This window comes from Tenacibaculum sp. AWR4_210, assembly GCF_056160945.1.
Genome location: NZ_JBSWYF010000001.1, coordinates 1 through 57,671 on the forward strand (window position 1 = coordinate 1; position 57,671 = coordinate 57,671).

Genomic DNA, 57,671 nt, shown 5'->3' on the forward strand with positions numbered 1-57,671 from the left:
TCCGAACAGAGAAGTTAAGCCCATTAGCGCCGATGGTACTGCCACTGGTGGGAGAGTAGGTCGTCGCCTTTCTTTTAAAACCTCATTACATCCGTAGTGAGGTTTTTTTTATGCTCTTTTATTTCACCTATTCCAATATTACTTTTTTATTTAACGCGTCACATCGGCATTCACCTCGTCGAATTTATAAGTATCGTAAGCCATATTATTAATTGAAATCATTTAAAAGCTGATTTACGTCCGTTTTTAGATTTTTTAATACAAGGTTAGGATTGATTCATAAAAATGCCCTTAAAGCTTAAAAAATGGCGATATACCTAAGTTAACAGAGTTCTCACACTACTAAAAAGTACTGATGAATGTATTCATAATTGACGAAATTTTCCACTTTAGCTATCTATTTGACTTTATTCTACTAGGAATATTATTTTTTTTGAATTATATTTATAAACATAATACATGATAATGATGAAAAAATTGCCCGATTTATCAAAGTTTGATGAGATATGTGATAATGATGAAGAATTTAAAATGCAGATGGTTGGAATCTTAAAAAAAGAATTTCCAATTGAAAAACAAGCATTTTTAGATTCGTATGAGCAAAAAAAGTTTAAAGAAAGTGCAGAAGTAGTCCACAAACTTAAGCATAAGATAAATCTATTAAATCTTGAGGATGGTTATCTATTGTCCAGAGAATTTGAGGGTCAGTTATTTAATGGTACGGATGAGGCAGCAGCAGAGTTTATTGTCATTCTAGATGTTATTGAGCAATACCTTAAAAAAATATAGATGATTAGATCCATTATAATTGATGATGATGCTCTTGCGAGAGTAGTGATAGAAAATTACTGTTCCAAGCTAGACTACGTTTCGCTAATGCAGGTATTTGACAATGCCTTAGACGCTATTGACTTTATAAATAAAAATGAAGTTGACTTGGTGTTTTTAGACATACATATGCCTGAACTCAGTGGTTTCGATTTTATCGATAGTTTAAACAGACCTCCCAAAATTGTACTGACGACTTCGGATGAGAATTTTGCACTTAATGCCTTCGAGTATAAGTGTATTATCGATTATTTGGTAAAGCCTATTAAACTGCCAAGATTTATAAAAGCCGTTACAAAATTAGAATATAAAAAAGAGGTAAATGGAACACAAAGTGCCGATTTGACCAAACAGGAAGAAGAAAATAATGAGTTGTATGTAAATATCGATCGTCGTTTGGTGAAAATTCTAATCTCAGACATTTATCTCATCGAGGCAAAAGGTGATTATATCAATATAAAAACGGAATCTAAAAATCACATTGTACATACTACAATGAAAAAGATAGAGGAAAAACTTCCGAATGACTTGTTCCTGAAAATTCATAGATCTTATATCATCAATTTAAAACAAATTATCGATATTGAAGACAATAGTGTTTTGATCAAAAAGGAAGTAATTCCGGTAAGTAGATCTAATAGACCCGAATTAATGAAACGACTCAATTTATTGAATTAGTACAGAATACAACTGACCTAAAATAATAATGAAAAGAATCTCAAATATATAAAATTGAGATTCTTTTTTTTTCATAAATGGTACGTGTAATATGATAAATGAAATAATGCGTTTCTTGTTAAAAGCGATAGTTTACACGGATGCCAAATTCATTAAATTCAAATCCTGAAGCATTTCCCACAGCCTGGTTACTGTACTGACCAAAAAGTTCCGCTTTTAGCTGCGCTGAAGGTTTATAACCGACAGTAGCCTCTGCTCTAAAACTCTGTTGACTCGCCGTATTAATGATCTGATAACCATAAGCAGCATTGGCCTTAGCAATCCATTTGTCCGTGTGTTTAAAAAGGCTGAGATCTAAAAACGCTTCAAAAACATAATATTCTTCTGGACTAAAGTAAACCGCAGAACGCTCCTTTTCGAAGCCCATGATTACCGAGTTAAGCCCAACCTTAATAGGAGGGCTCTTTTTAAGTAAATAATACAAAGAGGTAAATAATAAGTTTCGTGAATTGCCGTCCGATTGTCTCGTATGATAAAACTGAGTGAAGAGTCCGATATCCCAGCTGGTAAGAATATGGTAATTTCCGAATAAATGCTCTTGACTAATCTTATTGTTTATCAGCGCTACATTAAAATTGTGAAATTCTTTGTGATAGTAAATATTTAGATCTTGATTGTAAGCTAGCTTAAACTTAGCACCAAAACGGTAGGTGATGTCTTGATATGAATTCCCTCCTTTAATATCTAACTGTGCTAGTATCGCTTCTAGGGTAATCTTATTCGTAAGGTTATACGAAGCCGTTACCCCGAGTTCGTATTGTTTAGACTTTTCCTTATTGATTAGATTAGAAGACTCTCTGTATTTGTAAAAGGCTCCCAAGGTCAAGGTGGTAGATAACGGATAGATCAATTCTGTATTTGAAATAATGGATTGATTATCACCACTGTCAGAAGTAATACTGTTGCGTTGCTTTAGCAGTGGACGTAATTTATTCAGAATATCTTTTTGAAGCCCCTTTAATTGTGCTTGATTCGGATCTACCGTCAAAGCCTTGTCTATGGTTTCCAGGGCTTCTTTATTTTGGTTGTTAGCCAGATGGGTATAGGCGAGGCCTATGTAAATTCCAACTACTTTATCGTTTAAAGCCAGTCCTTGGTGGTAGTGGTGTATGGCTTTTTTATATTGTTTGAGATTACTGTAAGTATTGGCAAGTCCGAGTTCGATAATTGGATTGGGTTTGAATTTTTTTCTCAAGCTCAAGTAACGTTTGAGGGCAACCTCAAATTCTTTATTCCACAACAGGCATTCAGCACCGTTGATGTTGAATTCTATATTATCAGGATCCAAATCCAATAGCTCTTGAAAAATTACTTTGGCACGTTGTGGATCACCGCTCAGTCCAACAGCACGTCCGTAACAGAGTTTGGCCGTAGTGTTTTTTGGATTTGACTTTAAAAAATTTTCAAAAAATTGTTTCCCTTTTTCAAAATCTCCTTTTTCCAGATAACCAAATCCTTCTTGCATAGGTGATTGTGAGAGACAAGGTGTTGTGAAACAGATGATTATTAGGTAGATGAAGATTCTAGGGACTTTTATCATAATTTTTAACTTTAGTGTAATACCAAGTTAATAATAATATAATTTCATTAATCTACAGTAACCTGCATTTCGTCGAAACTTAGTTTAAGTTAAGGGTAAATTGTTGTAAATTATATATATAAATTTTAAAGCCCCCAATATTATGCTACAAATAAATTATCTTGAAGGGAAGTACGAGCTAGAAGGGAATTTAGCTCTGGAGAACACACAAAGTTTTATGTCGTATTTTGAAACGCTACTTCAATACGATTCCAAAATTGTTTTAAGCCTTAAAAAGTTGGCGAGTATCGACAGGTCAGGGGTAGACGCCTTGGTCAAGCTATACAATAAGGCCAGTCAGCGACGAAAGGTGTTTAAGGTTTTTGGAAAAGTCAATTCAAAAATTGCTTGGATTTTAACAGACAGTAAGTTTAGAGAATTGTTGAAATAAATTGTGAACGTATATAATGAGGAAAGCCTTTTCTATGCCATTACCTAGTAAATTGAGTCCTGCTCAGTGGTTTATGGTTACCGTAATGCTTGTAAATGCAGGGAATTATGCTTATAACCTATTATTAGGGCGGTGGCTAGGGCCTACAATTTTTGCCGATGTCGCATTGCTCATAACCCTTTTATTGGTATTGTCTTTTGTGGCAATGACCATTCAGTTGCTGGCGGCCAAGTTTGTCATTGAATTGCCAGACGACAAAATTGATAATTTTAAAAAAGTCGTTTATAAATACGCCTTGATTTCCGGTAGTCTCGTCGGGATTGTCTGTATGCTAAATGCCCAATCGTTGGCAAGTATGTTTCAGCTAAAACACGATTATGTGTTTTACCTGTTTGCTGCAGGAATTCCCATCTACTTTATTATGAGTGTTTCTCGAGGATTACATCAAGGCAAACAGCAGTTTATCGAATTATCGCGGTCGTATTTATTTGAAATGTTAGGTCGGCTCAGTGTGACCTTTGTGTTAATCGGTTTTCAGCTGGTTGAACCTACCTTAGCGGTAGCGCTCGGAATTTTGATCTCTTTTGTTTTTGGCTTGTATCCGAACCAGTTTACAAGGAACAGTGTTTGGAGTCGTTCAACGCTCAATAAATCTGAATCAAAGGCGATTGTTCACTTTTTGCTGATTACAGCGTTTTACGAGGGTACACAGATCGTTATTAATAATTCGGACATCCTTATAGTCAAACACTATTTTGATCATTTAGAAGCTGGCTTATACGCTTCGTTGGCCCTGATTGGTAGAGTGGTGTACTTTGTTATTTGGATGCTTATTATGATTTTATTACCCAAAGTTATCCAGGCGAAGAAAGATGGTGGTAATCCGCAGAAGATTTTGAAATCCTATATTAAGTTCATTATCGTATTGACAACCTCATTAATTAGCTTGTGCTATTTATTTCCTGAAACTATAATCACGCTTTTATTTGGCGACGCTTATATTAGTCTGGGATATTTATTATACCAATACGCTTTAGCGACCTCTCTTTTTGCACTGGCAAATTTATTTGTGTATTATTTTTTATCACTGTCGTCTTACAAACCAGTAATCATGGCAATGGTTTTTGGCTTGTCACAGGTGGTTTTTTTGATTCTCTTCCACAAAACCTTGGAGCAGGTTGTTCAGATTCAGATAGCGCTCATGGCTGGATTACTGACGGTTACCTTGAGCTACTATTTTTATCAAAACTGGAAACAGTCAAAACAAAAATTAGCATAGTACAATAGTTCACACACTTATATTTTACTATACACAAAAGCCACTAGAATTTTTCTAGTGGCTTTTTACTGTTGGTACCGTAGTTAATTTAACTAGGCAAGTACTTTGTTTATTTTTGTCTCTGTTACATAACCAAAGGTGGCTAAATACATCTGGCATACTCGGGTCATCGGATAGGCCGTAGCAGCTTGATAATTGGCTTTCTCAAGTTCTAAGCGATAAGCATCATCGGTTAAAATTGCCTGAATAGCATCTGCTAAACTCTCGGCACTGTGCGGGTCAAAGTATTCTCCGCGATAGCCTTCGTCATGGATAACTTCTTTTAAGTCTTGTATGTTGGGGATCACGACAGACTTACCATAACTTCCTGCTTGGTGCAATACACCTGAACTTCCTGTAGTGGAGGTGTACGGAAAAACGACCACAGCACTTTCCGTAAAAATACGTTCTACATCTTCTTCCGGTACATAACCTGTAAATGTTAGCTGTGATACCTCACTGTACTTACTTTTTACAGCGTCTAAGTAGCCCAAAGTATTCGGATTGTCAGTTCCGGCAATGACAATTTCTATATTTTCGTCGGTTCGGTTTCGAATGAGTTCTACAGCCTCGATGAGTATTTCTATTTTTTTATACGTTCCAAATTTTCCGAAGGTCATTACTTTTTTGGTAGCACCCAAAGTGGCTGGGTAATCCGGAACTTTGGGGATTTCAAAGGTTCCGTGTGGGATGACAACCACATTGTCTTTTTTATACTTGCTCTCTAGTATAGTCTTGTATTTTGGAATGGTAACTGCCACGGTTTGCGCGCTTAAAATGAATTTGGTGAGCGTATTTCCAATGCTGTTATAAATCCATTTTAGTAGGGGGTTTTTAGTGAACCCTGCTTTTTCTAAATCGACGCGTTCCAAAATGTTATGAATGAGCACAGTCGATTCGAAACCTCTGGCTTTAAGAGCCTTCGGAAGCATGAGCCCTAGTGCTGCAGCTACCTTTTTATCTCCAAATTTCATGAACTGTAAATTGAAGAGAACTTTATCTGGTTGGTGTTTCTTTACCGCTTTGGTTACTTTATTGAGATTGTAATAGCTATTAAATTGCCAGCATTCAACAACGGTTACTTTATCGGAGTGTGGAAAGTCTAAAACTTTTGCTTCGCTTGTTTCATCACAAAAAAGTAGTATTTCGTCTACAGACTCCAAACTAGCAAAATTCTTTACCAAGTGATATCCGTATTCTGTGAGGGTAATTTTACTAGGGGGGAAAGCACTTACTATTCCTAATTTCATAAGGTGTTGATTTTTAGTTCTCTTTAAGTTAAAAATACTAGGTAAAAAGAGCTAGTATATTTCGACTAATGAGCGAGTTCTGTCGATGAATGGTAAAAAAATAGCCCATTCCTAAAAATGGGCTACTAGAAAAACGTATTATTTAAAGCCCCCCCGGCTTTAAACAAGGCAAAAATCAGTAATTTTAAGTAAATAAACCATAGATAGTTGTCCTATAGTTAACTAAGGGTTTTCCCTGAGTATGAATACCTAAAACCCCTGATTCCTAGTCTTTGTCTGATGCGATATACTTTGCTGCAGGTTTGAGATTTCCTTCTATATCAATAAATCCAAAGTTTTTTTGTGGTCCAATTTTATGAGGCATTCTACCAAAAATGGCCGGATCAATTTCAGGAAAATCATACAAGGTCCAACTCACAAAATTCTGAATATTGTTTTCTTTAAAAAGCGTCTGCATTTTTTTATGATACTTGGCCTGTTTATTTTTATTGTGACTCCACAAATTCCAGATACTGCTTTTTGAGTGTCTACCGAACTCCTGAACAACTAGTGGTTTGTCAGTTTGTGTTCTTAGTTTTTTTATAACCTCGTTAAATTTTTTGATTTTTTTATAAAAGTGAAACGAAACTACATCTACTTCATCTGCTAGTAAATGCGCCTTTTCAGGAGTTGCCCAACCAATGGTTATTGGTGTATCGGGGTCGTAACTGCGAAGTCGTTGTATCATAAAGGAGAGCCAGTTGGTCACTTTGGCTTCTCCGTACAACAGTATGTCTAAATCGGGTTCGTTTTTAATATCGTACTGCAATAGCGCTGGATGCGATTTAATTCCGTTAACAATGTTCTCTAGATGTCTATCGCAGATGGTATAATCGAGTATTTGATAATTGCTGTAAAAGTCGAAAAAAGTGACAATTACTTTTAATCCAGTTTCTTGTGCGATATCCAAGGTTTTTTGCAGCAATTTCAATTTAGAATCATAAACGTATTCCTTGCCAAAAAGTTCATAGGGAATAAAAATGCGAACGGTATTTAGTTTTAAATTCTTGATGATTTCAAAGTCTTTTTTTACGACTGTACTGTCGTACTGTTTCCAAAATTCAAACCACGGAGTTTTTTGAGGATAGTAATTAATCCCTTTAATTGGTGTTTTCGTTACGAGAGCTTTTGATTTGGTAGTCATTCTGTGTTTACTTTGCTCGCTAACCAAATGACGAATTCTCCAAAAGCCGTCTTCTAGAAGGAGGATGGCACTGTAATCTTTTAAGGTTTGATTCTTGTGCAAAAATTTCCCTTTTTTGAAAAAGTAATGGTGTTCTTTCACATTGTTGTCATCGACATAAACTACCTGCCCATCTTCCGAGAAAAATTTAATGGTCAAGTCGTGTTCTGAAGAGGTAGACCCTACACTTACCGTATCGAGACTGTTTTGAGCGATGATGCGCTGAATTTTCACCTGTGCTGAATCGGTATAAAAATCTTCTATGGCCTTGGGATCGTTGTTGAGCAATGCGTACTTGCGAACGTACCACGATTTTAAATAATCCTGTTTAATGGTATTGACGTTTTGAAGGTTGGGTTGTCTCCCTTCAACATTATCAGCAGTAACCTTTATTTTAGGTTTGTAATAACTGTTGTATTCCAAGTTAATATGTAGTAGTTTACTACGGTCAGCACCAGAGTTAAACTCGTAATAAATTTTAGAGAGTAAACTTACTAGCGCCAAATTAATCACTAAAAACAATAGGACTACTCCAATTTGTTTTAGGGCTCTTCTCTTTCGTCCTCGCTTTTTTTCCATTTGTCTTCTGCTTGTTTATAACTTAGTTTAACGGTATTGCTCTCAGCAAAGTTTTCTACGTAGGCCTTAACACTATAGGTGACAGGCTCACTCGGATGAATTACATGAGTGTAGGCAACCCCATTACTGGTTTTCGCAAAGGCTTTGCGATGTGTACCATCAGAGCTGCTTAGGTAAAAACTTACTAGTGTGCCATTTTCGACGATATTGCCAAACTGATCACGAATCACGGAGGTCGTATACGTGGTCAATTCTTTAGCATCGGAGAACACAGATTGTCTTGTGTACGAAATTGTAAAGTTCGTCGGGTTGTTTGACAGTATTGACAGTTCTAGAAGTTTTGATTGAAGTGTGTCGATGTATGCACGTACAAATACTTTTCCTTTTATGGTTCTACTGTAAATATTATTATGCCCCAAGAGCTCCTCATGGGTAATGAGTCGTTCTCTCGGTCTGTTTTGATAGAGTTCGGCACTCATATAGGGCGCTTTGTTCGGATTGTCGTAAAAATCTTGAGGAATTACTACGAGCATTGAAAAGTCATCGCGAGAGGCTACGAGATAAGGAGGACCACAGTAAGTTTCGAGTAAGTGGGTTGTGGAATTAGCAGCTATGTTGGTTTTTCCTTGGTAGAGGGTATGACCATCTTGGATGAGCGCATAATTTAGAAAACCGCAATTGTTAGCAAATATAGCTGGGACTTCGAAACGGTAGTTCTTTCCTTGTTTTTTGGCAATTACCAATGCATTACCGTAGTCATTAGAAATCGCCAAAGCCATTCCTCCTGTAGTCGAGTTACTTTCTAGAGTATAGGTTAAAGGCAGGCCCGCCATGTGTGTTGTTGGGCGCTTTTTCCACGTTATTTGAGGTTGTTTCCAAGCAGTCTTAGCTGCTTCTTTTTTATCAGAGCAGCTCAGTAATACAACCGTAAGTAGTAGTAGCAGTATCCTCATATAATTTTTTAATTCCCAATAAAGTTAACCAATTGGAACTTAAGTTGGGTGCTGTCTTTTTGTATCATTACGGTTTGGTTCTTTTGTTTTCCAAAGCCATTCATTCTATCAAAGACCCCTTGATCATTTTGAACTCCATTCACAAAACAAAACTCCGTACTATCGTTAATAACTTTCATGCTGTCTATCTGTTGTATAGGATAGGTAAACGTTCCCCTGCGGTGGGGGCGAACACTTTCTTTTAAAAACATGTGATCAACCCAGGTTAAACCATCCTCGTTGTAATAGCCTACCAGAAGTTCAGGAATGGTGACCTCTCGATTCTCACCGTTAAATAACACTCCTTCTATTTGTTGCCCCTCAGTTTTGATATCATTGATATCGATAGATTGATACAAGTTTTTAATAACCACTGTAGTACTTACATGGATAACAAATTTTACAGGTTTTCGGTCAAACTTTTTCGCGTGGAATTCATCGGGATCAAAACTTTTATTCTTTTTATCCGAATTAATCCAAGCCACTTCCTCAAAATCAATTTTAAAAATAGATCTTTCAAAGGGGTTTAGGTAGTGTTTACTTTCAAACTTAGAGCTATACGAGGCCATTTCTACATCGTTTTCATCGTACAATATAGCGGTTAAACTGATCCCAGAAGGAAAGTAATCGATGTTCTGCAGCTCACCTATAACATGGTATTGGTCGCCATTTTCAATGAGTTTGGCCTCCAGTACATAAGCCACAGGTTGAGGCAAAATATCTTCGTGGTGGGTTTGCTGCGTCGTAATCTTTCGGCGCCCTTGATTGTAGAACTTTGTTTCTACCGTATTAAAAAATTGATTTGCAGGTTTGTAAGGGCTCGGTGGCTCGGGAACCACGTACCATTTATTATTCTTTTCTATGGTTTTGAGCACGCGCTGTTTATAAATAGATTCTAGCGGGGTAATCCATTTGGTTTTGGCCAAAATGGTTACCGTATCATTTTCCTCTTTGATGATTTTGGTGTCAAGAGTTTCCAGTTTTGCATAGGAACTCAACAAGCCATCCGTAACAGAAATTTCAAGCATAAACTGATCCAAGTCTTTTCCTCCATTTTTGTCCAAATAGGAATGTGCTCGGGTAAATTCTTTAAAATCGAGTGCATCGTAATAGGCCCTCACTACGTTGATAGCAGATAATTGGGTTGAGTTTTCTATATAGAACAAATAGAAACCATAAACAACACAACCAGAAACGATGATATTCCAGACGAACAGAGCTTTTGAAAAGCCGAGTGAGGTAGGTTCGAAGCCGATATCTTTAGGTTTCTTTTTCCTAAAAAATAGGGAGACGAGTATAAACCAAAAAATATTTAGGCTCAGCACTGTAACTGGGACAAAAGACCATATTAATTTTTGATAGAGCGGTACGTCAATTTTGGGGAGTATATTGGCCAAGGGTTTAACGTTTTTCTTTTCCCAGACCATGATTCCATTTTCCAAATAGGACAGTTTCTCCCATCCGGTAAAGAAGAGGATAGGGTCGTAAAACTTGTCATTGGAAAAAATGTACTTTAGGTTAAACCGTTCAGAGTTTGCTAAAAATTGCTGTAAAGATCCGATACCTTCAATACCCCGATATTTACAGTTTTCCAATCGTTCTACTGCTTTGGTTGTCAGTTCGGGTAGCCTCCGTGCGGAGTGGTAATTTCCATCGACTGAAAGGGCGGGGGTCATGGACGATAACCAAGCCATCTGATCGCCAAAACCAAGGGTTAAATACCGCCATTTATAATGCATATCAGCATTTAAGAAATTGACGATAGGAAGTATGTTAATAGTATCGGGCTGTGAGGGTCTAAACTTACCCAAATTTGTTGTAAAAATGGCAAAATAGGTCATTACACCACCCGTAAGTATAAACATGACTACGTAGTATACCTTGTTAAATTTCGTCATTAAATAGTCCTTAAAATCCGATTTTGAAAAGCGATAGAAGAACTCCCCTAAAATGGGGTAGCTCATGATAGAAGCCCAAAAGGTAAAGCGGTCTAAGGTCAATATATTAAAAGCATTGTCTCCTAATATCATTTTCGGGAGGGGCGTCGTACCTCCAGTACCCAATAAAAACAGCATGGCAAATGACAAGCCGAAAAACATGAGACGTTTGCTAAAAAAACGATAAAATAAATACGGAAACAGGGCCATGACTACTCCGTACGGAATGACAAAGAAAACCAGACCGGACGAGAGTACTTCCAAAAAATTATCGCGTGAACCATGAGGTATGGGCACTTGGGTAATCGGATTGTTCTTGGTGTTGATCCAGTATGGGAGGATACAGAATATCATGGTAAACAGAGAGCCTATACCAAAGGCCAGTATCGGTCTCAAAGAAGCGATGAGTTGTTTGACAAAAAAGATCAATCGAATTTCTTTGTAGTTCCCCTTGGCGTCGTAGGCATTGTCCATGACTGCCAACCCAATCAAAGGAAAGATAAAGAAAACCATTCCAAAAATAGGGGTTACGTGATGCGAACAGATCATCAAACTCATCAACAGTATCGAAGAAACTAAGTAGCGCCACTCCCGAGTGCGAATCCATTTGTAGATCTCAGGAAAGGAGTGCATAAGCAAGGAAATCCCTGTCAATGTGGGTAGCTGACCAAATAAATGAAGGGTTTCCACAAAGACGGAGGAGAAGACGGAGAATACAGCTGCGAATCCTGCGTAATCTTCATTCTGAGTAATCAATACACTAAAGCGATATACGCCCGTAATAAAAATGATAATGACGATAAAAGAATAGGAAAAGAGCGCAAATTTAAAGCCTCCTATGAACGACAGTATGGCCAACGATTGATGTACTAGTGGTGGGTAGCCCATTACACTAAAGCCCGTATACCATTTAAATGACCAAGGTTCTTGCCAATTACTTGCATAGTGCTCAGCAAAGAACAAATGGATCAAGGCGTCATAGGTTTTTTCAATCGTATAGAAAACAGCCGTACCGTGAAACAATACAGCCAAACCGAGAGCCAGAAGTAAATATCTATTAACGGATGATTTCATAGGAATCTTTGCTTACTTGCCCTAATTTAACAACTTTTATTTACTTTAACTATAGGAAATTACAATTCAACGCAATTAAATTTCAAATAATCGAGTTTTTTGCTGATTTAGGCAGATCTGGGGTAGATTTGAGTATCTAAAATTTGAAGCGTATGAAGATCGGTATTATCATTCCCTGTTACAACCAAGAGTCCAAGCTAAACATCGCAGCGTTCAGAAACTGCCTAAGAGATTCTGAGGATTTTCATTTGTGTTTTGTCAACAATGGGAGTAGAGACAATACTATGGAGGTATTGACGAAATTAAAAGATGAGTTTGATGATAGAGTATCTATCATTAATATGAGAAAAAAACAAAGTGCCTCGTTGGCCATTAGAGCTGGAGCTCGCTTTTTCTACAGTTTAGCGATGGTAGAATACGTGGGGTTCTTTGATTTGGATGATGCAGATAATTTTTATGATTTCAACGAACTGTTGCACGGTACAAAAGCGAATAAGAAATTAAAAATGGTCTTCGGTACCGATATAAACGACATAAAACCCCTGCGACGAATGGCCCAATGGTTATGGAGTGCAGGTAAACAATTGTACGAGTATCTCTTCGTGTTTGAAGGAGAATTACAGCCTATACCTATTCGGGTAACGAGAAAATAAATCAACGTTAATAAAGCTACTACACCTTTATTAGAAAGTGCTATAGAAAATATTCCAGGAAACAGAAGATTTACTTCAGTTTTCCTGGTTTTTGTTTGGATTTTGCTGGTATCGAAATAGCGGTTGGTCATGAGAAAGTAGTTCAGAAGCTAAAAAAATACCTACTTGACTTTTGAGTAATGACAAAGTGTAAAACGGCAACACAAGGAGATTCTAAATTAACTAGCTTAATAGACTGCGTACATAAGAAGTTATTTGAAATTCTATTTCCATTAATCGATAAAATAGTACCATTCATCGATGTAGTATCGTCGTTAATCGATACTTCCCCTTTCGTTTATCGTGTTTATCGTGTTGATTTATAGTTTTTTAACTAAATTTAAGTAAGATGAAATACTTATTGAAATCTATTTAGTAGTTTGTTTGTATTCCCCCCCGCAAAAAATCCTTCCAGGAATCCTCATTCTTAGTTCGCTAAGTAATGAGGTTTTTGTTTTTATGGGGTGCTAAGAGAATAGATAGGGAACAGGGGAAAAATGTATTTGCACAGGAGTGGCGCTTACATTTGGTTCCTATCTGGAGTGTAAGAAGGGTTTATCCAGCCACAGAATTTGCTTTTTCTGTGAGTTTTTCAAAATTTTTAGGAGGGTTCTTGTCGAGTTCTATAAAAAAGGTGGTACCTAAGCCCAGTTCACTTTCTATCCATATTTTACCTTGGTATAGATCCACAATTTTTTTAACAATAGAGAGTCCCACTCCTGTAGAGTGTTTGTTTTGAGAACCGAGTGTCTCAAATACTTCAAAAATTTTGGAGTAGTATTTTTTATCGATACCTACACCGTTGTCTTTTATTGAAAAAAGATATTTTTGATCAATTTCCTCCACGTTTATTTCAATAAGACCATCTTCCTTGTCGTTGTACTTAACAGCGTTGGAAATGAGGTTCTGGAACAGCTGTTGGTATCTAAACTTGTCGCCATATACGACAGGGAGTTTGTTAGGGCGAGAAATATTGATGTTTTTGGGTATAAAAACCGTATCCAATATTTCATTGACCAGATCTTCTAGGGGTACTTTATAATCTGTTTTTTCGAACTTATCGATACTAGAATACTGAAGAATTCCACTAATTAGCGAATCCATTTTATCTATTTTACCTAAAATCAGATTACAGTTATTGGTGGTGTCCTCATCGAATTCGCCATCGTTGTCTTCCATGATCCACGACATCAGTGCTGAGATACTTCGTAGCGGAGATTTTAAATCGTGTGAAACTACATGGGCAAAGTTTTTGAGTTCCTCGTTGTTTTTCTCCAATTTATCTAGCAGGCGATCTTTTTCTTTTTGCGCTTTTTTCTCTTTGTTTAAACTGATCGCACTGTTAAATTGTGCAGACGCTAAATTGGCGATATTTCTAAATACCTCAATGTGTTCTTGGTTAAAGTAGTTCTTTTTACTGTTTTCAGAATCGATAACCCCGATTACTTTTCCATTGGCAATAATCGGCACGGCGAGTTCTGACAAACGCCTACAATCGTCCACTTCGTAATGCGCGCACGTGGTGGTATCTTTAATCAGTTGGTAGGTACCTGTTTGTGCTGCAATTCCGACAATACTCTTCCCTAGGGCAACACTGTGCGGATTGTTAATCGTAAAACCGTTATTCGATTTGTTGTTATAGGCCGCAATTTGTGTGAGTATATTGGTCTCGTAATTTAATGCGTAGACTACACAGTCTTCCAAATTCAAGTGATTCGCAGTACTTTTGGCAATTTCCCAAGCTATCTCATGTAAGTCTCTTTTTCCTAAAATAGAAACAGATAGTTTGTTGAGCGCATTGAGCATTTTGGTTTTCTTCTCAATTTCGGTAATGTTTTCGATAAGAGCTACGAAATACTTGACATTTCCTTTAGTATCGCGCACAGCACTGACATTGGTATTACATATAATAAAAGAGCCATCTTTACACTGGTAACGCTTTTTTAAAGAAAATCGATCCAGATCATTACTCGCTAATAGGGCCATTTGTCGGTCCGATTTTTCGATATCGTTCGGATGGGTCAAATCTTTATTGATATCCAAAACGGACAATTCCTCATGGGTGTATCCTAAAAGGTCAATAAGCGCTTTATTGGTTTTGATAATTTTTCTGTCTTGCATTAAAACAATACCCAATGAAGAGTTGTCGATGATCAGCGTCATTTGGGCGCTTTGGTCATCGAGGAGTGCTTCGATCTGCTGGTTGGTTTCGTAGAGCTCTAGTGATTTTGCCTCTAAAATTTCCTCAGCATTCTTGCGAGCTCTGCGTTCTCTTTGCAGTGCTCTTTCTAATATGGCAATTTTATCATTAGGCATCTCTTGTCAGTGTAAATAAAACTTTGGTTCCGTCTTCTTCAAGGAATTCTCTTTTTATGGTAGCCTTTTCTTTGTAATGATCTAAAGTACTTTCCATAAGGCCAAGAGCGAAGGACGACATCGCTCGTTCTGAGTGATATTCTAAAACCAGTTTATCATCTGATTCTTCGTGTGTGATAAAATAAGGAAGTTCGGCGTCAGGGTAGATTTTTCGTACATGAACGTGGATGTGTTTTTCGATACCAGCAATCATGTCGAACGCGCCTTTGTAATAATCTAGAATGTCGTGATACCCCTTTTTAACCGTGTTAAAAAAATACACACCGTAGGCATGGACTAGGGTATCGACATCTATGTTTGTTTCTTTGTGAAGGTTGGTGACCAAACTGAGCATTTCTTTAAAATCATACGTGCCCACTGCGGTGTAAATTCCTTCAGATTTAAGATTTGAGTTGGTAATGATTGAGTCGGCGGTTTCAATTCCGAACTTTTCTTCAACCATTTCTAAGAATTCGGTAAATACTATTCCTTTCATCTAGTTAGTGATTGGGGGTTATTGAACTATTTGCTAGATGAATATACTAAAAATTTATAAGGTTACCAACTCATTTGTAGACCAATACGTGATAATATTGTTGATTTGTGATACGTAATCCGTATAGTGCAACGGTTTCACCACATAACCAGCGACCCCAATTTTGTAGGCGCTAATCATATCTTGATGGTTGTTGGACGTTGAAAAGACTACGGTAGGTACAAATTTTAAATTTTCATCCGCCCTCAGAATTTCTAAAAATTCCAATCCATTCATTTTTGGCATATTTAAATCCAAAAGAATTAAATTAGGGAGTTCTTCTCGGCAGCGTTCCAAAGCTTCTTCACCGTTACTCGCTTTGAATATGGTATGGGTAGCTCCCAATTTTCTCAAAGCTCTTTCAAATTTCATTTTTTCGATTTCGTCGTCTTCGACTAATAAGATTTTTAAATTCATGACTCTAAGTTTTTAGTAGGTTTCTGTTAATAACAAATATATTTTAATTCTAGTTTTGTAGATCTTTTCTAAGGTAAATGCAAATTATCTATCGACGAGTGGTTAAATACTGTCGGTGAATGAACTTTTAGTTAAATATAATACTGTCAAATTGCAAGGTGTCGATTCCTGTACGACAGGTATAACTCCCAGTTTTGATAGGAATGCTGATATACGAGGTTAAACTTCGTTTTGGGGTCACTTGATTTAAGAGTTTAAATAAAAATACTTGCGTTTTCATGGGGATGTTGTTTTTGCTCAAGTTAAAATTACAATATCTTTCGATGAGTTTAATGCTATTTAGTTGACTATGATGAGTTTGTAGGTGGGTGGTGCTTAACTGTCGACGAATGGCTTTCGTCGAACTTAGCAGCCATTCGACGAAGGTCTATTTTCGTTAGTCTACAGTACTTTAGGGCATAAAAAAACCTTCACCGTTTAGGTGAAGGTTATGTTTGTTAGGTATATCTGTTCTAATGTATCAATAGCTTTTGGGAGCTGTATTCAGTGCGCGCATTCTCAATTTTCACGATGTATAAGCCAGTTGCTAATTGCTTACGGTTAATAGGAATGGCATTTTTACCTGGCGTAATTTGAATATCCTTCTGGAATACTTCCTGTCCTAACTGATTAAAGATTTTTAAGGAAGCTGAATCAGCCGTGTTGCTGTATAACTCCAGTACAGCATCGTTGTGCATCGGATTTGGAATGATACTCATGCCGTGCCCTGAATTGCTGATTTCATCTGTTGATAATGAACTTTTAGGAACAAACTTAATTTCTTTGATGTTCATTTCTTTGGTGACTTCAGTTCCATCAGCCGATTTCATAGTAAAGGTGATGGTGGTGATATCATTGAAATCGGGAGTTCCGTTCGAAGCTCTGCTAAAGTCTTTTAACCACAAGGTGTACTTCTTCTTTTCATTGGTTAAGGTCACCGTACTATAAAATTGGTCTTCCCATTGTGAAATACTCTTTTTATTAAGGCGTACTTCCATTTCTCCGGTCCCTGAACCTTCAAAGACAAGTGCATCATACGAAGTAACGTCAATAGGTGAGAAACGAGCCGTAAAAGCCTTATAACCGGAAATGTATTCCTTGGTGGTGGCCTTTAAATAAAGATTTCGCTCTACGAGAAGCTCGGTATTTTTGGCGGTTTCTGTATTCGGACTAATAGTGTAAGCATTGACTGTAGTACTGGCTGCAGCATCGTCATACCCCCACGATCCATCTGACATAAATAGGTCATCAGGCGTATTGACACCATCTCCAATTCTGAATCCTATGTCAAACAATCTTCCTGTATCTATGGTTACGGGCTTGATGTAGGTTTTGTCGAGCGTAATTGGCGTAGCAGCAATCGTTTGATTCGCCGTAGTCTCTGTGGTTCTATATCCTCCAGTAAGGGTTACTGATTGACTTCGGTTGACATTGATAATCTCAAGCTCTAGTTTCCCATTTTTATAGGTTCCCTTTTTAACGAATACCAATGGTGGAGGACTTAATAGATAATTCTTGATTTCCTTTTGAGTGTTTAGTAAGTTGACAACTTCCTGACCCAGGAGTAGTAGATTGTCAATAGAGTTGGTCCAAATTTGAAAATTGTAATACGCACTGTTCTTTTGGTATTTGTCCAAATTCCAATGACTTTCAATGTCGAAATTGGCATTGTCAGCAGTAGGACGTGCAGATAAACTCAATACAAATTCTACACCACCATCCACATTTCGAACGATCGATTTGATAAAATTATGCCCACCGATGTCAATAGTGGATACGGATAGGAGTTCGGCACCCAACAAACGATCACAGATGTATTTGGTGTGTTCGTATACCTCTGTATCCGTTTTGATAGCCAAGATCGAGGCAATTGTTTTACTGTTTTTCTGATAGTCTACAGAAAGTATTTCCGAAGCATTTGTAATATTGACCAGCTCTGTCGGGGTTGATTCAATCGTGTTGTCTTCTTGTATGGTTTTTACCGGGATAAAATCCGAAAGTTTTAACGAACTACTGCTCTTTTTTTTTCCGTAATCTTTGGGTTTGGTAAACTTTTTCGCTTTGGTTTTATCAAACTTGTAATTGTTTTTCAAACGCATAAAATTACGCTTGCTAATTTGTTGCGAAAGTCTATTATTACTCTCTAACCCTCCATTGTTAGCACTTGATGTTGGAGGTTCAATAACTGGACAGCTGGCAACACCAGAACACGAAGGGTCCTCACAGTCAACCAAACCGTCACCGTCATCATCCTGGCCGTTAATACAATCTTCCATCGGTACTGGTGCTGTAGGACAACGGGCGCCATCGTTTAAAGAACTCGAAGGGCCAAAGGCAAATATATTTGATGAAATGCTGTCACCAGCAGTTAAATCTGTCACTGTATTTACTATGTAAATCGTTCCCGTTTGATTGGCCGATACATAAAAGTTACCCATATTGTCAAAGTATACCGCTCCAAAAGTGTAATTTAAACCGGATAAGATGGGAACTTCTCCTATGGTCTCCACATTTCCAGTGGCGACATCAATTCTGTACAGTATATTGGTTTTTTTCTCTACTGTATATAGTTTATTATCCAAGGCATTAAAGGCCCAGTCGTGAATGCTTAAACTCTTGGAAAGCGTTCCTGTACCCAACGAGGTCATATGAGTGGCTGACTCCGGATTTAAATCTAAAATATAATAGGTGTCACCTCCCGGTTTGAGGTAATACTTCCCATCGTGACTAATATCACCAATATATCGGTTACTCGTAGGAAGCTCACTAAAAGTATAGGTGGTGGTAGTAAAATCTTTTCCGATACGAACGATAGAACGTGCAGGAGAACTCAAGGATCCCCAAATATATCCATCTTTCGGGTTGTACCCTGCGGCATTGATATTGCCAGGAGTAATGTCCATAGCAACCGCATACGAGGATCCAGAGGCTAAATCAATGGCATATACGTCGTTGTACTGAAACAAGTAGGCGTTGTAATCGCAGTTAAAAGGTTCGTTTTGAGCCTGGAAGTTTGCCCAGGCAAAGAAAGCCGTCAATAGGCATAGTTTTTTAATGATGTGGGGGCTCATTCTATTCATAAAAGTGCGTTTTTTGATTAGAATTAGAAGTTACGACAATTAGTTGGTAACTAACTGGTTTATAGGTGAGTGGTTGTTTTTGTCGGGTGAGAGGTATAATTTAATCGTTGAATTGAAGTTTTAATCGATGAATGGTAGCTTTTTAACCGCGTAATAGGCCGTAACTTCTTGTATTACAATGCTGATTTCGATGAATGGCAGTTTTCGTCGTTCAATGGTGAAGAAAACAATGATTAATGTCATATTTAGAATGGTTCTTAATTAATATCTTTGTTTGCGTAAATCATAGAAACATGAAAGGACTTAAAATGGTGAGCGCCACAGAGGCAGTAAACCATGTACAATCGGGTAATAAAGTATTTTTTCAAGGAGCCGCAATGACTCCTAATTTATTAATCGACGCACTTTGTGAGCGCTACCGCGAGTTATCAAAGGTCGAAATAATTCAAATTCACACCCATGGAGAGGCGAAATATTTACAGCAGCCGTATTCAGAGGCTTTTAAATTGAGGAGTTGTTTTGTAGGAGCTAATGTTCGAGAGGGAGTGAATACGAATAACGGGGATTATATTCCTATCTTTTTGAGTGAAATTCATTGGTTATTTAGAAGGGGGATTTATCCGTTGGATGTGGCTTTTATCCAAGTTTCGCCACCTGATAAACACGGGTACTGTTCGTTGGGAACTTCCGTTGATATTACCTTGCCGGCAATACAAAATGCGAAAATGGTGATCGCTCAGGTAAATCCAAAAGTACCTCGTTCTCACGGTGATGGAATTATCCATAGTGATCAGATTGATTTTGCCGTTACCTGCGATGAGCCTATACACCCGTCGTTAACAGGTGCTCCTTCTGATATTGAACAAAAGATCGGAGCTCACGTGGCTGAACTTATTGATGACGGTGCTACCTTGCAAATGGGAATTGGTGCTATTCCGAATGCCGTTTTACACAATTTAGGGAACCACCGTCGATTGGGGATTCATACGGAAATGTTTTCAGATGGAATTTTACCACTCGTTGAAAAGGGGATCATTACCGGGGAGGATAAAGAAATTAAGACGGGGAAAATTGTTACCTGTTTTGCCGTAGGTTCCCAAAAGTTATACGATTTCATCGATGACAACCCCTCGGTACACTTTAAAGAAGCCGCCTATACCAATGATACGAGTTTGATAAAACTAAACCCTAAGGTTACTGCCATCAACAGCGCAATAGAAATTGATTTAACCGGACAAGTATGCGCGGATACCATAGGAAAGTATCAGTATTCCGGAGTTGGTGGTCAAATGGATTTTATTCGCGGAGCTGCTTTGTCGGAGGGAGGAAAAGCCATTATCGCAATGCCTTCGATTACAAATAAAGGATTGTCAAAAATTAGTGCTGTGCTAAAAGAAGGAGCAGGCGTGACTACTACCCGTGCACATGTACACTATGTTGCAACGGAATACGGTGTGGTGAATTTGTTTGGTAAAAGTTTGAAACAGCGAGCAAAAGCTTTAATATCTATAGCGCATCCAAATTTTAGAGAAACATTGGAACGAGAAGCCTTTGAACGTTTTAAAAATATGTAAAACAGTATAGTCCTCACTAGTGAGGACTATTTTTTTGCTTTAATTATTATTGAAGTTGCGAAGTTATCGATTTGGTGAGTGGAGATTCAACGCTTCCTGTATGTTGTGTAGTGTTTTTCTCAACCAAAAGGATATGGCATTCTTCTTTGCTTGAAACGCGATGCGGGACACCTTTAGGTACCGTAAAATAATCACCTGCTTGCATTTCGAAACTCGGAGCATTTTCAATTTCAAATAGCAGAGCCCCCTTTATGATGTAGAAAAACTCATCTTCCTGTTCATGACTATGCCAGGGCAGATCATTTCCTTTAATTTTTGCAACTTTTACAAAAGTGTCATTAACGTCTCCAATAACTTTAGGAGAGAAGTATTCTTGAATAGTTGCGAGCTTAGTATTAATATTCATTTTCCTTAGGTTTTACAGTGAGTGTTGTCGTTAGTTTGATCGTGTTAATGGCTATACAAGCCTTTTCTGCGATTTTAATGAGTTTGGGCAGGCTTTGCTCATCACTAATAGAAGCATAGCTCACCTGTATAGCGATGGGGTTAAAGCGGGCAGGAGCTTGGTTTGTTATGCTGGCGTTTACGGTGATCGTCAATCCATGTACGATGATGTTACGGGCCGCGAGCGCAGCTAGCAAGTTACTCGCAAAACAACCGCCAATTCCTACCAGTAAATACTGGCCTCCCATCAGGCCTTCAGCATTACCGCCTTTCTCGATAGGACGGTCTACTATGATATTGAAATTGGGGTGGTTCAGTTTAACCGCCGTTGGTGAATGTTGTTGTAATGTAATTTCCATGAGTATTGTTATTTTGCTTATGCAGTGTATGAGTGCAGACTATTACGGGCGTAGTTACTTTTATTAGCCTTCTATGAAGTGTGCTTTAAATTGATTACATAAGCTTGCAAGGCTGTTTTGTAATGTTCGATCAGATCATTGTCGTCATAAACTTTTCGTATACCTCGGATACCTTCAAAGGCGGCAATCAAAAAAGTGGCACAGGCTTTAGGGTCGATATCTTTTTTGAGCTGGCCCTGTGCTTGACCGTAGGTGATGACCTTCGTCAGCTGGTGTTTCCAATCTTCCAATAAGGCGCGCAGTAGCAATCGTTGTTCTAGTTCTACATGTCCTATTTCGTTGATTAAATTATTGATTGGACAGCCCTGTAGCAATTCGCGTCGCGTAAAAGAATTTAGCCGATTGATAAAAACTTCGGATAATAAAATTCCAGTATGCTGTTCCTTGTATTTCTGCAGCGGGTCAATCAAACCGTCGTAGATTCGTTTTTTGAGTATGGTGGAAATTACTTGGTTGCCCAAGTCTTTTTTATTTGAGAAATGATGGTAAAAAGCCCCTTTGGATAGCGATGTGGCGTTCATAATCTCGTTGATAGTTGTGGCCCGATATCCTTGCTTGAAAAATAATTCAAATGCAGTATGTATGATTATGCCACGCGTATGATCTGACTTTTGTTGCTGTTTCATACATCGAAAGTAAATCAATAAAACATTCCTATAAGAATGTTTTGTGTTAAAGTTAGTGTGCTGTTTTTGTAGAGATTAAGCAATTGGTGGGCTATAAGGCCTTGTTGAAGTATAGGTTAATTTCCATCTAATCTATCATAAGTGTTGAGGTAGCTGTGGAGTTGCAGCGTAAGGACACGAGGAGATTCAGGAATTCTTCTACGACTTTCAAGGATAGGTAGTTTCATAAAAAAGAGGAGTTACCCTTCTTTTTTTGTGGATTGATAAAATTTTTTAGTTTAACAAGTAGAAGCTTCTGCTTTGGGGGGCATAGGCCATTTTTAACTTACATATCTTCGCACATCCTATTTGCTTGAGACAGTTATAAATTACATCACTACAAGAAGATTTACCATCGCACGTTTTTACCCAATTATCAGTGCTATCTCCTTCGCTATTACAAAAAACCTCGTAGCTATTATCTAACACACGTTGTTTAACTTCTTCTTTACCATGCAGTTTCAAGAAATCTGGTTTTTTCTCTGAGGAAGATAGTAAATTTATGGTTTTATTGTCGCTATCGAATTCGTAGTCAATGTATATTATATCTTCATCTGAAGTTATTAATTCCACTGAAGCTACTTTTTGAAAAAAATCATCGATGCTGAACTGTCGATTTTTAAGTTCATTGAAACGTTCTTTTGAATTGCAAGAAACTACGCACAAACTCAAGTAAATCATACTCAGAATTAAAGACAGTGCTTTCATAAATCAATAGGTTTAAAATCTTTTGGTAAAATTACGGTAATAGTCAGCTTGTTCTTAATCGTTTTAAATAGTAGGGAGTTTTAAAGGAACGTATATCGTATGTTTTGAAACTATCGGGATTTACATACTTTAAGCAACGCAGTGCTTTAGTCCGATGCGCAGGTGAATCTTAGAAGGAATGAAGGTGTTTGTAGCTGTCAATTCGAGTTTAAACCCGATGGGGGCATTGTGATCAACACGAAGCTGTGAGATTCGTGCCTTCATTTGAGTAAGCGGGAGGGGATTGATATATTTGTGAATGTGTTTCAAAGTGTCGTATATCCGATCGGCTATTTTGAAATGCTGGTAATCACTAAGTAATAACTTTAACAGACTAGGATGAAGGTACAAACGAAACTTAAAATTAGAAAAACACATCGATATCTAGGGCTTTTTTTAGGAGTTCAATTTTTGTTTTGGACCCTCAGTGGTTTGTATTTCAGTTGGACTGATTTAGATGAAATACACGGAGATCAATATAAAAATTTGTCTTACAAACCGGTGGCCTTTGATAGTTTGATGAGTCCTAGTTTACTGGAAATGGATGATGAGATTCATTCTATAGCACTGCGAGACATAGGAAACCAACCTTATTATTGGATTAATAAAAAGCAGTTGTTTAATGCTCGAACTGGAAAGTCCAAGGACAGTATTAGTAGGGTAGAGGCTTTGGCGATAGCAAAAAAATACTTAAAAGCAGGTTTGAAAATTGTTTCGATAGATAAAGTAACAAAGGTCGATGGGCATCATGAGTATCGAGGGCGTCTTTTGCCTGCGTATGTGATTTCTTATGAAGAAGATGCCTTAAAAGCTTATGTTTCTGTAATTGATGGAAAATTTCAGACAGTGCGGCATAGACAATGGCGCTGGTTTGATTTTCTATGGATGACCCATACTATGGATTATGAAGGAAGAGATGATTTTAATACAGTGGTATTACGTGTATTTTCTCTGTTAGGATTGATCACGGTGTTAAGCGGTTTTCTATTGTGGTTTGTATCCTCGCCAACCTGGAGAAAACTCTTGAGAAAATAAAAAAGGAACTCTTTGTAGGAGTTCCTTTTTTATAGTTTTTACGATCTTGTAATCGTTTGTTTTCTATCGGGACCAACAGAAACGATGGTTACGGGAACCTCTGTTTCTTTCTCGATAAACGCAATATAATCCATTAAGTTTTTCGGAAGCTGATCTTTATCCGTCATTTTGGTTAAATCATCAGCCCATCCTTTGAACTCTGTATATACTGGTGTTACGTTTTCTGGTTCTATATTATACGGCAAATGCGTAACATCTTTTCCTTTATAGGTATACGAGGTACACACTTTTAAAGTGTCGAATCCTGAAAGGACATCTCCTTTCATCATCATAAGTTGTGTAACTCCATTTACTTGTACCGCGTATTTTAAAGCTACTAGATCGAGCCATCCACAGCGTCTTGGACGTCCTGTAGTCGCTCCGAATTCGTGTCCAACACGTGCCATGGTTGCACCGTCTTCATCAAAGAGTTCCGTAGGGAAAGGTCCTGAACCAACACGAGTGGTATAAGCTTTAAAAATTCCGTAAACATCACCGATTTTGTTTGGAGCAATCCCCAAACCTGTACAGGCACCTGCTGCAGTTGTGTTCGAAGACGTTACAAACGGATAGGTTCCGAAATCGATATCCAATAAAGAACCTTGTGCTCCTTCGGCTAAAATTTTCTTTCCATCTTTGATGGCTTGATTCAAGTAGGCTTCAGAATCGATAAAAGTAAGGGTCTTTAGTTTCTCAATACCCGCTACGAATTCCGCTTCTAATTCTTTTAAATCGAATTGAATATCTACGTCAAAGAAGTCTAGCATTTTTAGGTGCTTCTCTGTAAGTTGATCGTATTTCTCCTTCCAATTGTCGAGTTCTAAATCTCCAACGCGCATTCCATTTCTACCCGTTTTGTCCATATATGTAGGACCGATTCCTTTTAAAGTAGAACCAATTTTGGCCTTTCCTTTAGAAGTTTCAGAAGCCGCGTCTAACAAGCGGTGCGTTGGTAAAATTAAATGTGCTTTTCTCGAAATAAAAAGCTTAGCGGTATAATCAATATGGTGTTGATCAAGATTTTCAAGCTCTTTTTTAAAGATAACAGGGTCAATTACGACACCGTTACCCACGACATTCAACGCCGTTTTGTGAAAAATTCCCGAAGGGATGGTGTGTAATACGTGTTTGTTACCGTCAAAAATTAAAGTATGACCGGCGTTTGGTCCTCCTTGAAAACGAGCAATGATATCGTAGTCGGTAGTTAAAACGTCTACGATTTTACCTTTTCCCTCGTCCCCCCATTGGAGTCCGAGTAATAAATCTACTGCCATTTAGTTGTGAATTGTTAAATGTTTATGTTGTTGTTAATCTTGTTTCTTTTTGGTTCCGTAGAAATACAGTGAGTGGTTGTGAATGTCAATGTCAAAAACCTCTTCAATAGTCTTTTTAATAATTTGAATACGAGGGTCACAAAACTCTTTTACCTCTCCAGTATCCGTTAAAATTACGTGGTCGTGGTTTTTGTCAAAATAACTTTTTTCATAGCGCGCCATAGATTGCCCTTCAAATTGGTGTTTTCTCACCAAGCCACAGTCTAAAAGTAAGTCTATGGTATTGTACAGGGTAGCTCTACTCACGCGGTAGTTCTTGTTTTTCATTTTGATATACAAAGACTCAATATCAAAATGCTCATCAGCATCATAAATTTCTTGTAGTATAGCGTAACGCTCAGGTGTTTTACGGTGCTTTTTCTCTTCTAAATACGACGTAAAAACCTTTTTTACTATTTCTTGATTGTCTGCAGAGTTACTCATTCTTATTGAATTTTACTAAATGACAAATTTACGTTTAATTATTGATAAAACTAACAACTAAGTAAAATGATATTTACAAAGTATTAACACGCTCAACTTTTTGGACTCCATCAACTTTTTTAATATTGTCAATCAGTTTGTTGAGTTGTGATTTGTTTTTGACTCCCAGGGTAATACTTCCTTCAAATACGCCATCATCACCCGCGATGTTGATACCGTAAATATAGACATCCATATTATTTGAGATGATTCGCGTGATATGGTTGGCAATACCTTTTTTGTCGATACCTGAGAGCTGTAAGTTCGCTTTAAATTCTTGCTGAGTAGAGTCGATCCACTTTGCAGGCATAATGCGGTAAGCGTAATTCGATTGTAGGGATATGGCGTTAGGACAATCGTTTTTATGAACTTTTATCCCTTCGTTGATCGTTACAAAACCAAATACTTTATCACCGGGAATGGGAGTACAGCACTTCGATAATGTATAGTCGAGTACTTGCTCGTCTTTACCGAACACTAGAGAATCGTATTTACTAGTAATTTCTTCCTTGTCGGTAACGTTCTTTGATGGCGTTCGCTTAAAGGTACTTTTGATAAAGTTCATTAAGGCCCCGCTGCGCTGCGCCATAAATTCTTTCAATTTGGTATTGTCAATGGCACCATTACCCACGCGATAAAAGAGGTCAAAACTGGTTTTAAAGCCAAAGTAACTCGCTATTTCATGAATGGTTTTTTCGCTGGTACCCAATTTGAGGTGGCGTAATTTTCGCATTAAAATAGCCTTTCCTTCTTCGGCAATGCGTTTTTCTTCTGCCTTTAAAGCCGATTTGATTTTTGTACGAGCTCGAGCGGTTAACACAAAATCGAGCCAGCGTACATTGGGCTTGTTGTTCGCAGCTGTTAGCACCTCTACCTGGTCACCACTTTTCAGTTCGTGGCTCAGTGGTACCAATTTACCATTGACTTTGGCCCCGCGACATTTTAATCCGACATCCGTATGTACGGAAAATGCAAAATCAAGTGCCGACGCTCCTTTGGGAAGTGATTTTAGATCGCCTTTTGGGGTAAAGACGTAGATTTCTTTTGCGTATAAATTAAGTTTAAAATCTTCTACGAAATCTACAGCATTTAAACTTTGGTTTTCTAAGGTCTCTTTTAACTTATTCAACCAACCTTCTAAGCCGTTTTCATTAATGGCTCCTTGTTTGTATTTGAAGTGAGCCGCATAACCTTTTTCGGCAATTTCATCCATTCGTTCCGAACGAACTTGAACTTCTACCCATTTTGATTGCGGACCAATAACTGTTATGTGTAACGCTTCGTAACCCGTCGATTTTGGTTGAGAAATCCAATCGCGTAAACGCGCAGGGTTGGGTTTGAAAAAATCCGTTACGATGGAATAAATTTTCCAAGCATCAAATTTTTCATCTTCCGATTGTGGATTGTATATAATACGGATGGCAAACTTGTCGTAGACTTCATCAAAAGTCACATTCTGCTTGCGCATTTTACGACGGATAGAAAATATAGATTTAAAGCGCCCTTTAATCTCATAACTAAATTGCTCCTTGTCAAGCGCTGTCTTTAAAATGGAAGTAAAACTATCAATATAGCGTTGTTGTTCTTCTTTGCTACCTTCAATTTTACTTAAAATATCGTTGTAGACATCGGGTTCTGTGTATTTTAGTCCGAGGTCTTCGAGTTCTGTTTTTATGTTGTAAAGCCCTAAACGATGCGCCAAGGGTGCATAAATATACAAGGTTTCCGAAGCAATTTTCACCTGCTTATGAGGAGGCATTGCATCCATCGTTTGCATGTTGTGTAAGCGATCGGCAATCTTGATTAAAATTACCCGAACGTCGTCGTGCAAGGTCAAGAGCATCTTACGGAAGTTTTCCGCTTGTATAGAATAATCTTGTTCTTTTCTGAGGTTTGAAATTTTGGTGAGTCCGCTAACGATACGCGCTATGTTTTCACCAAACAAGCGCTCCATGTCTTCTACGGTGTAGTGGGTGTCCTCAACGACATCGTGGAGTAGGGCAGCAGCGATGGAAGTCGCTCCTAAACCAATTTCATAAGCCACTATTTTAGCAACGGCTATCGGGTGAAATATATAAGGTTCTCCGGTTTTTCTTCGTTGTTCAGAATGTGCTTCAACGGCAACTTCAAACGCCTTGCGAATTAACTTTTTATCTTCCTCAGATAATGTTTGGTACGTTCCTTTAAGTAAATCCTTGTATCTGTTGGCTATTTCTTTGTTTTCCTCTTCTATCGTTGCATTATAACTACTCATACGCTTACTCTTTTTTACGTTAAGGGTTTCAAAATGAAAAATAGTACAAAGAATTATACTGACCAAAGAAATCGATGAATTCTTAGGTATTTAGAAGGGTTAAAAGAAAGGGCAGCAATGAAAATTGCTGCCCTTTGAGTTGACTTAAAATAAGTTAGGTGTTATTTTTTTATCAAACGTTCTGTTAGTGATTTCTGTCCGTCCGTGATCGTTACGATATACGTACCGGTAGGTAAGTCAGCAATATCAATCGCGCGATTTGCTGTACCTTGACGCACTGTTTGTCCAAGCATATTGACAATTGCGAAATTAGCTGTTCTAAAGTCTTTGATTCCAATCGTTACGTTATTGGCAGCAGGATTTGGGTATACTGAAGCGTTGAAAATAGCTTCTTCATTTCCTAATTCTTCATCTGCCACTACAGTAGCTCGGCTAGCACTGCTCGTTCCGATAGTAATTGAGTAGTCTTCCACTTCACCATAAGAGAAGCTTTCACAGGCTGTTTGTGCAGCTTTCCATTTCATAGAAACACGCATTCTTGTCTTACCAGCTTTTGCCGAAGTAGGTACCGTAAAGTTATACGAAAGGTTCGCAGCGCTTGACGATGATCCGCTAGCTACCATTTCTGATGATTCAAAAGTTCCGTTTTGGTTGTAGTCTATCCAAACTTTCCAGAATTCAGTATAGGCTGAGCTACTAAATCCAGCACTTACAATAACAGTATTGCTTCCGTATCCGATATTTCCATTCTGAGCGGTAAAGTTTCCATAACCGTTGTTAGAAGCGGTACTATTGCTAATTCCTCCTATACCTACGTAATCGATATATTCGTAACTAGCGTTGTTTCCTTTCGAGTTACAGTACGTAACTGTATTGCTCAACGTCGTTGCGTTTAAGGTATTACTCGCTGTAGAATTGTTCCCAGCGGCGTCTTTTGCTTTTACGCTAAATGCGTAATTGGTACCAGCGGTTAAAGAACCAGCAGTATACGATGTGCTGCTTACTGTCGCAATTTTGGTACTTCCTCTAAATACTTCATAAGCAGTAACTCCAACGTTATCCGTAGCAGCTGTCCATGCTAAGTTTACTGAAGTTTGTGTAATTCCATAGGCTGTTAAACCACTTGGTGCAGATGGAGCAGTGGTATCGGTAGCACCTCCACCTCCTTGAACTGCATGACTTCCTAATCCAGAAACGGTATTGCTAGCTAAACTGTTCCATTGCGAAGTAACGTAAGAAGTACTTGGGCTCTTAACCTCAGGCTTACGTTGTAACGTCACGTCTTTTCCGAAGTTAGCGCTGCTATTTGGGTTTCCGATTAAATCAATAATCGAGCTTCCTTTAAACAAGGCTACAGCGTCATTTCCGTTAAAGTTAGCAACGCTATTATTGGTGATATCGGCTTCGTTTTTAATGGCTGTACTCGCACTTCCATGTGCAACTACGTACACTTCTCCGTTTGCTAAGGTACCGCTAAGTGTTAGGGTACTGCTCCATGAACCACTTCCGTTGGTTACTTTTTTAAGACTGTAGTTGCTGAGGTTTACAGCACTTCCTGTAAAGTTGGCAATTTCGATCGCTTTGTTATACGATGATCCTTCAACATATTCAGAGATGAATAAGTCTGTAGCACCGCTTCCTCCTCCAGAACCTCCTGAAGTAGTGGTAACAGCTACTGCGTTACTAGCAGCAGAAAGATTTCCAGCCGCGTCATAAGCTTTCACTGTGAAGTTGTAATTGGTGGCAGCACTCAACCCGTTTACTGTAACAGAAGTCCCCGTTGCAGTGGCTACTTGAGAAGCACCGTTATACACGCGGTATCCGCTTACTCCAACATTGTCAGAACTTGCTGTCCAAGCTAAATTTACAGTAGTACTTGTGATATTTGATGCTACTAAACTACCTGGAGTCGTCGGTGCTTGAGTATCGTTGTTACCACCATTACCAAATAAATCTTGAGCTTGTGGTCCTCCCCAAATTTTAGTTGCAAAGGCAGGATTGTCAATAAATGGATTTCTGTTTCCTTGTAAATTTTGTAGTACAGGATTGCGTTGCTTCTCTAAATCAGAAACAGGGTCTTCTGCATTCCATTGTAAAAATAGGTCAATCATGTTATTGTCGCTGGCAACTGTGTTTCCAACTCCAACCCCTGTAGGTAAACATTGATTCCCGTAACGTAGGTACATGTACATCATCATACGAGCTACATCACCTTTCCACTCATCACCAGGATACCAGTATCCTTGAGAGGTAATATACGATGCAGTACCGCTTCCGGCGGCAAACTTTCTGTTACTTCTCGATGAATTGCGTTGTGCATCAGCAGGGCGCAAGTTGTGTGCATCAGCACCAGCACCAGTGGTTCCTAGATTTGGGCTGGCAAGAGATTTCGAATATACGTGCTCGCGATTCCAAACTCCTGAACCTCCACCGTTCTCGTCTTTTCCACGAGTTCTGTCGTTCGTTATGTCAGAGTCACTGTCATTAAATCCGTAAATTAACAATACTTTGGTATTGTCAGTAGGGTCTAAGTCTGTTTGCTTAAGTGCGTTCCAAACACCTGGTGTATACGATAAGTTGGTGTGGTGTGAGTTGATGATTTTTACGGCCAAGGCGTCTTTTAATGCCGTTCCAGTTTGGTTGATGTTAACATCGTTGTAATAGGATGGAATTTGAGCGATAATCGCCAAGGTCCACATCCAGAAAAATAGTGTAAGAAGGTTTTTCATTGTGAATGGTTTAATTTGCGTTAATGTAAAATATTGATTATTAGTAAATTAGTTTTCAGATATGAATATAGCAAAACAGCCCGACTTTCAGGTAAGTTAGGCTGTTTTGTTTATTTTAATGTTACTGTTTTATGAATTTTTTGGTTACAGATTTTTGACCATCGTACAAGCGTACTAGGTAAATTCCGTTCGAAATTGTACTGACATCAATACGCTTTGCTGCCGTTCCTTTTTGAACGCGTTGCCCTTGCGAGTTAATGATTTCAAAGGCTACTTCTGAAGCAGTATCGAAGTTAAATTGAAGTGTGTGGTTTACACGAGTAGGGTAGACGTATACCGTGCTGGCAATTGCGCTCTCCGTGGTGTTTTTAACCTGATCGCCGTGCGCTGATCTACTAGCGGCTATAGTTACACTGTAATCCTCAACCTCTCCATAAGAGAAAGATCCACAGGCAGCAGCTGTACCGTTCCATTTCATGACAATTCTCATGCGAGTTTTACCAGTTTTGGCAGTCGTCGGAACTTGAATATGGTAGTTTAAATCGCTGGCACTTGACGATGTTTTACTCAATACTTCTTCTGAACTTTCAAAGGTTCCATTTTGGTTGAAATCAATCCAAATTTTCCAGTTTTCGCTATAGGCCGAACCTGCAAATCCTGCACTGATGGTGATAGGGTTGCTTCCTTTAGTAATATTTGCTACGCGATTGGTGAAGTCACCATATCCGCTATTAGAAGTCGAAGTATTCGTCATTCCTCCAAATACTAGCTTATCGATGTATTCGTAGCTAGAATTATTGCCTTTGGCAGCACAGTAGCTTAGGGATACCGATTTGGTAGTGATTGAAATGGTTGCACTTGCCGGTGAGTTATTTGCAGCGGCGTCTTTTGCGATGACGTGCACTAAATAACGAGTACCAGCTGTCAAACTCGTAAAGTTATAGCTAGTAGCAGTTGTACTTCCTAATTTGGTATTGTTAGCGTATACGTCATAAGAAGTTACGTTTACATTGTCAGTAGCTGCCGTCCAGTTAACAGTAAAACTATTGCTGGTTACCGCGCTTGCTACGAGGTTACTCGGGGCAGTTGGAGCTTGGTTGTCGGTAGGAGTGGTTCCTGTGGTACTGTGAGTTCCTAAACCAGAAAAATCATCCTTACCAAAGCTTGTCCACTCTGAACTATCGTAAGTTGAATTCGGTTTGCTTACCGAACTTTTTCTTCTCAACGTTTTGTCTTTAGCAAAAACAGCACTACTTGTAGGGTTTCCAATAAGGTCTATCAGTACGTTGTTTTTAAACAAACCGACAGCATCATTACCGTTAAACGATAGAACACTCGCATCAGTTCGCTGTGCTTTCGTCCTAAGTGTACTCGTTGCGCTGCTATGAGCAATAACATAGGTCTTTCCTGTGCTCAGGTTTCCACTTAATGAAAGAGTACTTCCCCAACCAGCACCGTTGGTTGCTTTTTTCAAACTGTAGTCGCTTAAGTTTACAGTTGAACCAGTGAAGTTTGCAATTTCTATCGCCTTATTGTTCGACGATCCTTCTACGTATTCGGAGATAAATAAGGCAGAAGAGCCTCCACCTGTAGTCGTCGAAGTTTTTGTTTTTACATTCAATAAAGCACTTGCTACCGAGCTGTTATTGGCTGCATCTCTCGCTTTAATTTGGAATGCGTAATTGGTATTGGCAGTTAAGCCTGTAAGCTCGTAGCTCGTAGTTGTCGCTGTTGCCAATTTACTTCCACCATTAAAAATATCATATGCAGTAACTCCCACATTATCGGTAGCAGCTGTCCATTGTAAGGTAATGCTCGTTGAAGTGATAGTTTTTGCACTCAGATTGGTAGGTGCTGTAGGGGCTTGAGTGTCAGATGATGATCCGCCAAACAAGTCTTGTGCCTGAGGGCCTCCCCATATTTTTGTGGCTAATGCCGGGTTGTCAATAAAAGGGTTTCTGTTTCCTTGGATTCCGAAAATTACGGTATTGCGTTGCTTTTCGAAAGCAGAAACAGGATCTTCCGCATTCCATTGTAGTAATAAGGTAACCATATTGCTGTCACTACTTGCAGTGGCACCTACAGCGACGTTTTTAGGGAGACATTGATTTCCGTAACGAACGTACATATAAAGCATCATTCTGGCTACATCACCTTTCCATTCGTCACCAGGGTACCAACCTCCAGTAACATCACCTGCGTTTCCGTTTCCAGCGGCAAATTTCTTGCTACTGCGTTGTGAATTAAAAGAAATGTCCGCAGCTCTAAGGTGGTGAGCATCTGCTCCGGCACCACTAGTTCCTAGATTAGGAGTTCCTAATGATTTTGGATATACGTGCTCGCGGTTCCACTGTGTTCCGGCGCTTCCCCCATTAGCGTCTTTACTTCGTGTGCGATCGGTAACGTAATTACCGTCAGTATCGCTATAACCGTAAATTAAGGTAACCTTGCTGGTACTTCCAATAGCCAAGTCGGCTTGTTTTAAAGCATTCCATACTCCAGGAGTATAGGATAAATTGGTTGTGTGGGTTGCAATGATTTTGGTTGCGAGGGCGTTTTTCAAAGAAGCCCCTGATTGGTTCAAATTAACATCGTTGTAGTAGGATGGAATTTGAGAAAAGCCTGCTAAACTGGCTAGCACTAGTAAGAAGGGTATAAGTTTTCTCATAAAAATATGTTAAATTTCTAAAATGCGCACAAAGAAAATCAAATAAAAATTCCCGTATGTTATCAAAACGTTAACTATCGGGGACTTACAAACATCGCATTAAGGCTTGACTAATTCGTATTAATTATTGTAAATTTGCGGGCTAAATCAGATATTAAAAAAATGAAGATTTCATATAATTGGTTACGACAGTTTTTACAAGTAGAGCTTGAAGCGGAAAAGACAGGAGAGTTATTGACAGATCTTGGTCTTGAAGTAGAAGGTATCGAAAAAGTAGAAAGCATTAAAGGTAGCTTGGCCGGTGTAGTTGTAGGAGAGGTGTTAACCTGTGTACAACATGGAAATGCAGATAAGTTGAAAGTGACTACAGTAGATTTAGGAGGAGAGAGTCCTGTACAAATTGTATGTGGTGCTCCAAATGTAGCTGCAGGTCAAAAAGTGCCGGTAGCAACTGTAGGTACTAAATTATACGATGAGGAAGGGAAAGAGTTCAAAATCAAAAAAGGAAAAATTCGCGGAGAAGAAAGCCACGGTATGATTTGTGCTGAAGATGAATTAGGTTTGGGTTCAGGACATGATGGTATTATGGTGTTGGACGCTGACTTAACTCCAGGAACACCTTGCTCGGAAGTGTTTAACATAGAAACAGATTACGTATTTGAAATCGGATTAACACCGAACCGTGCCGATGCGATGAGCCATTTTGGTGTTGCAAGAGATTTGAGAGCAGGATTAATTCAACAAGGAGTAAATTTAGAATTGATTTCTCCTTCAGTTTCTGATTTTCACGTTGACGAGCGCACGTTCAAAGTAGATATCGAAGTAGAAAATAAAGAATTGGTACCGCGTTATTGCGGAATCACTATTACGGATGTGGAGATTAAAGATGCTCCAGAATGGATCCAAAATAGGTTGAAGGCCATCGGAATTGCTCCTAAAAATAATGTGGTAGACATCACCAACTATGTATTACACGAATTAGGACAGCCGTTACACGCTTTTGACGCTGCAAAAATTAAAGGGAATAAGGTTGTTGTGAAAACCTTAGCCGAAGGAACGAAGTTTACTACCTTAGACGAGGTGGAACGCAGTTTAGGTGCCGATGATATAATGATTTGTGACCAAGATGACAATCCGTTGTGTATTGCAGGAGTGTTTGGTGGTTTGAAATCAGGAGTAACTGAACATACGACTACCGTATTTTTAGAAAGTGCTTACTTTAATCCTGTTTCGGTTAGAAAAACGGCTAAACGACACGCGTTAAATACCGATGCATCTTTCCGTTTTGAAAGAGGTATCGATATTAATATGACGAAATATGCATTGAAACGTGCCGCGTTGTTAATAGAAGAGTACGCAGGAGGGAAATTATCTTCAGATGTTTTGGATTTTTATCCTGAGAAGATGGAAGACTTCCAAGTGTTTTTATCGTTTGAAAATGCATACCGAATTATCGGACAAGAAATTCCGAAGGAAACAATAAAGAATATTTTGGCTTCTTTGGACATCAAAATCAACAGTGCTACAGAAGCTGGTTTAGGGTTGACAATTCCTTCATACCGCGTAGACGTACAACGCGAGGCTGATATTATAGAAGAAATTTTACGTGTTTACGGATATAATAATATTGAGTTTTCACATAAGCTCAATACTTCTATTTCTTTTGACTCGAATATGGAAACCAAAGTACAAAACATCATCAGTGATCAGTTAATGGCTTTAGGTTTTAATGAAACGATGGCAAACTCACTGACCAAAGCGGATTACGTAGAGTTGTCAGATAATTTAAATGCGGATTACAATGTTGAGATGTTGAATCCGTTGAGTAATGATTTAAAAGTACTGCGTCAGTCATTGTTGTTTAGTGGTCTTGAAAGTATCGCTTACAATTTAAACAGACAGCAAACATCACTGAAGTTTTACGAAGTGGGTAAAACCTACCACAAATTTGATAGCGGATATCAAGAAGCAAAACGCATCAGTATGTTCGTTACCGGAAATCGCGTTGCTGATAGTTGGAAAGTGTCGACGCAAACTTCTGATTTCTTTTACTTGAAAGGAGTAGTCACTGCTTTGTTAACGCGTTTAGGTATCAAAGGTTTGAAAACGACTCCATGTAAAAACGACGTTTTCTCAGAAGGAATTGCTTTGAGTTTAGGAAAAGCAACACTTGTTGAGTTAGGAGTGGTAAAACGTTCAATTCTTAAGAATTTTGCTATTAAACAAGAGGTGTTGTATGCCGATATCAATTGGGACAACGTATTGAAGTTTATAAAAAAGTCCAACATTAAAGTAGCTGAATTGGCGAAGTTCCCAGCAGTGAAACGTGATTTGGCTTTGTTGTTAGATGAGCAAGTAGCCTTTAAAGAGTTGTATACGCTCGCTTTTCAATCGGAGCGCAACCTTTTAAAAGAAGTAGATTTGTTTGATGTGTATCAGGGTGATAAGCTTCCTGAAGGTAAAAAATCATACGCAGTGAGCTTTGTGTTGCAAGACGAGAAGAAGACGCTTGCCGATAAGCAGATTGATAAAATTATGACGAAATTGCAGCAGACATTCGAAAAGAATTTAGGCGCTGTATTAAGATAACAGAAAAGAACTCCATTTTTATGGAGTTTTTTTTTAATCCAAAAAGTATCCATTAGCAAAAATTAACCCATGTATAAAGTATTTATTAGACCTGTATTTTTCTTGTTTGACCCAGAAAAGATTCACCATTTTACGTTTTCATTACTAAAGTTCTTGTCCAAAATACCTTTGGTATCACCGCTGTTTAGAAGTATGTATCAGGTGAAGGATCAACGGTTAGAACGCAAGTTGTTTGGTCTTACCTTTAAAAACCCTGTTGGATTAGCCGCCGGATTCGATAAAAATGCGGTGTTGTATAATGAATTGGCAGATTTGGGCTTCGGTTTTGTAGAAATCGGAACCGTGACTCCTAAAGGACAAGTTGGAAACCCGAAAAAACGCTTGTTTCGATTGAAAGATGATCAGGGAATTATTAACCGCATGGGGTTTAATAACGAAGGACTCGAAGCTGCAATTACTCAGTTAAAGAAGAACAAAGGAAAGGTATTGATAGGTGGTAATATTGGAAAGAATACCGCTACTGCACCTGAAAATTATACTGAAGATTACTTGACCTGTTTTGAAGGCTTACATCCTTATGTCGATTATTTTGTGTTAAATGTCAGCTGTCCGAATGTGAGTAGTCATGCTAAGTTAGAGGATGCAGATTACCTTAAAGAACTCATCGTAGCTGTACAAGAAATAAATAATACCAAAGCTTCTAAAAAGCCTATCTTATTAAAAATTGCTCCCGATTTGAATCATACGCAGCTCGATGAAATAATCACATTGGTAGCAGATACTGGAATTGATGGGGTCATTGCTTCAAATACTTCGGTCGATAGAACAGGGTTAAAAGCAAGTGCCGAAATGTTGGAGGCCATTGGAAATGGAGGGCTTAGTGGACAGCCGATTAAAGATCGCAGTACTGCGGTGATTCAATATTTAGCGTCTAAGTCGAACAAAGCATTTCCTATAATTGGGGTAGGGGGGATTCACTCTGAGAAAGATGCTTTAGAAAAATTAGAAGCAGGCGCCGATCTGGTACAAGTATATACTGGATTTATTTACGAAGGTCCGCGCTTGATAAAGAGAATTAACAAGGCAATTTTGGCGCAAAAATAAGCCCCGTCATCATGCTAGAGACCTTAATTTCTTTTGTGTTGGCTACAGCAACCTTGGCTGTAGCTCCAGGACCCGACAATATTTTTGTGTTGACACAAGGTATTGTGAACGGTAGTAAGTACGGTTTGGCTACAGTAGCCGGTTTGATGACAGGTTGTATCATACACACGTCGTTGGTGGCCTTTGGTGTTTCAGAAGCACTTAAGCATAACGAATTCGTATTTTTTGGAATCAAATTGTTTGGAGCTGGATATTTGTTGTACCTAGCCTTTTTGGTGTATAAAAGCGACCCGACCATTGCTTTTTCAACAGAGGGTGTAAAGAAGCAGTCCCTGTGGAAATTATTCAAAAGAGGATTTTGGATGAATGTACTGAACCCAAAAGTGACCGTATTTTTCTTAGCCTTCTTTCCGAAGTTTCTCTTTTCGGAGGAGCTAGCTGTGGTTTGGCAATTTTATGTGCTCGGAGGACTGTTTATAGTAACCTCTTTTACCATATTTTCGAGTATCGCCCTGTTGGCGGGAAGTATCGCTAACTACATACGCCGTCATCAGGTGGTTGGCGTCTATTTGAAATGGGTTCAGATAGTCGTTTTTACAGGAATCGCTATTGCCATACTCGTATAGCAATAGCTCCTTTTTACGGTGTGTGTTTATTCCTTTTTTAGCAACTTCTCTAATTGGCGCTTCGAGCTTCTGCGCTCAGGGTTTATATTTAACGCTAATTGGTAGTTTTCGATTGCTTTTATCGTGTCTTTTTGCTCCAAATAGGCATCGGCTAAACTGTCATAGGTATTTGAACTTTTCGGATGTAATTTAGTATTGATGGTAAATACGTGTATCGCAGTTTCAATATTGTTATTTCGTAAATGGCGATAGCCTAATTTGTTGAGCGTGCGTTCTCTAATAAGAGGGCTAAGACTGTCTTGTTGCTGAATGGCTAGAAAGCCTTGTAGTGCCTCTGTGAACTGTCCTGCATTTAGGTACTCACTGGGGGTGCGTTGTCCTTCACCGAGTTTTGTAAATGTGTAATTTTTTCCGTGGTGTTCCTTTTTAGTAGCGAGTTTAATTTGCGCCAGCTTTGGTTGAAATATTAACTTTTCATTCATGGCCTGCAAATAAAAAGTACTGTCGTTTACTTTGAGCGGTGTCAGTTTTTGGTTTCTCCATTGGACTTTTAATTCTGAGTCCTCAAAAGAGACTTCCATTACTTCATCAGCATTAAAGAGATATCGTCCTTGAGTCGCACTTATAAATGCCTCACTGTTTTTACTATCTGTACATGCTGTTAACATTCCTAAACAGCCAATTGCTACCAAAAGTTTTTTCATAGTATGATGATTGTTGATGTCTATATGACGACTGGGAATGACAAAAGTTACAAGGTTTATTAATTATGATGTGTGAGTATGGCATAACAATTGACCTATTAAAGACGTAATTCGCCGATTTTAATAGAGTACTTGGCTGATTACTAAGTATTTTAAAGATATTAGCAAAATGTATTGGTGCTACTAACGATTTACAGAAGTGCCAAGTTGACAGATATTATGGTTATGAGTAAAACAAAGATATTACATTTAGACAATTTGTCGTTACAAGACGTGTTTAATGAAAATTCCGAACTGATTCCTTTATTGACCCCTGAGGATGAAGAAAATATGAATAAAGAGGAAGTGCCAGAAGAATTGGCAATTTTACCATTGAGAAACACTGTGTTGTTTCCGGGGGTTGTAATTCCTATTACCGCTGGTAGAGATAAGTCTATTCAGTTAATAAAGGATGCCAATGAAGGATCAAAAGTAGTAGGGGTTGTAGCTCAAAAGAACCCAGAGGTGGAGGATCCGAGTATTGAGGATATCCATACCACAGGGGTAGTGGCTCAGATTTTACGCGTTTTAAAAATGCCTGATGGTAATACGACCGTAATTATTCAAGGTAAGAAGCGTTTTGAAATTGATGAGATGCTGCAAGAAGAACCGTATTTGAAAGCGAGAGTTTCAGAAGCTAGAGAGGAACGTGAAATTGATGATCAAAAGGAGTTTGACGCTATTATTGAGTCGATAAAAGAGTTGGCCTTAGAGGTAATCAAGGAAAATCCAATGCTCCCTTCTGAAGCGTCATTTGCAATTAAAAATATACATTCCAGTTCATTTTTGGTGAATTTCATTTCATCGAATATGGAATTGAGCGTAGCGCAAAAGCAGGTGCTTTTAGAAAAGGATAACCTGAAAGAGCGCGCACTGCTCACCTTGAAGAATTTGAATAAGGAGTTGCAGAAGTTGCAATTGCGCAATGATATCCAATCAAAGACGCGCTCAGATTTAGACAAGCAACAACGAGAGTACTACTTACACCAACAATTGAAAACGATCCAAGATGAATTGGGTGGTGTTTCTCATGATCAGGAGTTAGATGATATGAGAAAGAAATCTAAGGAGAAAAAGTGGAACAAGGAAGTTGCCGAGGTTTTTGAAAAAGAGCTGGGAAGGCTAAAGCGTATGAATCCGCAAATGGCAGAGTACGGTGTTCAACGCAATTACCTTGAGCTGATGTTGGAATTGCCTTGGGGAGTGTATTCAGAAGATAAGTTTGACTTAAAGAAAGCACAGAAAATTTTAGATCGCGATCACTTCGGACTAGAGAAGGTAAAAGAGCGTATTATTGAGCACTTGGCTGTGTTGAAATTGCGTGGAGATATGAAGTCTCCAATCATTTGTTTATACGGACCTCCAGGAGTAGGAAAAACCTCTTTAGGGAAATCTGTGGCAGAAGCACTCGGAAGAAAGTACGTGCGTATGTCTTTAGGAGGACTGCGTGACGAAGCTGAAATTAGAGGGCATAGAAAAACCTATATTGGAGCGATGCCAGGTCGATTGATTCAAAATCTTAAAAAGTCAGGGACCTCAAATCCAGTATTTGTTTTAGATGAGATAGATAAATTAGGGCAGAGTCACCAAGGAGATCCATCTTCAGCTATGCTAGAAGTATTAGATCCGGAACAGAACACAGAATTTTACGATAATTATTTGGAAGTGGGATATGACTTATCAAAGGTCTTATTCATAGCTACAGCGAATAATTTACAACAAATTCCTTGGGCCCTAAGAGATCGTATGGAGATTATCAACGTAACGGGATATACGATTGAAGAGAAGGTGGAAATCGCAAAGAAATACTTGTTGCCAAAACAGTTAAAGGAGCACGGATTGAGCGAGGAACACCTCAAATTAGGAAAGGCACAAATTGAAAAGGTAGTCGAAGGATACACCCGTGAATCTGGAGTGAGAGGATTGGAAAAGCAAGTGGCGAAAGTAGTTCGTTTTGCAGCCAAATCTGTCGCTTTAGAAGAGACGTACAACATTGCTTTGACCAACGAAGATATTGAGCGTATTTTAGGGCCAGCTCGTATGGAACGCGATAAATATGAGAACAATGATACTGCTGGTGTTGTAACAGGATTGGCTTGGACGAGTGTAGGTGGTGATATATTGTTTATCGAATCTATCTTATCAAAAGGAAAGGGGATGCTGTCAATTACCGGTAATCTCGGGAATGTAATGAAAGAATCGGCAACAATCGCCATGAAATACATCAAGGCAAATGCCGATAACTTTGGTATTGATCCGGCGATTATCAATCAGTACGACGTACATATCCACGTTCCGGAAGGAGCGACCCCCAAAGATGGTCCGAGTGCAGGGATTACGATGCTTACCTCTTTGGTATCGTTGTATACACAGAGAAAAGTAAAAAGTAAGATCGCTATGACTGGTGAAATTACTTTGAGAGGTAAAGTGTTGCCAGTAGGCGGAATAAAGGAGAAAATTTTAGCCGCAAAGCGTGCTAACATTAAGGAAATTATTCTCTGTGAGGAAAACAGAAAGGATATCAGTGAAATTAAAGAGAGCTATTTAAAAGGACTGAAGTTCCATTTTGTTACCGAAATGCACGAGGTTATTGATCTAGCGTTGACGAAACAGAAGGTTAAAAATGCCAAAAAACTTCAAATAGACAAAAAATAACTAAAAAGGGAGCTTTGATAAAAGCTCCCTTTTTTTTTCGTTAAAAAATGATCATTGAAAACGAATGAGATTCATTTGTTTTTAATAACCGATATCTTCTTGTATTAGTCCCATTGAATACAACAGTTCGGCATGATGTACGCATTGCACACTGAACTCGGTGTTGGGTTCGGAACGCATAATACTTTTGTTGGGTCCAATCCTCCGTGAATCTTTTTTTGAGCAGTTTTTTCTAATGTTTTTCCTAAGTTTGAAATGTTCTTCATCATAATTTGAAATTTAAGTTTTTCAAATGTATGCTTACTATTCTGAAATAGTAAATTATAATCCTTACTGAAAGTAAGGAGTTTTACTACTTAACACATTTTAACAAGGTCATGGTAACTGCAGTTACGAATGCGGCCTATTTGTGAATTGTAGGAGTCTAGCTCAAAGCTCCGTTGAATTTTGGTCGTTGTATGATTATTGTGGTTTCCCTGCTGTAATGGGTAAACAAGTATCAAGGCTACATCCTTTTTTATGAGATAATTTAGTAACTTTACAGAAAACGAAAAGCTATGAAAACCTTCGTACTAGGAATTGCTATATTCTTAAGTGTATTGAGTAGTTATGCTCAAAAGATAGAAAATCGTCCACTTCTGATGCGTAAATTAGATTCGGTTAGGCAGGAAGCCAAGCTGTTGTACGCCTATGAAAAAATCGCATGGAATGGCACCGATGTCTTGATGAGTAAGCCATTACTGCGCAAAGATTATGGCGGTTACGTGCGCTTTGATTCCAAAGATTCCATTCACATTACTTTTTTGCATAAAAATCAAAAGCAGCGTATTGCTAGGTATAGTTGTCTAAAAGAGGATGTAAATACTCCTGTTGTCATAGAACACAAACAGAAAGATTTGAATGCTAAAGAAAAGCGCTTGCTAGCTGTAAAAATGGAGGTAGTGAAACAGCTTAACAACCCTAAATACAAAATTGGCATGGTTGAGGGGTTTAGTGCCAATTTAGTACTGCTCCCTGCTAAAAGAGGTTATCGTATGTATCTTATAATGGGTACTACTGAGCATGATATTATTCCGTTGGGAAACGATTACTTATTTTGGGTATCTGAGGAAGGACAGATAACAGCTTGGAAGAAATTTCATAAAACTATGCTAGCAGTTAAAACGAGGACCGAGAAAAATGATAAAATTATCGCTGTGACGCATTCACATCTAAGCGCAACTCCGTTAATTTCTGCAACCGATATATGTACGATGAAACTGTACGGTGCTCTATACGATATCCAGGAATTACAAGTGTATTCAACGGCATTGGATTGTGTGTTTACGTATCATATAAAGACCGATAAAATAACTGTTAAGGAATGGTAATAACGCACTTCATCAATTCGAATTTATGAAACGATTTAATATTTTATTAGGCCAAGTTCTGGTCGGAAGTTTGGCGGTATATCAGTTTTTTCCATTTGGTCAAAATTACACGATTGGATTAATTCATACGCTTTATTTTGTGAGTTTAGCAGTTGTCTATCTAGGCTTGTTTCTGTATGAAAATTTCTTGAATAAAGAAGCCGTCCGATATGAGCAAAAGAAATTCGATAGGTCTTCACAGTGGTTGACACTGTTATTTATTGTAGTATTGCTCGTATTTAAGAATAGTGAATACTTTGAGGCCTCAACGCGACTCATGGCTACCGCTAAATACAATTACAAATTGGAGTTAAAGGTGAATAACAAATTTCACTTACAGAAAAGTCCGGCCTACGAAACGTATCATTGGAAAGGTTCGTATCGCTTAGAGGCCGATACACTGCATCTGTTCGGTAATTCTATCTTAGAAAAGAGTAGTTCTATCGATTCCTTATACGTCGTCACTAAGGATAGCCTGGTACCCGTAAGTTGGTCCAGAGAGGCCTTTAGGATCGTGTCGACTGCTGATGAAAAGGAGAGGGGGAATTCTCAAAAGAACTAAGGTGAAAGAAATGTATACTATATAGCTAACCTACTTATGGATAAAAAAATTATTTGGCTAGTTTGGTTAATGTTCACGGGGGCATCAGCCGTTTTTTCGCAGCAATCGAAGTATCAAAAAGGGATAAAAGCATTTAAAAACATGGATTGCGAAAAAGCCGTTTACCTGTTAAAGTCCTTTGCCGATGATGGAGAGGCTGAAGCCCAGTACATATTGTTATTTTAGTCATAGGGTATCCGTAAACAGAGATGCTTTGGCAGAAAAGTATTTGCTCAAGGCGGCACATCAAGCCCACTCAGACGCTGTTAGGGTATTGGGAATTTACTATGCTGAAAAGTTTCGAGAAGACGATTCGTACAAAATAAAAGCTATGGTTTGGGGAGTGTTGGCAGCTGCACATGATCCAATTTTAAAAGGCTTAGCGGAACAATTACTAGCACCAGACTTTGCCACTTTGGAAGAATTAAAAACCGTCCTATCCATCGTATTAGAAAAACAAACACGGATAGAAGTTACAGGAATTGAACTTGTCGATGAGGCTATTGCCAAACGCAAGGACAAACTTAAAAGAAAATAAAAAAATCGCTAGTAACTAGGAGTGACTATTATTGATGAAAAATGAGAACATTTTATTGTAATGAAGTTAACATTATAGCAGCCTTGAACTAAAAGTTTAAATGTTCCAATTACTACAATTCATCAGAGAACTCTATTAAATCCTTTGACTTACTTTATATATTTCCTGGCGATAAATTTTAAAACAAATAAGAAAAATTAGAGTTTCACAATGTAATTATGGGCTCTCCAATTTCAGACTCGCAAGACTACGGCTAATTTTAAATTAAAATCACATTGTGTTACGGTATTTCGAATTGTGACATTAGATAAAGAAGGCTTACAAAAGGGTAGAATCTAACGAATATCTTGAATAAAGTAAATCATGGGCTTATTGGCAGGAGGCCAATGATTTACCAGTTATATCATGCTACTACTAATTTTGGTGAATTATTATTTTCTTTAAGCTAGAAGACAAAAGATAAATTGAAATAAAAATGAAAAAAACGAATACTTTTATCCCTTTTTTCGTAGGTCTATTAATACCGATGCTAGAGTTAGAAGCGCAAGAACAGTTGGACTGTGAATTCAATTTTAGGGAAGCTTTGTATTACTTGAAGCTAAACGACAATAGTGAAGAAAACACACTTAAAATTACAGAGTATTTAACTCCTTGTGTTGAGAAAGGAGATGATAAAGCCCAACTGCTAATGGCAAGATTTTATTTGCGAAGTGGGAGTGAAAGGGACGATGAAAAAGCATATAAATTACTTGAGAAGTCGGCAGAGCAAGGAAATATGATAGCCGCTGGAGATCTAGGAGCTATGTATAAATATGGCAAAGGATGTGATTTAAATCTTACAAAGGCTAAGAAGTGGTTTAAAAAAGCTGCAGAGGCAGGAAATCAAAAGGCTATTTATAGTTTAGGATATTTATCACTCAAAGGATTAGGAAATATCCAGCAAGACTATCAGCAAGCAATACATTGGTTTGAAAAAAGTAACTACCCTATGGCAAAATATTGGTTAGGGATTTGTTATTACCATGGGTATGGTGTTGAAAAAAATATACCAAAAGCGAATCAGTACTTAGGAGCAAATTTTGAGAATCAACCAAGTAACACGAGAAGTACGGAGAATACAATCAATGACTCAGAGAGTAAATACCAAGAAATTGAAAATAATGAGGATTCAAATCAACCAACCGAGAATATTACAGAGGGCGATGTTTTTGGTAAATGGTCAGGAGTTCTCTTAAAATACGATTGGTCCGGAAAGCACATTGAGCAAAAAGTTCCTATTGCTATTAATTTCAAAGGCGAAACTGATGAAGCTTTTGCAACATATATGTTAACAATAGGAGAACAAAAAGTGGAAGGATATTTTAATATTATTGAAAACGCTATTGATTTTGATGATTTAAGTTTTAATATGCCCCATACTTCTTTTTTAGAAACAATTCCCAATAAACTTTCTTATGAAATTATTTCAGGAGATTTAACAAAGAAGACAGTAGGGAATACCGCTGTTTTAATTGGAAACTTAGATAGTTTTATTAAAGAATTTAATGAGGTTGGAGCACCAATGAAATTTGTAATAGAAAAGAAGCAACAGTTTACCAATACTGATGATGAAATTTCTGAAGATATTTTAGAAGCACTGGCAACTCAAGAAGAAAACTGTATTAAATTATATCCTAATCCATTTGTAAACGATTTAATTATTTCATACACCCTTGAAAACCCAAGTGCAGTAGAGGTTAGAGTAACTGATATTTATGGAGCAAAAAGTTCTGTAGTATGTCAAAGAGAAGATCAGTTAACGGGCAAGCATAGCTACTTTTTTGAAGGGAGTCATCTAAAAAAAGGGACCTATGTGGTATCAGTAACCATCAATAATGAAAGAAAAACGAGAATTATTGTAAAAAAATAATCTATGAAAAATAACATAAACACAATTACATGGATTTTCTTTATGCTCTTTTCGTTTTTGACTTTCGGGCAAACAGAAGAGCTTGAGTATTTTAGAGGTGATGAGTTTCAGTATTTTGACAGGATTCAAGATTTAAAAGCTCCGTTAGGAAGAAATGGTGAATTAGAAGATTTTTCTTTTACTTGGGGGAATAATAGTTTTACAGTAGCTATACACAACAGAGCTGTTTTACATGAAGCTCAAATAAACGCACAGAGAGATAGATGGTACAGAAGACAGTTAGATCTTATAAAAAAACATTTGGAGAAAAAATATAACAGATCCTATACAAGTTATGATGAGGCTAAAAATGATGTGTTTTTAAGAACAGAAAGAGATCATATTTATCGAAATTCTATGGCTCCAAGAAGTAAATACTATCGTTTAATCAATGATGGTGAGAAAAAAGTTACTTATAACATTGGGAATTTAAAAGCATTTGAAATTAGAAGAGCAGAAATACAATCAGGAAATATTCATAATTCAGGAATTCCGTTTATGTATATCAATGGAACATCTTTAGCGGATATTACTAGCGTGAGTGTACTAAACAATTATACAGCGACACATACTGATTATCTTAAATTTCTCATCTCTGAAAAACACGTAAATACTACTATTGTTAGAAAAATTGAAGCTTTACCTGGGGATGTTAATTTTGAATCGTATGTATTAAATCTCAAAAACGATTATTACAACGGATTTAATGATTGGGATCGTTTAAACTTAATGCAGTTTTTCTTGAATTACGAGCATATAAAAAAATATTTATCACCTCCTTATATTCTTCCAACGCAATTTTCAAGTTTTTATGGTATTGATAAAGCAACGCCCACTAATATAGAAGATTATGCAAGAAGAAATAGAGGAGGAGGTCAACATTTATTGGCAAACAAATGCCGTATTTATGTTCCAGGTCCACAGCCTACTTATATGGATATTCCTACGTGTTTAGAAGCTCAAAGAAATTATATAGATAAACTGTTAAATTCTACAAATTCACTAGATGCGCTAGCAGAAAAAGCAATTCAAGGACTCGGTACTAGAAACGTTAATTTTTTAAATGCCAGACCTGATTTAAAACAACAAGTAATTGATTATTTTAAAGCTAATAACTTTTCTAGGTTCTCCCATAACGGAATCAATTGGTTACTAAATAGATTTCAGGATACTAATACCCTTCCCTTAGATGCAAATTTACTTAAATCAGCAACTACGCCACTTTTTCAAGATGCTACTAACCCTGATAGAGCGCTACAAATTAGTTTTAATCAACAGGCAATAACAGAAGGAATTACCAACTTCGGTAATGTGTTGGCAGAATTATTGAAAGATAATGTTAATGTTGCATTTGAAGGAAGTGTAATTAGAGCTTTTTTTGAGGCGAATGAATTCAATATAAATGCAAGCGTTACGAATGCATATCTAGGGAATACTTTTAAATTTGTAAGTAATGACGGAAGTTTTTTAAGAATTGATTTTGAAGATTTAGTGCTTAGAGATGAATTTATAACAATAAGAAATCATATTTCTAGTGTAAGATTGGATCGCTTTATAGAATTTAAAGAATTAATAGCTAATGATTGCTCCGCTTTAGTGGATATTGATTGTGATCAAATAGTACATTGGCAAAATTTGGTGCAGCACCAAGCACCTCAAAGTGTGGTTGAAAAAATTAAAAGTCTTCCAAGTGGAACTTTTAATGATTTTTATATTCAAGAGTTGGAAAATGCTAATGGAACCATGGTTAATATGGATTATTTTGGAGTGAATATAGTTACGTTGCCTATTAATCTAAGTACAGGGCAAAGATTTACTCCTGATGAGCTTTTAGATTATATGAGGAGAGATTTCAACAATTTTGTCTCAGGGTCTACCTTTGCTCCTTATTGCCAAATTCAGAGTATATGTGCACAAGAGACAAACCTTTGGAATTCTAATAATCCATTAGGAGCCATAATTTATATTGATATACCAGGTGATGATGGGGTTGTAATTTGTACTGAATATCAAAATGATTATTGGTACTTTCAAACGATGAATGCGCCATATGCGGGAAATCATCCTGTTAGTGGTACTAGACAATTTGGTTATGAAAGATTGGCTAATGGGACGTATAATTTTTTTGTAAGAGGTGTTGATCGAATTGATTCTAATATAATAGAGAATATTGCTTATTTTTTTACGGGAGGAAACCCTCTCATTGGAGCTGATAATTTATGGAGAAGCTTTCAAGATAAATTACAAAGGTTTGTTGACAATAACAGTGGTAGAGCAGTGGGAACATCTCCAATAAGAAATAGACCAGATTGGAATAAAGTAAAATCTGTTTTAAAGGGAGAAAAACCTATAAGTGATTTGGGATGCAATTAATAAAAATCAAAAATAAACATGAAACTTTTAGTAAAAAAATTAAACCTATCATTTTATATTCTTTTGATATATTCTTTCGTAATATATTTATTACCTCATAATATGACTATGGGGCTATATACTCCTAATTTATTAGGATGGTCTTTGGTAGTAACTTTTTTTTTAGCAATTCTTTTATATATAGTTTTATTGTTTTTAGATTTAAAAGAAAAAAATAAAAGAAAGGAACTTTTAAAACGTAGTTTAATTTTGATACTCTTTTTGGTTGCAAGCACCTTCTATTGGTGTTATAAAGCAATTAAATCGGGTAATCTAAATTCTTGATAATAAGGTGGTAAACTACGGTTGTTTTGGTGGGAATATTCATTAAATTAATTGTTATCCCATTAGGTCCTTTTTTAACTTAAATAACTGTCCAATTTGTAGGAGAATGATCAGTCTTGCACCGAAAAGTAGATTTATCTTTGAAATAGTAACTTATTGTAATTAATTGCTATTTATATTAGAGTAATTTATATTTTATTTAAGGCTATGAATGATTAGGTTTTTGAAGAACACTTAAGCAATATGAATTAGAGATGAAAGAGTGTGCCATAAATGACCAACCTATATATCTCGTATGGATTAGAGAAAAATATACTATTAGATTATCAATGAGGTACGAAAGAGGTTACACTGAAGTGATGTTTAATGAAAATTATGCGCCTTTTTGTGATGTTTGTTTTGTAGAACGCTTAATTTGAAATGAGGTTCTTCGATTTATTTAACCAGTTTTGAATACCCTTTAAACAGACTAATAAGAAGAAAAAGTTGAGAGAAAGCGATGATGAATATCCCAATTTCCATAATCGAATTTACTTCAAATAGGTGTTCAACTTTGATAACAAAAATAGTAGGGAAAAAAACTAGAACTAATCCGAGAAGTGTTAACGTAACATAGGTGTAAAAAGTCCCTTTAGAGATTTTTATATTCAAGCGTTTAATTAGAAGATAAAATCCCCAAACAGCCGCTAAGAAAAGGATGAAAAGATAGGGTAGATAAAAATGAGACACATGAAAGCTAGTAACCTCTACAGATAAAAATCCCATATTGATAGTCTTGATATTTTCATATTGAGTATTATTTCTAGTAAAACAATTTTTCCGGTACACGAATATAAGTTTCGTCATTGAATTAACATAAATATTTAACCAAAAATGAGAGCGTTTATGAGGTTAAAAAAGGCTTAAGCTATCATGCAGAAATGGATTTATGGACAGAAACACGAGCTTTAGAACCTAGTTAAGCAAGACGCACAAAAAATACAGCTCGGAAAGTGTAAAACGATGAGCAAGGACGATATGTTCATATCACCAATATAGGCAGGAAAGACGACTAAATGTAAAAACGGTAACTCAAGGCAGGTTTACGTAAAGGCCATTATGGTATAAGCTAATTAGTAACTAAATCACGCAGGTACAATTATAAATTACTGGGTATAGCTAAAAACAAAAAGGAGCCTAGAAAGGCTCCTTTTTTAGTAGTATTACGCGTACATTTTTTCGCGTAGTTCTTTGATTTTAGGGTCGTCTAAATACTCGTCAAAAGTTGCGTATTTATCGATCACTCCCTTAGGTGTAATTTCAATAATTCTGTTGGCTACTGTTTGAGCGAACTCGTGATCATGGGTAGTAAACAAAACGGTTCCTTTAAAGTTGATCAATGAGTTGTTCAATGCCTGAATAGATTCTAAGTCCAAGTGGTTCGTAGGCTCGTCAAGCTTCAAAATGTTTGCACGGGTCATCATCATTCTAGACAACATACAACGCACTTTTTCTCCTCCTGATAAAACATTACTCTTTTTTAATGCTTCTTCACCAGAGAAAATCATTTTTCCTAAGAATCCTCTTAAAAATACTTCTTCACGCTCCTCTTCAGTAGTCGCGTATTGGCGTAACCAATCAACTAAGTTTAACTCTCCATTTTGGAAAAATTCCGAGTTGTCGGCAGGTAAGTACGACTGAGTAGTGGTAACTCCCCAATTGTATGTTCCCTTGTCGGCGGTTTCATTACCCGCAATTATTTGGTAAAAGGCAGTAGTTGCTTTTGAGTTCTTAGAAATCACGGCAACCTTATCTCCTTTATTGAGGTTGATATCGATATTATCAAATAACAATACTCCTTCAGCATCCGTTTTTGACAATCCTTCAACATTTAAAATTTGGTCTCCAGCTTCGCGATCGCGATCGAAGATAATGGCAGGATATCTACGGCTAGAAGGCTTGATGTCCTCTACATTTAACTTCTCGATCATCTTTTTACGAGAAGTAGCTTGTTTAGATTTTGCTACGTTGGCAGAGAATCGTCTGATAAACTCTTCTAATTCTTTTTTCTTGTCTTCCGCTTTCTTATTTTGTTGAGCGCGCTGTTTTGCCGCTAACTGACTCGACTCGTACCAAAAGGTATAGTTACCAGAAAAATGGTTGATTTTTCCAAAATCAATATCTGAAATATGCGTACATACGGCGTCTAAGAAGTGACGGTCGTGCGATACTACGATTACAGTATTGTCGTAGTTGGCTAAAAAGTTTTCCAACCAAGCGATGGTTTCAAAGTCCAAGTCGTTGGTAGGCTCATCCATAATCAAAACGTCAGGATTTCCGAATAAAGCCTGTGCTAGTAATACACGTACTTTTTGCTTACCGTCTAAGTCTTTCATTAAAGAGTAATGCAAATCCTCTTTAATACCTAGGTTAGACAACATGGCAGCAGCGTCAGAATCCGCATTCCAACCGTTCATTTCTTCAAATTGTACTTGTAATTCACCAATTTTCTCAGCGTTTTCATCCGTGTAATCAGCGTACAGTGCATCAATCTCTTTCTTGATTTTATACAAATCTTTATTTCCCATGATTACTGACTCCAATACTGGAAACTCATCAAAAGCGTAGTGATCCTGTGATAATACAGACATACGTTTCCCCGGTTCGAGGTGTACTTGTCCAGAGGTAGGGTCTATTTTTCCTGATAAAATCTTTAAGAAGGTAGATTTACCCGCTCCGTTGGCACCAATAATACCGTAACAATTACCTTGGGTAAATTTTGTATTTACTTCATCGAACAATATGCGTTTTCCAAATTGAACCGATAAGTTAGAAACTGATAACATGTATACAATTTTTAAATTCGCTGCAAAAGTAAAAAATATATGACGGTTAAAAGAATTTGGATAGAAATATTTAAGGTTATAAATTTGGCAGATTTTTAAATCCTTTTTAACAACGAATTAACAGCTTAGTTGTGAAGTGATTTATATTTTTGATTTGTGCTTTTGTGCGGAAAACAAACTGTATGACAAAATATTTAGTACCCTTATTTTTATGTAGCTTAATTGGATGTAATTCAACTAAAAAAGACGACTTTACGTATTTTGGAGGTAAAATTATTCATCCTAAAGGGTGCCATGTTATTCTATCAGATAACAAAGGGTTTAGAGATACCTTAACCCTGACCAAAGAGAATCGCTTTTTGGGGAAATACGATAATTTGCGAGAAGGATTGTATGTATTTGAACATGGACCAGAGCACCAATACGTGTATCTCGAGCCCAATGATAGCTTGATGTTTCGATTAAATACTTGGGATTTTGACGAATCATTAGTGTTTAGCGGGAAGAATGCACAGCGAAATAATTTGTTGATAGAAGCATTTCTCAAACACGAAGAGGACGAGAAGTTTTTAATGCAGAGCCATGGTTTAGAATACGATGCGTACGAACGCCGAATGGACTCTATGCTCGCTGTCAAAGAAACGATTGTAGCTACGTATGTAAAGGAGTTCAAGGATACTTCTAAAGGATTCCTAGATGTGTTAAATATCGCCTTGAATTATCCGCTGTATTCCAATATGGAGTCTTATGCTACGAACAATTGCCATAAAAAGCCAGGAGATTATTTTGGCAATGAATACTATGACTTTCGCGATGATATCAATATAAAAAGAGATTCACTCGTGTTTTACGGACCGTATTACCGCTACGTGATAGGAAAACTTTACAACGAGGCCTATTTAAAAGGCTTGGAAAGTGGTACGGAAGGATTTGTGATCGATTTGCTGCACAATATCGATGAAAGTATACAAGATGAAGTGGTAAAAAATACGGTGCTGTATAGAACGATGGCCTATAACTTTACCAAACGACGCCAAGGAGAAGATTTTACGAAGGCTTTTTTCACGTTTTTTAAGTTAAATTCGAGTATAGAGGATAAGAAAAAAATCCAGCGCTTAGTAAACGATATGAAATTGGCGAAGAATAAAACTAAATTATCGAGTTTTAAGATTGAAAAACCTACGGGAGATTGGGAAGATATTCACAAGCTAATCGGAGGGAAAAAATCGGTAGTTTACTTCAATAACCGCTACTATTCTTCAACAGAGAGCGTTTCTGCACGTTTCAATTACCTTGTAAAAAAGTTCCCAGAACTAAATTTTGTGATTGTTCATCAAGATAACAAAGCTAAATACTTTAAAAGTATCCCTATCAAACACCAGTATAAACTGCCAAAAGAGAGTGGTGCTCATGAATTTTTGAGTAGTAATTTCCCGCGTTTGATATTGGTAGACGAAGAGGGAGCGATAGAAAACGGATTTAGTACGATGTCTGCCAGTGATATAGAGCTTCAATTAGACAAATTGCAAAAAAAATAGCAATAAAGCTTTACAGTTCCTTTATTTAACGTACTTTTGCGCGGTCCAAAAATCTCTTCGGAGATGGTAAAAGTATTAATAATAAGGATTCATGGGGGGGCGTCTGTGAATTCGTTTAAATTCACAACATGTCAACATTCTTAGAATTAGGCTTAAAAGAGTCTATTAACAAGGCCTTGATGGATTTAGGGTACGAAAACCCTACAGTTATCCAAGAAAAAGCTATCCCGCAAATTATTGATTCTGATCAGGATCTTAAGGCATTTGCCCAAACAGGAACGGGTAAAACTGCAGCCTTTAGTTTGCCGATCATCGAGCTAATCGATGAAAATAGCGACGATACACAAGCAATTATTTTATCACCAACTAGAGAGTTAGCCGTACAAATTGGAAAGAATATCGATGATTTTTCGAAGTATATTCCAGGACTAAAAACGGTAACCGTTTACGGTGGTGCTAATATTGAGCAGCAAATTAAACAGTTAAAGAGAGGAGCACAAATCGTAGTAGGAACACCAGGTAGAACCGTTGATCTTATTCGTAGAAGAGCCTTGAAATTAGGAACCGTAAAATGGTTGGTACTCGATGAAGCTGATGAAATGCTCAACATGGGGTTCAAGGACGAATTAGACAAAGTGCTTGAAGCTACTCCTGCAGATAAACAAACCTTATTGTTCTCAGCAACCTTCCCACGTGAAGTAGAAGCTATTGCTAAAAATTATATGAACAACCCTACGGAAATTACCTCGGGGCAAAAAAATCAAGGTTCTGATAATGTAAGTCACGAGTACTATTTAGTAACAGAAAAAACTCGTTACCCAGCATTAAAGCGCGTTGCCGATGTAAATCCAGAAATTTACGCGATAGTTTTCTGTAGAACGCGAAGAGAAACGCAACAAATAGCGGACAATTTAATTAAAGACGGATACAATGCAGATGCATTACACGGTGACCTTTCGCAGGCACAGCGTGATAGTGTAATGGAAAAATTCCGCAAAAAGAACATACAAATGCTCGTTGCTACGGATGTAGCAGCAAGAGGTTTAGATGTGGATAGCTTAACGCACGTAATTAACCACAAATTACCAGATCAGATCGAAAACTACAACCACCGTAGTGGTCGTACTGGACGTGCTGGGAACAAAGGGGTTTCAATTGCCTTGGTAACTAAGAAAGAACGCGGTAGGCTAAACCCAATAGAGCGTATCTTAAAAAAGAAGTTCATTCATACCCAAGTACCAAGTGGAAAGGAAATTTGTGAGCGTCAATTATTCCACCTTATTGATAAAGTGGAAAACACCACGGTAAATGAGTCGGAAATTGAAGGGTACTTGCCAAGCATCTACGAAAAATTAGAGCAGCTTAGTAGAGAGGAATTGATTAAAAAATTCGTATCTGTTGAGTTTAACAGCTTCTTATCGTACTACGAAAATGCAGCTGATTTAAATAACTTATCGTCAAGAGATAATTCTAGAGGAAGATCGTCAGATGAAAACATGACGCGTTTCTTTATTAACTTAGGACGTAAAGATCGTTTAAACCCTGCGAAGTTAATAGGCTTAATCAATGAGCAGGGGATAGGAGAAAAAGTGGAAATCGGAGCGATTGATATTTTAGATACCTTCTCATTCTTTGAAATAGACAAGAATTTTGAAGCGGAAACTTTGAATTGTTTTGAAGCAAATACACCTGAGTTTAACGGTAGAAATGTAAATGTAGAGGTGACCAAAACCGACAGAGGTGGCGGAGGTTCACGTCGTAGACGTCGCGGTGGTAAACCAGGCGGATTTGACGGGAAACGCAAACCAAAACGCGATGGATTTAGCGGATCGAAAGGATTTGGTAGAAAGCGTGGAGACGATTTTAAAGGAGGAAATAAGTCGTCGGGATTCGGAAGAAAACGACGCAATAGATAAACTTATAGAGGGCTACTTAACGGTAGCCCTTTTTTTATGCCGTGTTTTTAATGGAGTATTTTTGATGCCAATGCGGTTAAAAAATTAATCCCATGGCTGATAGTGCCGATTTCTGAGGCTTTTTCTTCATTGCTCATGGCGGCGTCATCCACGATCTTTAAGACTTTGATGGCATCGGTAGTGTCGATGTTACTGGTTTGGATAAACGCTGTAATGGCATCGGTGTTTACGGTGGTCAGTGATGCCAATTCTTTGTGTAAACTCTGATCCGTGTTGTTTACTGCTTGTGTTGCTAATGCTTGCCAATTAATAGTACTCATACTTATTTTTTTAGTAGGTTTTCATAGGGAGTCAGTTTTCCAAAAAGGCCACTTGTTTTCGTCAATACCTGATCCAGGTCCTTTCGAATAGCCTCCGTGTTTATACGCACTCCAGTTAGGCTGTCAACGGATGTCAGTAGGTACTGCTCTGAACGGTTCAGTTCGTTTGCTGTGTCTAGTACATTTTGTAGGCTGTTTCCAGCCTGAACGAACTTGGCATAATTGGCATTCAGTTTGCCAATGATATTGTTTTCACGCTGTGTTAATAAGGCCGTTAAGGAATCTTTTTTACGTTCAATAACAGGTATAATACTAGATACGATGTTAGGTAGTGCTGTTTTATAATCGGTACCATCCGGAATCAATGCGATGTAGTTCTTAACTGCCGTAGGCGTGTATACCGTATTGATATAGTGTTGTAACCTCGTTTTCTTTTCGGTGAACAATTGCTCCACCAATTGGATGTTTAGCTGATGCATGGCAGCGGATTGATCCAGTACTGCGCGAGATAGCGTACTGGTCGCTTTCGGTATACTAGCACAGCTCACAAGGATTAATAGGATGCTCATGGCGACGAATGGTCGTAGTCTGTTCATTGGGTTCTTTTTTTTTTAGGAATTAGGGTAGATACGTTACTAAAATCTTTTTGTCGTTAAATAGAAGTGTTAGTTTGTGAGTACCTACCCATCCCCTAAAATATGTTAGTTGTCGATTATCGGTGTTGTAAAAAATGACTTGATGCGATCGATAATTCCTTGCAATACGGTAAAAATGGCATCGGAAGAAAAACCTCCAATGAGTGCCAAAACGCTTTTGCTGAACAGACTGATCGCCTTGGTTTCACTGCTGTAAAAAGAGATGATTTCTGACATGATCAATCCCGCCATAATTCCGAGGATGATTTGTGCGACATAGGCAATAAATTCTTCGGCCACCAAGGTGCTGTTTTTTATAGAATCACTTACTTTTTTTAATAAGTAAAACAATACTCCAAGTCCAGAAATAGAAGCCAAAAAAGTTACATTAAGTAATAAAGGAATTCCGTCATTATTCATGATACCTTCGCTTAATGATTTGGCATTTACCAAGGGTGAAAGTCCTGTGGCAATAAAAACAGCTAAAAATCCTAAAGATAAAAGTATCAAATTTCGAACTAACGGCAGTCTGTTGAAAATAGATTTACCCTTTTCTTGGCTGCGCAAGGCTTTGGTAAATTCAATAGACTTAGGTGTTGCAGGAGCCACGTTTTTTACCAGCAGATTATGAGCGGTTAACAGGTCGTCAATACTGCTGTTTTGAATGAGTGCATTTACCTGTGGGTTGATGATAATTCCGTTGTATATGGCATACGACAGCATGTTGTTTATTTCGAGATGTAATTCTGTAATTACTTTTTTCGAAATGCCGTATTGCGTCTTTGTGCTCTTTGAGGTTTCCGCTTCAGGTGGCGTTAGGGTAGTAGCGCTTGTCATGTTCAGTTAGTTTAGGTTAAAGGTAGTTGTTAAACCAAACTCATCTGTAAAAATTGGCATGAGTGTCTAAAATTTACAGATGAGTGTTTGTTATATCGAGTTGATTGATATGTAGTGGTTTAGGCGGTGTTTAGTTTGCGTTGTAAGGAAATAGGCACATCGTTGACTTCGTATTTTCCGTACGAAAAGCCTCCGAGTCCTTGCCAGTTCGCATCGATATCTAAATAGGCGGTAAAGTATTCTAAATAGGTTCCTGAAGCCGGAGGATTGATAGAAACGACAAATTCGCCAATCAGTTCTATACGCGAATTACCGTGTTTAGTTATCGAAGGTTTTACAGCGCCAACGACGTTGATTTTAATAACGCTTTGGGTAATGGGTTGTGATACCTCGATAACGCCAGATACGGATTTTGTTTGCTGCGAAATATCCAACGAAAAATAGGCAATAGCTGCTCCGGGTAGGTTGGTGTTTCCGATAGTACCTTTTGCGATGTACGAATCGCTTAGAACTTGGTTAGTTTTAGGATTGGTGTTGATTTTACTCATTTTCATAATAGTGTTTTAGATGACGTATTATGAGCACAATTTTTGGAATGGGGGGGAAGAGTCATTCATATGTTACTCACTATTAAAGATATATCAAAAAAAATAAATATTGCAAGATTTTAGTTATAAGTGTTTGATAATTAGGTATGAATGTTGGCGGGTTGTTGTTGTTTAAAATAAATCCAAATAAAATTTGCAAATAGTTAATTCTTAACTACATTTGCGTCATATTTATCAAAACTAAATCTAAATAGAATGAAAAGGGTAATTGTTTCTATGTTGGCAGTATCTGCCTTAGTTTTTGCGTCATGTTCAGATGACAATGAAGAACCAACACCAGGAGTTGTCGCTCCAAAAACCTACAAGTTTGAGAGAAATGGGAAAACTACAGTAAGTTTTTCAGGTCAAACTACTCGTATTAAAATGGCAGAAGAATTAGTAGCTGCCTTAAAAGTATCTACCAATACGGAAGATAAAATGGATAAAATGTTTGCTCATGCAGCAGGAGCAAATGATTTTTCTACTACAGAATTAAATGCATCTTCTAAAAATGTTCGCAGTAAAACAGCAGCATCTGCAGATTACTTTGCGTCAAATACTACAGAGGCAAATAAAATCAAAGCAGATTTCGACGGATGGATTGCAAAACAAGTATCAGAAGTATATCCTAACTGGGCAGTTAATGCTGAGAAAGGAAAAGCTGGAAAAATCCAAGAAAATGGAGGTGGATCTACGCGTTACGTAAA

48 protein-coding genes and 1 rRNA gene (1 of these 49 running past the window's edge) are annotated in these 57,671 nt (G+C 37.6%); 21 read left to right on the plus strand and 28 right to left on the minus strand.

The features are described 5' to 3' along the window. From rrf to ACXAG7_RS00015, 3 genes are all read left to right on the plus strand, one after another. Window positions 1-72: ribosomal RNA gene (gene rrf, locus ACXAG7_RS00005) — 5S ribosomal RNA — on the plus strand; the annotation flags it as partial. A gap of 393 nt (window positions 73-465) precedes the next feature. After that, window positions 466-789: an Hpt domain-containing protein gene (locus ACXAG7_RS00010; protein ID WP_476665515.1), complete on the plus strand. Its 324-nt coding sequence runs from the start codon at window positions 466-468 to the stop codon at window positions 787-789. Window positions 790-792: 3 nt separating this feature from the next. Beyond that, the gene (locus tag ACXAG7_RS00015) at window positions 793-1,506 is read left to right on the plus strand and encodes a LytR/AlgR family response regulator transcription factor (protein ID WP_476665963.1); all 714 of its coding nucleotides are present in this window, start codon (window positions 793-795) and stop codon (window positions 1,504-1,506) included. 118 nt (window positions 1,507-1,624) lie between these two features. On the opposite strand, the gene ACXAG7_RS00020 is transcribed toward ACXAG7_RS00015, so the two are convergent. Further along, window positions 1,625-3,031 (minus strand): tetratricopeptide repeat protein, encoded by a 1,407-nt coding sequence (locus ACXAG7_RS00020; protein WP_476665516.1) that lies wholly within the window; start codon window positions 3,029-3,031, stop codon window positions 1,625-1,627. Between the two features lie 217 nt (window positions 3,032-3,248). Between ACXAG7_RS00020 and ACXAG7_RS00025 the strand changes: the two genes are divergently transcribed. Continuing rightward, window positions 3,249-3,536 carry an STAS domain-containing protein gene (locus ACXAG7_RS00025; RefSeq protein ID WP_408043466.1) on the plus strand — a complete coding sequence of 96 codons (288 nt, stop codon included), beginning with the start codon at window positions 3,249-3,251 and terminating at the stop codon, window positions 3,534-3,536. A 34-nt stretch (window positions 3,537-3,570) separates the two neighbouring features. After that, on the plus strand, window positions 3,571-4,815 hold the full coding sequence (locus tag ACXAG7_RS00030; RefSeq protein ID WP_476665517.1) for an MATE family efflux transporter: 1,245 nt from the start codon (window positions 3,571-3,573) through the stop codon (window positions 4,813-4,815). Between the two features lie 92 nt (window positions 4,816-4,907). Here the strand turns inward: ACXAG7_RS00030 and ACXAG7_RS00035 are convergent, their stop codons facing one another. From ACXAG7_RS00035 to ACXAG7_RS00050, 4 genes are all read right to left on the minus strand, one after another. Then, window positions 4,908-6,104, minus strand: a complete 1,197-nt coding sequence (locus ACXAG7_RS00035; RefSeq protein WP_476665518.1) for a glycosyltransferase — start codon at window positions 6,102-6,104, stop codon at window positions 4,908-4,910. 265 nt (window positions 6,105-6,369) lie between these two features. Further along, the gene (locus tag ACXAG7_RS00040; protein ID WP_476665519.1) at window positions 6,370-7,905 is read right to left on the minus strand and encodes a glycosyl hydrolase; all 1,536 of its coding nucleotides are present in this window, start codon (window positions 7,903-7,905) and stop codon (window positions 6,370-6,372) included. Beyond that, window positions 7,869-8,858 carry a hypothetical protein gene (locus ACXAG7_RS00045; protein WP_476665520.1) on the minus strand — a complete coding sequence of 330 codons (990 nt, stop codon included), beginning with the start codon at window positions 8,856-8,858 and terminating at the stop codon, window positions 7,869-7,871. The genes ACXAG7_RS00040 and ACXAG7_RS00045 overlap by 37 nt, the downstream gene beginning before the upstream one ends. Before the next feature lie 8 nt (window positions 8,859-8,866). Beyond that, window positions 8,867-11,908, minus strand: coding sequence for a hypothetical protein (locus ACXAG7_RS00050; protein ID WP_476665521.1), 3,042 nt, complete (start codon window positions 11,906-11,908; stop codon window positions 8,867-8,869). A gap of 152 nt (window positions 11,909-12,060) precedes the next feature. On the opposite strand from ACXAG7_RS00050, the gene ACXAG7_RS00055 reads away from it, so the two are divergent. Further along, a complete protein-coding gene (locus tag ACXAG7_RS00055; RefSeq protein ID WP_476665522.1) occupies window positions 12,061-12,561 on the plus strand; it encodes a glycosyltransferase in 501 nt (166 codons plus the stop codon). Between the two features lie 594 nt (window positions 12,562-13,155). Here ACXAG7_RS00055 and ACXAG7_RS00060 read toward each other — a convergent pair. The 6 genes from ACXAG7_RS00060 to ACXAG7_RS00085 form a co-directional block, all read right to left on the minus strand. Continuing rightward, complete coding sequence (locus tag ACXAG7_RS00060; RefSeq protein ID WP_408043473.1) at window positions 13,156-14,916, minus strand: ATP-binding protein; 1,761 nt, start codon at window positions 14,914-14,916, stop codon at window positions 13,156-13,158. Then, complete coding sequence (locus ACXAG7_RS00065; protein ID WP_408043474.1) at window positions 14,909-15,451, minus strand: heme NO-binding domain-containing protein; 543 nt, start codon at window positions 15,449-15,451, stop codon at window positions 14,909-14,911. The genes ACXAG7_RS00060 and ACXAG7_RS00065 overlap by 8 nt, the downstream gene beginning before the upstream one ends. A 54-nt stretch (window positions 15,452-15,505) precedes the next feature. Beyond that, window positions 15,506-15,907, minus strand: a complete 402-nt coding sequence (locus ACXAG7_RS00070) for a response regulator (protein WP_408043475.1) — start codon at window positions 15,905-15,907, stop codon at window positions 15,506-15,508. A 127-nt stretch (window positions 15,908-16,034) separates the two neighbouring features. Continuing rightward, the gene (locus tag ACXAG7_RS00075) at window positions 16,035-16,187 is read right to left on the minus strand and encodes a hypothetical protein (RefSeq protein WP_408043476.1); all 153 of its coding nucleotides are present in this window, start codon (window positions 16,185-16,187) and stop codon (window positions 16,035-16,037) included. A gap of 232 nt (window positions 16,188-16,419) precedes the next feature. Then, a complete protein-coding gene (locus ACXAG7_RS00080; RefSeq protein ID WP_476665523.1) occupies window positions 16,420-19,026 on the minus strand; it encodes a DUF6923 family protein in 2,607 nt (868 codons plus the stop codon). A gap of 120 nt (window positions 19,027-19,146) precedes the next feature. Beyond that, window positions 19,147-19,269, minus strand: coding sequence for a hypothetical protein (locus ACXAG7_RS00085; protein ID WP_476665524.1), 123 nt, complete (start codon window positions 19,267-19,269; stop codon window positions 19,147-19,149). A 50-nt stretch (window positions 19,270-19,319) separates the two neighbouring features. Between ACXAG7_RS00085 and ACXAG7_RS00090 the strand changes: the two genes are divergently transcribed. Continuing rightward, complete coding sequence (locus tag ACXAG7_RS00090; protein ID WP_476665525.1) at window positions 19,320-20,600, plus strand: acetyl-CoA hydrolase/transferase family protein; 1,281 nt, start codon at window positions 19,320-19,322, stop codon at window positions 20,598-20,600. A gap of 46 nt (window positions 20,601-20,646) precedes the next feature. Here ACXAG7_RS00090 and ACXAG7_RS00095 read toward each other — a convergent pair whose 3' ends face one another. The 5 genes from ACXAG7_RS00095 to ACXAG7_RS00115 all read right to left on the minus strand — a co-directional run bounded on the left by ACXAG7_RS00095 (window position 20,647) and on the right by ACXAG7_RS00115 (window position 23,100). Continuing rightward, window positions 20,647-21,006: a cupin domain-containing protein gene (locus ACXAG7_RS00095; RefSeq protein WP_476665526.1), complete on the minus strand. Its 360-nt coding sequence runs from the start codon at window positions 21,004-21,006 to the stop codon at window positions 20,647-20,649. Continuing rightward, window positions 20,996-21,403, minus strand: coding sequence for an OsmC family protein (locus ACXAG7_RS00100; protein WP_408043481.1), 408 nt, complete (start codon window positions 21,401-21,403; stop codon window positions 20,996-20,998). The genes ACXAG7_RS00095 and ACXAG7_RS00100 overlap by 11 nt, the downstream gene beginning before the upstream one ends. Window positions 21,404-21,474: 71 nt before the next feature. After that, window positions 21,475-22,089 (minus strand): TetR family transcriptional regulator C-terminal domain-containing protein, encoded by a 615-nt coding sequence (locus ACXAG7_RS00105; RefSeq protein ID WP_476665527.1) that lies wholly within the window; start codon window positions 22,087-22,089, stop codon window positions 21,475-21,477. Between the two features lie 273 nt (window positions 22,090-22,362). Then, a complete protein-coding gene (locus ACXAG7_RS00110) occupies window positions 22,363-22,836 on the minus strand; it encodes a hypothetical protein (RefSeq protein WP_476665528.1) in 474 nt (157 codons plus the stop codon). A 129-nt stretch (window positions 22,837-22,965) separates the two neighbouring features. Further along, the gene (locus ACXAG7_RS00115) at window positions 22,966-23,100 is read right to left on the minus strand and encodes a hypothetical protein (protein WP_476665529.1); all 135 of its coding nucleotides are present in this window, start codon (window positions 23,098-23,100) and stop codon (window positions 22,966-22,968) included. 114 nt (window positions 23,101-23,214) lie between these two features. Between ACXAG7_RS00115 and ACXAG7_RS00120 the strand changes: the two genes are divergently transcribed. Continuing rightward, window positions 23,215-23,910: a PepSY domain-containing protein gene (locus ACXAG7_RS00120; RefSeq protein WP_476665530.1), complete on the plus strand. Its 696-nt coding sequence runs from the start codon at window positions 23,215-23,217 to the stop codon at window positions 23,908-23,910. Window positions 23,911-23,948: 38 nt separating this feature from the next. Here the strand turns inward: ACXAG7_RS00120 and ACXAG7_RS00125 are convergent, their stop codons facing one another. The 5 genes from ACXAG7_RS00125 to ACXAG7_RS00145 form a co-directional block, all read right to left on the minus strand. Continuing rightward, window positions 23,949-25,223 (minus strand): adenylosuccinate synthase, encoded by a 1,275-nt coding sequence (locus tag ACXAG7_RS00125; protein WP_408043484.1) that lies wholly within the window; start codon window positions 25,221-25,223, stop codon window positions 23,949-23,951. A 33-nt stretch (window positions 25,224-25,256) separates the two neighbouring features. After that, window positions 25,257-25,706 carry a Fur family transcriptional regulator gene (locus ACXAG7_RS00130; protein ID WP_408043485.1) on the minus strand — a complete coding sequence of 150 codons (450 nt, stop codon included), beginning with the start codon at window positions 25,704-25,706 and terminating at the stop codon, window positions 25,257-25,259. 73 nt (window positions 25,707-25,779) lie between these two features. Next, window positions 25,780-27,999, minus strand: coding sequence for a RelA/SpoT family protein (locus tag ACXAG7_RS00135; RefSeq protein WP_408043486.1), 2,220 nt, complete (start codon window positions 27,997-27,999; stop codon window positions 25,780-25,782). 161 nt (window positions 28,000-28,160) lie between these two features. Further along, window positions 28,161-30,728 (minus strand): endonuclease, encoded by a 2,568-nt coding sequence (locus ACXAG7_RS00140; RefSeq protein ID WP_476665531.1) that lies wholly within the window; start codon window positions 30,726-30,728, stop codon window positions 28,161-28,163. A 121-nt stretch (window positions 30,729-30,849) separates the two neighbouring features. After that, window positions 30,850-33,396 carry an endonuclease gene (locus ACXAG7_RS00145; RefSeq protein ID WP_476665532.1) on the minus strand — a complete coding sequence of 849 codons (2,547 nt, stop codon included), beginning with the start codon at window positions 33,394-33,396 and terminating at the stop codon, window positions 30,850-30,852. A 162-nt stretch (window positions 33,397-33,558) separates the two neighbouring features. Here ACXAG7_RS00145 and pheT point away from each other — a divergent pair, with 162 nt between their 5' ends. From pheT to ACXAG7_RS00160, 3 genes are all read left to right on the plus strand, one after another. Beyond that, window positions 33,559-35,985, plus strand: a complete 2,427-nt coding sequence (gene pheT, locus ACXAG7_RS00150; RefSeq protein WP_408043489.1) for a phenylalanine--tRNA ligase subunit beta — start codon at window positions 33,559-33,561, stop codon at window positions 35,983-35,985. Window positions 35,986-36,054: 69 nt separating this feature from the next. Beyond that, window positions 36,055-37,089: a quinone-dependent dihydroorotate dehydrogenase gene (locus ACXAG7_RS00155; protein WP_476665533.1), complete on the plus strand. Its 1,035-nt coding sequence runs from the start codon at window positions 36,055-36,057 to the stop codon at window positions 37,087-37,089. 11 nt (window positions 37,090-37,100) lie between these two features. Continuing rightward, complete coding sequence (locus ACXAG7_RS00160; RefSeq protein WP_476665534.1) at window positions 37,101-37,715, plus strand: LysE family translocator; 615 nt, start codon at window positions 37,101-37,103, stop codon at window positions 37,713-37,715. Window positions 37,716-37,741: 26 nt separating this feature from the next. On the opposite strand, the gene ACXAG7_RS00165 is transcribed toward ACXAG7_RS00160, so the two are convergent. Then, on the minus strand, window positions 37,742-38,419 hold the full coding sequence (locus ACXAG7_RS00165) for a tetratricopeptide repeat protein (protein WP_408043492.1): 678 nt from the start codon (window positions 38,417-38,419) through the stop codon (window positions 37,742-37,744). 225 nt (window positions 38,420-38,644) lie between these two features. Here ACXAG7_RS00165 and lon point away from each other — a divergent pair, with 225 nt between their 5' ends. Then, on the plus strand, window positions 38,645-41,113 hold the full coding sequence (gene lon / locus ACXAG7_RS00170) for an endopeptidase La (RefSeq protein ID WP_408043493.1): 2,469 nt from the start codon (window positions 38,645-38,647) through the stop codon (window positions 41,111-41,113). Between the two features lie 104 nt (window positions 41,114-41,217). Here lon and ACXAG7_RS00175 read toward each other — a convergent pair whose 3' ends face one another. Beyond that, window positions 41,218-41,382, minus strand: a complete 165-nt coding sequence (locus ACXAG7_RS00175) for a hypothetical protein (protein ID WP_476665535.1) — start codon at window positions 41,380-41,382, stop codon at window positions 41,218-41,220. 288 nt (window positions 41,383-41,670) lie between these two features. On the opposite strand from ACXAG7_RS00175, the gene ACXAG7_RS00180 reads away from it, so the two are divergent. The 6 genes from ACXAG7_RS00180 (at window position 41,671) to ACXAG7_RS00205 (ending at window position 47,982) form a co-directional block, all read left to right on the plus strand. Continuing rightward, the gene (locus ACXAG7_RS00180) at window positions 41,671-42,483 is read left to right on the plus strand and encodes a hypothetical protein (protein ID WP_476665536.1); all 813 of its coding nucleotides are present in this window, start codon (window positions 41,671-41,673) and stop codon (window positions 42,481-42,483) included. Window positions 42,484-42,508: 25 nt separating this feature from the next. Continuing rightward, window positions 42,509-43,084: a hypothetical protein gene (locus tag ACXAG7_RS00185; RefSeq protein ID WP_408043496.1), complete on the plus strand. Its 576-nt coding sequence runs from the start codon at window positions 42,509-42,511 to the stop codon at window positions 43,082-43,084. Between the two features lie 36 nt (window positions 43,085-43,120). Beyond that, the gene (locus tag ACXAG7_RS00190) at window positions 43,121-43,309 is read left to right on the plus strand and encodes a hypothetical protein (protein ID WP_476665537.1); all 189 of its coding nucleotides are present in this window, start codon (window positions 43,121-43,123) and stop codon (window positions 43,307-43,309) included. Window positions 43,310-43,337: 28 nt separating this feature from the next. Beyond that, the gene (locus ACXAG7_RS00195; protein ID WP_476665538.1) at window positions 43,338-43,661 is read left to right on the plus strand and encodes a hypothetical protein; all 324 of its coding nucleotides are present in this window, start codon (window positions 43,338-43,340) and stop codon (window positions 43,659-43,661) included. Between the two features lie 475 nt (window positions 43,662-44,136). Continuing rightward, window positions 44,137-45,570 (plus strand): T9SS type A sorting domain-containing protein, encoded by a 1,434-nt coding sequence (locus tag ACXAG7_RS00200; protein ID WP_476665539.1) that lies wholly within the window; start codon window positions 44,137-44,139, stop codon window positions 45,568-45,570. A 3-nt stretch (window positions 45,571-45,573) separates the two neighbouring features. Then, on the plus strand, window positions 45,574-47,982 hold the full coding sequence (locus ACXAG7_RS00205; protein WP_476665540.1) for a hypothetical protein: 2,409 nt from the start codon (window positions 45,574-45,576) through the stop codon (window positions 47,980-47,982). A 1,526-nt stretch (window positions 47,983-49,508) separates the two neighbouring features. Here ACXAG7_RS00205 and ACXAG7_RS00210 read toward each other — a convergent pair. After that, window positions 49,509-51,131 (minus strand): ABC-F family ATP-binding cassette domain-containing protein, encoded by a 1,623-nt coding sequence (locus ACXAG7_RS00210; RefSeq protein ID WP_408043500.1) that lies wholly within the window; start codon window positions 51,129-51,131, stop codon window positions 49,509-49,511. Between the two features lie 182 nt (window positions 51,132-51,313). On the opposite strand from ACXAG7_RS00210, the gene ACXAG7_RS00215 reads away from it, so the two are divergent. Together ACXAG7_RS00215 and ACXAG7_RS00220 are read left to right on the plus strand one after the other, a co-directional pair. Continuing rightward, window positions 51,314-52,669 (plus strand): hypothetical protein, encoded by a 1,356-nt coding sequence (locus tag ACXAG7_RS00215; protein ID WP_408043501.1) that lies wholly within the window; start codon window positions 51,314-51,316, stop codon window positions 52,667-52,669. A 128-nt stretch (window positions 52,670-52,797) separates the two neighbouring features. Continuing rightward, window positions 52,798-54,585, plus strand: coding sequence for a DEAD/DEAH box helicase (locus ACXAG7_RS00220; RefSeq protein ID WP_408043502.1), 1,788 nt, complete (start codon window positions 52,798-52,800; stop codon window positions 54,583-54,585). A 47-nt stretch (window positions 54,586-54,632) separates the two neighbouring features. Here the strand turns inward: ACXAG7_RS00220 and ACXAG7_RS00225 are convergent, their stop codons facing one another. From ACXAG7_RS00225 to ACXAG7_RS00240, 4 genes are all read right to left on the minus strand, one after another. Further along, the gene (locus tag ACXAG7_RS00225) at window positions 54,633-54,905 is read right to left on the minus strand and encodes a hypothetical protein (RefSeq protein WP_476665541.1); all 273 of its coding nucleotides are present in this window, start codon (window positions 54,903-54,905) and stop codon (window positions 54,633-54,635) included. Between the two features lie 2 nt (window positions 54,906-54,907). After that, a complete protein-coding gene (locus ACXAG7_RS00230; protein ID WP_476665542.1) occupies window positions 54,908-55,501 on the minus strand; it encodes a hypothetical protein in 594 nt (197 codons plus the stop codon). 105 nt (window positions 55,502-55,606) lie between these two features. Then, a complete protein-coding gene (locus ACXAG7_RS00235) occupies window positions 55,607-56,377 on the minus strand; it encodes a hypothetical protein (protein ID WP_408043505.1) in 771 nt (256 codons plus the stop codon). Between the two features lie 119 nt (window positions 56,378-56,496). Next, window positions 56,497-56,931, minus strand: a complete 435-nt coding sequence (locus ACXAG7_RS00240; RefSeq protein ID WP_408043506.1) for a DUF1842 domain-containing protein — start codon at window positions 56,929-56,931, stop codon at window positions 56,497-56,499. A gap of 249 nt (window positions 56,932-57,180) precedes the next feature. On the opposite strand from ACXAG7_RS00240, the gene ACXAG7_RS00245 reads away from it, so the two are divergent. Further along, on the plus strand, window positions 57,181-57,671 hold the 5' portion of the coding sequence (locus ACXAG7_RS00245; protein WP_408043507.1) for a DUF4856 domain-containing protein. It continues 703 nt past the right edge of the window; 491 of the gene's 1,194 nt are visible here — the first part of the coding sequence; its start codon is at window positions 57,181-57,183; the stop codon falls past the right edge of the window.

What these genes read in the sequence shown, in the direction of transcription:
- ACXAG7_RS00080 (WP_476665523.1), bottom strand. Translation starts at nt 19,026, where the DNA reads ATGAATAGAATGAGCCCCCACATCATTAAAAAACTATGCCTATTGACG.
- ACXAG7_RS00230 (WP_476665542.1), bottom strand. Translation starts at nt 55,501, where the DNA reads ATGAACAGACTACGACCATTCGTCGCCATGAGCATCCTATTAATCCTT.
- ACXAG7_RS00235 (WP_408043505.1), bottom strand. Translation starts at nt 56,377, where the DNA reads ATGACAAGCGCTACTACCCTAACGCCACCTGAAGCGGAAACCTCAAAG.
- ACXAG7_RS00115 (WP_476665529.1), bottom strand. Translation starts at nt 23,100, where the DNA reads ATGAAGGCACGAATCTCACAGCTTCGTGTTGATCACAATGCCCCCATC.
- ACXAG7_RS00120 (WP_476665530.1), top strand. Translation starts at nt 23,215, where the DNA reads ATGAAGGTACAAACGAAACTTAAAATTAGAAAAACACATCGATATCTA.
- ACXAG7_RS00185 (WP_408043496.1), top strand. Translation starts at nt 42,509, where the DNA reads ATGAAACGATTTAATATTTTATTAGGCCAAGTTCTGGTCGGAAGTTTG.
- ACXAG7_RS00205 (WP_476665540.1), top strand. Translation starts at nt 45,574, where the DNA reads ATGAAAAATAACATAAACACAATTACATGGATTTTCTTTATGCTCTTT.
- ACXAG7_RS00025 (WP_408043466.1), top strand. Translation starts at nt 3,249, where the DNA reads ATGCTACAAATAAATTATCTTGAAGGGAAGTACGAGCTAGAAGGGAAT.
- ACXAG7_RS00190 (WP_476665537.1), top strand. Translation starts at nt 43,121, where the DNA reads ATGGATAAAAAAATTATTTGGCTAGTTTGGTTAATGTTCACGGGGGCA.
- ACXAG7_RS00175 (WP_476665535.1), bottom strand. Translation starts at nt 41,382, where the DNA reads ATGATGAAGAACATTTCAAACTTAGGAAAAACATTAGAAAAAACTGCT.
- ACXAG7_RS00130 (WP_408043485.1), bottom strand. Translation starts at nt 25,706, where the DNA reads ATGAGTAACTCTGCAGACAATCAAGAAATAGTAAAAAAGGTTTTTACG.
- ACXAG7_RS00145 (WP_476665532.1), bottom strand. Translation starts at nt 33,396, where the DNA reads ATGAGAAAACTTATACCCTTCTTACTAGTGCTAGCCAGTTTAGCAGGC.
- ACXAG7_RS00030 (WP_476665517.1), top strand. Translation starts at nt 3,571, where the DNA reads ATGCCATTACCTAGTAAATTGAGTCCTGCTCAGTGGTTTATGGTTACC.
- ACXAG7_RS00075 (WP_408043476.1), bottom strand. Translation starts at nt 16,187, where the DNA reads ATGAAAACGCAAGTATTTTTATTTAAACTCTTAAATCAAGTGACCCCA.
- ACXAG7_RS00095 (WP_476665526.1), bottom strand. Translation starts at nt 21,006, where the DNA reads ATGAATATTAATACTAAGCTCGCAACTATTCAAGAATACTTCTCTCCT.
- ACXAG7_RS00165 (WP_408043492.1), bottom strand. Translation starts at nt 38,419, where the DNA reads ATGAAAAAACTTTTGGTAGCAATTGGCTGTTTAGGAATGTTAACAGCA.
- ACXAG7_RS00225 (WP_476665541.1), bottom strand. Translation starts at nt 54,905, where the DNA reads ATGAGTACTATTAATTGGCAAGCATTAGCAACACAAGCAGTAAACAAC.
- ACXAG7_RS00060 (WP_408043473.1), bottom strand. Translation starts at nt 14,916, where the DNA reads ATGCCTAATGATAAAATTGCCATATTAGAAAGAGCACTGCAAAGAGAA.
- ACXAG7_RS00100 (WP_408043481.1), bottom strand. Translation starts at nt 21,403, where the DNA reads ATGGAAATTACATTACAACAACATTCACCAACGGCGGTTAAACTGAAC.
- ACXAG7_RS00140 (WP_476665531.1), bottom strand. Translation starts at nt 30,728, where the DNA reads ATGAAAAACCTTCTTACACTATTTTTCTGGATGTGGACCTTGGCGATT.
- ACXAG7_RS00125 (WP_408043484.1), bottom strand. Translation starts at nt 25,223, where the DNA reads ATGGCAGTAGATTTATTACTCGGACTCCAATGGGGGGACGAGGGAAAA.
- ACXAG7_RS00105 (WP_476665527.1), bottom strand. Translation starts at nt 22,089, where the DNA reads ATGAAACAGCAACAAAAGTCAGATCATACGCGTGGCATAATCATACAT.
- ACXAG7_RS00085 (WP_476665524.1), bottom strand. Translation starts at nt 19,269, where the DNA reads ATGACATTAATCATTGTTTTCTTCACCATTGAACGACGAAAACTGCCA.
- lon (WP_408043493.1), top strand. Translation starts at nt 38,645, where the DNA reads ATGAGTAAAACAAAGATATTACATTTAGACAATTTGTCGTTACAAGAC.
- ACXAG7_RS00110 (WP_476665528.1), bottom strand. Translation starts at nt 22,836, where the DNA reads ATGAAAGCACTGTCTTTAATTCTGAGTATGATTTACTTGAGTTTGTGC.
- ACXAG7_RS00240 (WP_408043506.1), bottom strand. Translation starts at nt 56,931, where the DNA reads ATGAAAATGAGTAAAATCAACACCAATCCTAAAACTAACCAAGTTCTA.
- ACXAG7_RS00065 (WP_408043474.1), bottom strand. Translation starts at nt 15,451, where the DNA reads ATGAAAGGAATAGTATTTACCGAATTCTTAGAAATGGTTGAAGAAAAG.
- ACXAG7_RS00070 (WP_408043475.1), bottom strand. Translation starts at nt 15,907, where the DNA reads ATGAATTTAAAAATCTTATTAGTCGAAGACGACGAAATCGAAAAAATG.
- ACXAG7_RS00155 (WP_476665533.1), top strand. Translation starts at nt 36,055, where the DNA reads ATGTATAAAGTATTTATTAGACCTGTATTTTTCTTGTTTGACCCAGAA.
- ACXAG7_RS00010 (WP_476665515.1), top strand. Translation starts at nt 466, where the DNA reads ATGATGAAAAAATTGCCCGATTTATCAAAGTTTGATGAGATATGTGAT.
- ACXAG7_RS00135 (WP_408043486.1), bottom strand. Translation starts at nt 27,999, where the DNA reads ATGAGTAGTTATAATGCAACGATAGAAGAGGAAAACAAAGAAATAGCC.
- ACXAG7_RS00160 (WP_476665534.1), top strand. Translation starts at nt 37,101, where the DNA reads ATGCTAGAGACCTTAATTTCTTTTGTGTTGGCTACAGCAACCTTGGCT.
- ACXAG7_RS00200 (WP_476665539.1), top strand. Translation starts at nt 44,137, where the DNA reads ATGAAAAAAACGAATACTTTTATCCCTTTTTTCGTAGGTCTATTAATA.
- pheT (WP_408043489.1), top strand. Translation starts at nt 33,559, where the DNA reads ATGAAGATTTCATATAATTGGTTACGACAGTTTTTACAAGTAGAGCTT.
- ACXAG7_RS00040 (WP_476665519.1), bottom strand. Translation starts at nt 7,905, where the DNA reads ATGGAAAAAAAGCGAGGACGAAAGAGAAGAGCCCTAAAACAAATTGGA.
- ACXAG7_RS00045 (WP_476665520.1), bottom strand. Translation starts at nt 8,858, where the DNA reads ATGAGGATACTGCTACTACTACTTACGGTTGTATTACTGAGCTGCTCT.
- ACXAG7_RS00050 (WP_476665521.1), bottom strand. Translation starts at nt 11,908, where the DNA reads ATGAAATCATCCGTTAATAGATATTTACTTCTGGCTCTCGGTTTGGCT.
- ACXAG7_RS00180 (WP_476665536.1), top strand. Translation starts at nt 41,671, where the DNA reads ATGAAAACCTTCGTACTAGGAATTGCTATATTCTTAAGTGTATTGAGT.
- ACXAG7_RS00220 (WP_408043502.1), top strand. Translation starts at nt 52,798, where the DNA reads ATGTCAACATTCTTAGAATTAGGCTTAAAAGAGTCTATTAACAAGGCC.
- ACXAG7_RS00035 (WP_476665518.1), bottom strand. Translation starts at nt 6,104, where the DNA reads ATGAAATTAGGAATAGTAAGTGCTTTCCCCCCTAGTAAAATTACCCTC.
- ACXAG7_RS00215 (WP_408043501.1), top strand. Translation starts at nt 51,314, where the DNA reads ATGACAAAATATTTAGTACCCTTATTTTTATGTAGCTTAATTGGATGT.
- ACXAG7_RS00210 (WP_408043500.1), bottom strand. Translation starts at nt 51,131, where the DNA reads ATGTTATCAGTTTCTAACTTATCGGTTCAATTTGGAAAACGCATATTG.
- ACXAG7_RS00090 (WP_476665525.1), top strand. Translation starts at nt 19,320, where the DNA reads ATGAAAGGACTTAAAATGGTGAGCGCCACAGAGGCAGTAAACCATGTA.
- ACXAG7_RS00055 (WP_476665522.1), top strand. Translation starts at nt 12,061, where the DNA reads ATGAAGATCGGTATTATCATTCCCTGTTACAACCAAGAGTCCAAGCTA.
- ACXAG7_RS00020 (WP_476665516.1), bottom strand. Translation starts at nt 3,031, where the DNA reads ATGCAAGAAGGATTTGGTTATCTGGAAAAAGGAGATTTTGAAAAAGGG.